Origin of the sequence: Glaciecola petra, from assembly GCF_031846345.1 — a bacterium.
Classification (GTDB): Bacteria; Pseudomonadota; Gammaproteobacteria; order Enterobacterales; family Alteromonadaceae; genus Glaciecola; species Glaciecola petra.
This window is the reverse complement of the sequence record NZ_JAVRHX010000001.1, coordinates 1,730,146-1,787,816: the sequence shown is the minus strand read 5'-3', so window position 1 is coordinate 1,787,816 and position 57,671 is coordinate 1,730,146. Positions and strand designations below refer to the sequence as shown.

At 39.4% G+C, this 57,671-nt stretch carries 53 protein-coding genes (2 of these 53 only partly in view); 20 read left to right on the top strand and 33 right to left on the bottom strand.

Going from position 1 to position 57,671, the window contains the following annotated elements; genetic code table 11:
• The 3 genes from RM552_RS07905 to RM552_RS07895 all read right to left on the bottom strand — a co-directional run.
• Nucleotides 1-158, bottom strand: partial view of an MrpF/PhaF family protein gene (locus RM552_RS07905; RefSeq protein ID WP_311368217.1) — the start only. Its footprint begins 220 nt before the window's first position; only the first 158 of its 378 coding nucleotides appear in the window; the start codon lies at nucleotides 156-158; its stop codon lies beyond the left edge, outside the window.
• Nucleotides 155-649 carry a Na+/H+ antiporter subunit E gene (locus tag RM552_RS07900; RefSeq protein ID WP_311368216.1) on the bottom strand — a complete coding sequence of 165 codons (495 nt, stop codon included), beginning with the start codon at nucleotides 647-649 and terminating at the stop codon, nucleotides 155-157. Before RM552_RS07900 ends, RM552_RS07905 begins: the two co-directional genes overlap by 4 nt.
• Nucleotides 650-755: 106 nt before the next feature.
• A complete protein-coding gene (locus RM552_RS07895) occupies nucleotides 756-1,700 on the bottom strand; it encodes an aldose epimerase family protein (protein ID WP_311368215.1) in 945 nt (314 codons plus the stop codon).
• A gap of 323 nt (nucleotides 1,701-2,023) precedes the next feature.
• On the opposite strand from RM552_RS07895, the gene RM552_RS07890 reads away from it, so the two are divergent.
• The 13 genes from RM552_RS07890 to RM552_RS07830 all read left to right on the top strand — a co-directional run bounded on the left by RM552_RS07890 (nucleotide 2,024) and on the right by RM552_RS07830 (nucleotide 15,770).
• Nucleotides 2,024-2,701, top strand: a complete 678-nt coding sequence (locus RM552_RS07890; protein WP_311368214.1) for an RDD family protein — start codon at nucleotides 2,024-2,026, stop codon at nucleotides 2,699-2,701.
• Entirely contained in the window at nucleotides 2,698-3,648 is a 951-nt protein-coding gene (locus RM552_RS07885) for a stage II sporulation protein M (protein WP_311368213.1), read from the top strand. The genes RM552_RS07890 and RM552_RS07885 overlap by 4 nt, the downstream gene beginning before the upstream one ends.
• A complete protein-coding gene (locus tag RM552_RS07880; protein ID WP_311368212.1) occupies nucleotides 3,638-5,272 on the top strand; it encodes a hypothetical protein in 1,635 nt (544 codons plus the stop codon). Before RM552_RS07885 ends, RM552_RS07880 begins: the two co-directional genes overlap by 11 nt.
• Nucleotides 5,269-6,468 carry a DUF4350 domain-containing protein gene (locus tag RM552_RS07875; RefSeq protein ID WP_311368211.1) on the top strand — a complete coding sequence of 400 codons (1,200 nt, stop codon included), beginning with the start codon at nucleotides 5,269-5,271 and terminating at the stop codon, nucleotides 6,466-6,468. Before RM552_RS07880 ends, RM552_RS07875 begins: the two co-directional genes overlap by 4 nt.
• Entirely contained in the window at nucleotides 6,465-7,436 is a 972-nt protein-coding gene (locus RM552_RS07870) for an AAA family ATPase (RefSeq protein ID WP_311368210.1), read from the top strand. The genes RM552_RS07875 and RM552_RS07870 overlap by 4 nt, the downstream gene beginning before the upstream one ends.
• Complete coding sequence (locus tag RM552_RS07865) at nucleotides 7,433-8,770, top strand: DUF58 domain-containing protein (protein WP_311368209.1); 1,338 nt, start codon at nucleotides 7,433-7,435, stop codon at nucleotides 8,768-8,770. Before RM552_RS07870 ends, RM552_RS07865 begins: the two co-directional genes overlap by 4 nt.
• 136 nt (nucleotides 8,771-8,906) lie before the next feature.
• Nucleotides 8,907-9,071, top strand: coding sequence for a hypothetical protein (locus RM552_RS07860; protein WP_311368208.1), 165 nt, complete (start codon nucleotides 8,907-8,909; stop codon nucleotides 9,069-9,071).
• A gap of 511 nt (nucleotides 9,072-9,582) precedes the next feature.
• The gene (locus RM552_RS07855; protein ID WP_432277186.1) at nucleotides 9,583-10,392 is read left to right on the top strand and encodes a bacteriorhodopsin-like; all 810 of its coding nucleotides are present in this window, start codon (nucleotides 9,583-9,585) and stop codon (nucleotides 10,390-10,392) included.
• Between the two features lie 87 nt (nucleotides 10,393-10,479).
• Nucleotides 10,480-11,331: a polyprenyl synthetase family protein gene (locus tag RM552_RS07850; RefSeq protein WP_311368207.1), complete on the top strand. Its 852-nt coding sequence runs from the start codon at nucleotides 10,480-10,482 to the stop codon at nucleotides 11,329-11,331.
• Nucleotides 11,276-12,805: a phytoene desaturase family protein gene (gene crtI, locus RM552_RS07845; RefSeq protein ID WP_311368206.1), complete on the top strand. Its 1,530-nt coding sequence runs from the start codon at nucleotides 11,276-11,278 to the stop codon at nucleotides 12,803-12,805. The genes RM552_RS07850 and crtI overlap by 56 nt, the downstream gene beginning before the upstream one ends.
• Nucleotides 12,798-13,715: a phytoene/squalene synthase family protein gene (locus RM552_RS07840; protein ID WP_311368205.1), complete on the top strand. Its 918-nt coding sequence runs from the start codon at nucleotides 12,798-12,800 to the stop codon at nucleotides 13,713-13,715. Before crtI ends, RM552_RS07840 begins: the two co-directional genes overlap by 8 nt.
• 9 nt (nucleotides 13,716-13,724) lie before the next feature.
• Nucleotides 13,725-14,888: a lycopene cyclase family protein gene (locus RM552_RS07835; protein WP_311368204.1), complete on the top strand. Its 1,164-nt coding sequence runs from the start codon at nucleotides 13,725-13,727 to the stop codon at nucleotides 14,886-14,888.
• Nucleotides 14,889-15,770 carry a Brp/Blh family beta-carotene 15,15'-dioxygenase gene (locus RM552_RS07830; protein ID WP_311368203.1) on the top strand — a complete coding sequence of 294 codons (882 nt, stop codon included), beginning with the start codon at nucleotides 14,889-14,891 and terminating at the stop codon, nucleotides 15,768-15,770.
• A 12-nt stretch (nucleotides 15,771-15,782) separates the two neighbouring features.
• Here RM552_RS07830 and idi read toward each other — a convergent pair whose 3' ends face one another.
• The 11 genes from idi to hisG all read right to left on the bottom strand — a co-directional run bounded on the left by idi (nucleotide 15,783) and on the right by hisG (nucleotide 26,416).
• Nucleotides 15,783-16,337 (bottom strand): isopentenyl-diphosphate Delta-isomerase, encoded by a 555-nt coding sequence (gene idi, locus RM552_RS07825; RefSeq protein ID WP_311368202.1) that lies wholly within the window; start codon nucleotides 16,335-16,337, stop codon nucleotides 15,783-15,785.
• Nucleotides 16,338-16,450: 113 nt separating this feature from the next.
• Nucleotides 16,451-18,172, bottom strand: a complete 1,722-nt coding sequence (locus RM552_RS07820) for a bifunctional diguanylate cyclase/phosphodiesterase (protein WP_311368201.1) — start codon at nucleotides 18,170-18,172, stop codon at nucleotides 16,451-16,453.
• Nucleotides 18,173-18,476: 304 nt separating this feature from the next.
• The gene (locus RM552_RS07815; protein ID WP_311368301.1) at nucleotides 18,477-18,944 is read right to left on the bottom strand and encodes an Hsp20 family protein; all 468 of its coding nucleotides are present in this window, start codon (nucleotides 18,942-18,944) and stop codon (nucleotides 18,477-18,479) included.
• Nucleotides 18,945-19,128: 184 nt separating this feature from the next.
• On the bottom strand, nucleotides 19,129-19,746 hold the full coding sequence (gene hisIE / locus RM552_RS07810; protein WP_311368200.1) for a bifunctional phosphoribosyl-AMP cyclohydrolase/phosphoribosyl-ATP diphosphatase HisIE: 618 nt from the start codon (nucleotides 19,744-19,746) through the stop codon (nucleotides 19,129-19,131).
• A gap of 41 nt (nucleotides 19,747-19,787) precedes the next feature.
• A complete protein-coding gene (hisF, locus tag RM552_RS07805) occupies nucleotides 19,788-20,561 on the bottom strand; it encodes an imidazole glycerol phosphate synthase subunit HisF (protein ID WP_311368199.1) in 774 nt (257 codons plus the stop codon).
• Complete coding sequence (gene hisA, locus RM552_RS07800; protein WP_311368198.1) at nucleotides 20,543-21,280, bottom strand: 1-(5-phosphoribosyl)-5-[(5-phosphoribosylamino)methylideneamino]imidazole-4-carboxamide isomerase; 738 nt, start codon at nucleotides 21,278-21,280, stop codon at nucleotides 20,543-20,545. The genes hisF and hisA overlap by 19 nt, the downstream gene beginning before the upstream one ends.
• A gap of 2 nt (nucleotides 21,281-21,282) precedes the next feature.
• The gene (hisH, locus tag RM552_RS07795) at nucleotides 21,283-21,897 is read right to left on the bottom strand and encodes an imidazole glycerol phosphate synthase subunit HisH (RefSeq protein ID WP_311368197.1); all 615 of its coding nucleotides are present in this window, start codon (nucleotides 21,895-21,897) and stop codon (nucleotides 21,283-21,285) included.
• Nucleotides 21,898-22,968 (bottom strand): bifunctional histidinol-phosphatase/imidazoleglycerol-phosphate dehydratase HisB, encoded by a 1,071-nt coding sequence (hisB, locus tag RM552_RS07790; protein ID WP_311368196.1) that lies wholly within the window; start codon nucleotides 22,966-22,968, stop codon nucleotides 21,898-21,900.
• Entirely contained in the window at nucleotides 22,965-24,203 is a 1,239-nt protein-coding gene (gene hisC / locus RM552_RS07785) for a histidinol-phosphate transaminase (RefSeq protein ID WP_311368195.1), read from the bottom strand. The genes hisB and hisC overlap by 4 nt, the downstream gene beginning before the upstream one ends.
• Complete coding sequence (gene hisD / locus RM552_RS07780) at nucleotides 24,196-25,512, bottom strand: histidinol dehydrogenase (protein WP_311368194.1); 1,317 nt, start codon at nucleotides 25,510-25,512, stop codon at nucleotides 24,196-24,198. The genes hisC and hisD overlap by 8 nt, the downstream gene beginning before the upstream one ends.
• 4 nt (nucleotides 25,513-25,516) lie before the next feature.
• Nucleotides 25,517-26,416, bottom strand: coding sequence for an ATP phosphoribosyltransferase (gene hisG / locus RM552_RS07775; RefSeq protein WP_311368193.1), 900 nt, complete (start codon nucleotides 26,414-26,416; stop codon nucleotides 25,517-25,519).
• Nucleotides 26,417-26,982: 566 nt separating this feature from the next.
• On the opposite strand from hisG, the gene RM552_RS07770 reads away from it, so the two are divergent.
• Entirely contained in the window at nucleotides 26,983-27,936 is a 954-nt protein-coding gene (locus tag RM552_RS07770) for a hypothetical protein (protein WP_311368192.1), read from the top strand.
• Between the two features lie 67 nt (nucleotides 27,937-28,003).
• Here RM552_RS07770 and RM552_RS07765 read toward each other — a convergent pair whose 3' ends face one another.
• The 16 genes from RM552_RS07765 to RM552_RS07690 all read right to left on the bottom strand — a co-directional run bounded on the left by RM552_RS07765 (nucleotide 28,004) and on the right by RM552_RS07690 (nucleotide 46,505).
• Nucleotides 28,004-29,215, bottom strand: coding sequence for a glycosyltransferase (locus RM552_RS07765; protein WP_311368191.1), 1,212 nt, complete (start codon nucleotides 29,213-29,215; stop codon nucleotides 28,004-28,006).
• Nucleotides 29,216-29,248: 33 nt separating this feature from the next.
• The gene (locus RM552_RS07760) at nucleotides 29,249-30,985 is read right to left on the bottom strand and encodes an SLC13 family permease (RefSeq protein WP_311368190.1); all 1,737 of its coding nucleotides are present in this window, start codon (nucleotides 30,983-30,985) and stop codon (nucleotides 29,249-29,251) included.
• Nucleotides 30,986-31,041: 56 nt separating this feature from the next.
• A complete protein-coding gene (gene cysN / locus RM552_RS07755) occupies nucleotides 31,042-32,445 on the bottom strand; it encodes a sulfate adenylyltransferase subunit CysN (protein ID WP_311368189.1) in 1,404 nt (467 codons plus the stop codon).
• 1 nt (nucleotide 32,446) lies between these two features.
• Nucleotides 32,447-33,244 (bottom strand): 3'(2'),5'-bisphosphate nucleotidase CysQ, encoded by a 798-nt coding sequence (gene cysQ / locus RM552_RS07750; protein WP_311368188.1) that lies wholly within the window; start codon nucleotides 33,242-33,244, stop codon nucleotides 32,447-32,449.
• Entirely contained in the window at nucleotides 33,244-33,837 is a 594-nt protein-coding gene (cysC, locus tag RM552_RS07745) for an adenylyl-sulfate kinase (RefSeq protein WP_311368187.1), read from the bottom strand. Before cysC ends, cysQ begins: the two co-directional genes overlap by 1 nt.
• A complete protein-coding gene (cysD, locus tag RM552_RS07740) occupies nucleotides 33,837-34,754 on the bottom strand; it encodes a sulfate adenylyltransferase subunit CysD (protein WP_311368186.1) in 918 nt (305 codons plus the stop codon). Before cysD ends, cysC begins: the two co-directional genes overlap by 1 nt.
• Nucleotides 34,755-34,938: 184 nt before the next feature.
• Nucleotides 34,939-36,156 carry an EAL and HDOD domain-containing protein gene (locus tag RM552_RS07735; protein WP_311368185.1) on the bottom strand — a complete coding sequence of 406 codons (1,218 nt, stop codon included), beginning with the start codon at nucleotides 36,154-36,156 and terminating at the stop codon, nucleotides 34,939-34,941.
• 20 nt (nucleotides 36,157-36,176) lie between these two features.
• Nucleotides 36,177-37,688 carry a sodium/proline symporter PutP gene (gene putP / locus RM552_RS07730; protein ID WP_311368184.1) on the bottom strand — a complete coding sequence of 504 codons (1,512 nt, stop codon included), beginning with the start codon at nucleotides 37,686-37,688 and terminating at the stop codon, nucleotides 36,177-36,179.
• A gap of 238 nt (nucleotides 37,689-37,926) precedes the next feature.
• Nucleotides 37,927-38,631: a DUF3379 family protein gene (locus RM552_RS07725; RefSeq protein WP_311368183.1), complete on the bottom strand. Its 705-nt coding sequence runs from the start codon at nucleotides 38,629-38,631 to the stop codon at nucleotides 37,927-37,929.
• Nucleotides 38,624-39,136, bottom strand: coding sequence for a sigma-70 family RNA polymerase sigma factor (locus tag RM552_RS07720; protein ID WP_432277185.1), 513 nt, complete (start codon nucleotides 39,134-39,136; stop codon nucleotides 38,624-38,626). The genes RM552_RS07725 and RM552_RS07720 overlap by 8 nt, the downstream gene beginning before the upstream one ends.
• 177 nt (nucleotides 39,137-39,313) lie before the next feature.
• On the bottom strand, nucleotides 39,314-41,005 hold the full coding sequence (locus tag RM552_RS07715) for a BatD family protein (protein ID WP_311368181.1): 1,692 nt from the start codon (nucleotides 41,003-41,005) through the stop codon (nucleotides 39,314-39,316).
• Nucleotides 41,006-41,011: 6 nt separating this feature from the next.
• Nucleotides 41,012-42,967, bottom strand: a complete 1,956-nt coding sequence (locus RM552_RS07710) for a vWA domain-containing protein (protein WP_311368180.1) — start codon at nucleotides 42,965-42,967, stop codon at nucleotides 41,012-41,014.
• A 2-nt stretch (nucleotides 42,968-42,969) separates the two neighbouring features.
• Nucleotides 42,970-44,025, bottom strand: a complete 1,056-nt coding sequence (locus RM552_RS07705) for a vWA domain-containing protein (RefSeq protein ID WP_311368179.1) — start codon at nucleotides 44,023-44,025, stop codon at nucleotides 42,970-42,972.
• Nucleotides 44,018-44,542, bottom strand: a complete 525-nt coding sequence (locus tag RM552_RS07700) for a DUF4381 domain-containing protein (RefSeq protein WP_311368178.1) — start codon at nucleotides 44,540-44,542, stop codon at nucleotides 44,018-44,020. Before RM552_RS07700 ends, RM552_RS07705 begins: the two co-directional genes overlap by 8 nt.
• Entirely contained in the window at nucleotides 44,539-45,516 is a 978-nt protein-coding gene (locus RM552_RS07695; protein ID WP_311368177.1) for a DUF58 domain-containing protein, read from the bottom strand. The genes RM552_RS07700 and RM552_RS07695 overlap by 4 nt, the downstream gene beginning before the upstream one ends.
• Before the next feature lie 23 nt (nucleotides 45,517-45,539).
• Nucleotides 45,540-46,505: an AAA family ATPase gene (locus RM552_RS07690; RefSeq protein WP_311368176.1), complete on the bottom strand. Its 966-nt coding sequence runs from the start codon at nucleotides 46,503-46,505 to the stop codon at nucleotides 45,540-45,542.
• A 375-nt stretch (nucleotides 46,506-46,880) separates the two neighbouring features.
• Between RM552_RS07690 and fadI the strand changes: the two genes are divergently transcribed.
• The 3 genes from fadI to RM552_RS07675 all read left to right on the top strand — a co-directional run bounded on the left by fadI (nucleotide 46,881) and on the right by RM552_RS07675 (nucleotide 50,674).
• A complete protein-coding gene (fadI, locus tag RM552_RS07685; RefSeq protein ID WP_311368175.1) occupies nucleotides 46,881-48,191 on the top strand; it encodes an acetyl-CoA C-acyltransferase FadI in 1,311 nt (436 codons plus the stop codon).
• Nucleotides 48,191-50,299: a fatty acid oxidation complex subunit alpha FadJ gene (fadJ, locus tag RM552_RS07680; protein ID WP_311368174.1), complete on the top strand. Its 2,109-nt coding sequence runs from the start codon at nucleotides 48,191-48,193 to the stop codon at nucleotides 50,297-50,299. Before fadI ends, fadJ begins: the two co-directional genes overlap by 1 nt.
• A 171-nt stretch (nucleotides 50,300-50,470) precedes the next feature.
• Nucleotides 50,471-50,674, top strand: coding sequence for a hypothetical protein (locus RM552_RS07675; RefSeq protein WP_311368173.1), 204 nt, complete (start codon nucleotides 50,471-50,473; stop codon nucleotides 50,672-50,674).
• 20 nt (nucleotides 50,675-50,694) lie between these two features.
• Here the strand turns inward: RM552_RS07675 and RM552_RS07670 are convergent, their stop codons facing one another.
• Nucleotides 50,695-53,505, bottom strand: coding sequence for an insulinase family protein (locus RM552_RS07670; protein WP_311368172.1), 2,811 nt, complete (start codon nucleotides 53,503-53,505; stop codon nucleotides 50,695-50,697).
• A 224-nt stretch (nucleotides 53,506-53,729) separates the two neighbouring features.
• Here RM552_RS07670 and sixA point away from each other — a divergent pair, with 224 nt between their 5' ends.
• Entirely contained in the window at nucleotides 53,730-54,239 is a 510-nt protein-coding gene (gene sixA, locus RM552_RS07665; RefSeq protein WP_311368171.1) for a phosphohistidine phosphatase SixA, read from the top strand.
• 17 nt (nucleotides 54,240-54,256) lie between these two features.
• Nucleotides 54,257-54,439 carry a hypothetical protein gene (locus RM552_RS07660; RefSeq protein WP_311368170.1) on the top strand — a complete coding sequence of 61 codons (183 nt, stop codon included), beginning with the start codon at nucleotides 54,257-54,259 and terminating at the stop codon, nucleotides 54,437-54,439.
• A 2-nt stretch (nucleotides 54,440-54,441) separates the two neighbouring features.
• Here RM552_RS07660 and RM552_RS07655 read toward each other — a convergent pair whose 3' ends face one another.
• Complete coding sequence (locus RM552_RS07655; RefSeq protein ID WP_311368169.1) at nucleotides 54,442-55,734, bottom strand: HlyC/CorC family transporter; 1,293 nt, start codon at nucleotides 55,732-55,734, stop codon at nucleotides 54,442-54,444.
• Between the two features lie 19 nt (nucleotides 55,735-55,753).
• Nucleotides 55,754-56,548, bottom strand: coding sequence for a cytochrome C assembly family protein (locus RM552_RS07650; protein ID WP_311368168.1), 795 nt, complete (start codon nucleotides 56,546-56,548; stop codon nucleotides 55,754-55,756).
• 89 nt (nucleotides 56,549-56,637) lie between these two features.
• Between RM552_RS07650 and ffh the strand changes: the two genes are divergently transcribed.
• Nucleotides 56,638-57,671: the 5' portion of a signal recognition particle protein gene (gene ffh / locus RM552_RS07645; RefSeq protein WP_311368167.1), read on the top strand. 391 nt of this gene lie beyond the right edge of the window; the window shows 1,034 of its 1,425 coding nt (coding positions 1-1,034); its start codon is at nucleotides 56,638-56,640; the stop codon falls past the right edge of the window.

The following is a 57,671-nucleotide window of genomic DNA, read 5'->3' as shown; positions in this document are numbered from 1 at the left end:
TAAAAGGCAAAAACAGCGACCAATAAAACGGCTTTGGTGCCAAACATATTAACGGCTAAGATACGGTCGAATACCGATGGCCCGAGTAAAGCCCTGCATACACCTAAGGCCATTGCGACCATTATTGCCAGGCCCGCAATTAAAAAATATAAGGTCATTCGTCTTTCACTTCCACTTGAGTAAGCGCGTATTGTTTCGGCATGATGTTAAGCATGTCGTTGTTGGCCAAATCGTCGGCATTTTGGTTGCTGATAGTATGCACAAGCAAAGTGTTTTTAGAAAGTGCGATACTGGAAGAGCCTGGTGTCAGTGTTATAGCGTTAGCATACAAAACTTTTGCTACATCATTTTCAAAAGGCATATCAATGGTAATAAAGGTGGATTCTACAGGCTTAAATCCTAAAATTCTTAAACTAACATCAATATTAGATTGCACAACTTTGACGCCAAGTTTGAAAATAAATACGATAAAATTGCTGGTCACGAAAAAAGTGTACCGTTCTTGGTCAATGTTATGCATTCGAGAAGTGATCCACATCGAGACCACCACTGAAAAAATGCCAAACGCCAGCATAAGAGGTTCGAACATGCCCGATAAAAGCACCCACGTGGCGACCAGTATTATTGCGAGCCTAACTTTATGGTTCACAACTCACTCCTGATGTAATTATTTATGTTAATAATGAGTACATTGCCTTTTAGGCTTTTTAATCTACCAAGTTGTTGTTAATAATACAAACATCTCTTTGTTTGTTTTAATATTTTATAAATTGATAACTGACATATTTACGATAATCGTTATCAGGACTAACCCAATCGCAAGCAAAGCCCGCTTGATTTGGCGCATCGACTAAACCTTGTGCTTCTAATGCTATCGCAGAATGTTTTTGCGGTAAATAATTACCTGAATAAACTTGCAAGGCCTCCTGATCTGTTTTAATTAGCATTGCAATGCCTTGTTCTTCAGACGATAGAAGTGCAGAAAAAGCCATATTCTTCTCCAGCACATAGCAATGGTCAAAATCGAGTGTTTTTAATTTTTGCTTAAGCAACTGCTCTTTTATTAAATCAAGTTCTGGTGGCAAAACTCTAATTTCGCCAGTAGGGATACTGTTATCATCTACGGGAAGGTAGTGTTTTGCTTTTACGCTGAGTTTTAACTCATCAATGCTGGTCGCGCCAAGATTGAAGTAGGTATGATTACACATATTGATTGGGCAAAGAGCGTCGCTTTGGGCCCAATAATCGACCCGAAGCTCATTTGTTTTTGTTAATGTGTAACTCACCCTCGCGTTCAAGTTACCCGGAAATCCTTGGTCGCCATCTTCGGAAAACAAACTAAATATTATTTGTGAATCTTCATTATTATTCTGCAGCTCATCGACTTGCCAATACCGATGGCTAAAGCTATCTTTACCACCATGCAAGAGATTTTCTCCTTCATTGGCTTCTAATTTTATGGTTTTCTCACCTACTGAAAATTGAGCTTTGCTCAGACGATTACTAATTCTGCCGCATGTAGCACCCATATAAAACACATCATTTTTAATCTCAGTATCAGTTTGGTGATTAAGAGTCGTTTCAATAAGCTGATTAGATTTGTTGCGTACCTTTATAGATAAAATTCTCGCACCATAGTTGCTGAGTGTGACCTGCATACCATGAAGGTTTGTGAGAGTGAAGTTTTTTATTAAGTCCACGACGTCTTGCCTTTGGGCTGAAGAAACTTTTAATTTCGATTTACTATTAAATTACTATGCAAGTGCAGCGTGCAGAGTGCAAGTACTTATTTGGTAATGAAAAATGTGTTGAGAAATTTTTTTGGCTTGCACGGTTTTATTTTGGCATACTCTTCTAAAATCACAAACTATAGATACGCTCAAGCTTACTTTGTTTTCTTTGTAGTTAAGCATTACTCTTCAGAAAAGGATGGTCTTTGATAGCGGATAACGACGCATATTGCATCCCTGATTATTTGGGCGTACGCACAGGCTTATTATTAAATGGATTTAGTTGTTAATACATGATCACCAATAGTTATCACATTGAGACGGCTGAAGGTATAGACATAGAAATCATCCCTGCGGGCTTGGCAGCCCGGACCTATGCTTTTTTTCTAGATCTTTGTATTCGAGTTGTCATTTTTATTGCTGCTGCTCTAATTTTCAATTATTTCGGTACTTTCGGACAAGGTCTGTTGTTTATCATTCTTTTCGTAATCGAATGGTTTTACCCGGTTCTTTTTGAAATATATAAAGGGGCTACACCGGGTAAAAAAGTGTTTGGTTTAAAAGTAGTTTATGACAACGGCTTACCTATCTCTTTTTCAGGCTCTTTAACACGAAATTTATTTCGTTTCGTCGATTTTCTGCCGTTCTTCTATGTCATTGGTGCAGTATCAATGGTGTTAAATAATGAAAGTAAGCGGATAGGTGATATTGTTGCAGGTACAACGGTTATTTATCAACCTGAGAAAGCCAAACCATTATTTTTTAATTTTGATAAACAAAGCGTTACTTTACCGCCAATGAATACTGAACAACAACGACTGATGATTTCATTTGCGCACAGGGCAAGGTACTTAAGCGAAGCTCGACAAATAGAACTTGCAGATACTTTGTACCCTATTTTAGGAGTACGCGGCGAAGAAGCCATCCGGCATATTAGAATTATCGCCGCGGTATTGGTAGGTAAAGCATGAAGCAACAAGATTTTGTCTCACGTAATACAAATACCTGGCAATTGTTTGAAAATGCTATTCAAGACGAAGCGTTATTTAAGCAGAATGATATGCCAAAGCTGTATCGTCAAATTTGTCACGATTTAGCCACAGCCAAAGCAAGGCAATATAGTCCAGAAGTGATACAACGCATAAATAATTTGTTGTTAGCTGGACAAACGCGATTGTACAAAACGAAAAACCGAATTTTCAGTGGCATTATTGAATTTTTTGTAGTCGATTTTAAACAAAGCCTAATGGCAATTCGTTCATACGTAATTTGGGCCCATATAATTTTTTATGGTGTTGCTATTACCTCTGCTTCCATTGTTATTTGGCAGCCAGATAGTGTGCAACATTTTATCGATAATACTGCTGTAGCATCAATTGAAAAAATGTATGACCCAAGTTCTACACATTTTGCCAAGGAACGTGCATCTGATGGTGATTTTTACATGTTTGGGCACTACATTCGTAATAATATTTCAATTGCATTTCAATGTTTTGTCGGTGGCATATTATTGGGTCTTGGTACCTTGTTTTATCTCGTTTACAACGCCATATTTTTTGGTGCGATATCAGGACATATTGTCAATATTGATTATGGAACTACTTTCTTTTCATTTGTTATCACCCATGGTTCGTTTGAATTGACGGCTATTGTTGTATCTGCTGCTGCCGGTGCTGTGATTGGCAAGCATCTTATTGCACCTGGACAACTTAGTCGTGTTCAAGCATTGAAAGTTGCCGGAAAACGCACCTTTCCAGTCATACTAGGTTGTTTTATATTGTTAATATTTGCAGCATTCGTCGAAGCTTTTTGGTCAAGTAGTAGCATTATTCCTAACGGCGTTAAATATTCTGTCGGTGGATTATGTTGGTGTTGGGTATTATATTTTGTGTTCAAGAGGCCCAAATATGAAACTTGAGCAGTTGGCTATCAGCACCATTCCCAAAAGCAGTTGGCAATGTTTTGATTTAGGTTGCAAAGTGGCTCTGAAACACTACAAAATTTTGTTTTCATTTTGGTTGGTAGTGTCATTTCCGTTTTTTATTTTCAGCTGTTTCCTCAGCCTTGAGTGGGGCTTGCTAACATTTTGGTTGTTTAAGCCTTGGTATGAAAGAGGCTTGTTATTTATCTTAAGTCGAGCTGTTTTTAATAATGTAATTAACCTTAAAACAGCTTTGATGGCTTGGCCAGAGCAAATTAAACCTCTTTGGTTTTCTAGCATTACATACAGGCGCTTAGCGCCATCTCGTAGTTTTGATATGGCGGTGACCCAGCTTGAACGTTTAAGTGGGAAAAAGCGCGCGAATAGGCTCAATATTTTGCACCGAAGCAAAGATGACAATACGGGATGGTGGACAGTGCTTTGTGTGCATTGGGAAGGCATTCTTTTTATTGGAATGTTAGTCATGCTTAGCATGTTATTACCCACAGAAATAGATTTATGGTCATTTTTGTTATTCAGCGAATATGAAGAAGATGTATTTTGGAGCTTACTAATCAGCAATATTGTCTTTTACCTTTGTGTAGCCTTAGTTGCACCCTTTTACGTTGCTGGTGGTTTTATTGCCTATTTGAATAGGAGAATGATTCTAGAGGCCTGGGATTTAGAAATAGGATTTAAAAAGTGGGTAACAGCCTTTAAAACAAAAGGGACTGCATTACAGTCAGCTACTTTACCCATTATTGCGTGTTTCGTCTTAGTGTTTGCGCAAACACTATTTCAGCCGGCGTTAGCACAAATGACGGAAAACGATAGCGATAGTCGTATTTCTATGAATCCTGAGCTACAAAATACCGCAACAATAACGGTTAGTAAGAAAGGAGATTCAGAGCCAAATCTTGAAGCCAAAACAAAAATAAGAGAGGAGTTGGATGCTTTATTTGATGAAGAGCCTTTTTCATCTAAAGAGACTATTGTTTATTATCGTTGGAAAGGATCTGAAGAAGACACTGAACAGGAGTACACATCTGGAGACTTTAGTGGCTTCTCGACCCTAGCAAATTTTATTGCCTCCTTTTTGGAGTTGTTTTTATGGGCTGCTTTTGCGCTGATATTTGGCTATATTGTCATAAAAAACTGGTCCAAACTCGCTAATATTCTCAAACCAAATCAAGCAAGCATTGATGATACCCCGCTCCCTAATTTTATAAGTAAGGCATTCAACGAATCCGTTCCTGAGGATATTTCTAATGCCGTTAACCAAGCGATTGTTGCTCAAGATTTTAGACGGGCATTATCATTATTGGTCAGGGCTAGTCTGCTGCATTTAAGTAAAGAACAAAAAGTACACATCACTAAAAGTATGACTGAAAACGAATGTTTGAGGGCAATAAAACAGAGCAGTGCCAAGAAAGTTTATGACTTTATGACGACTCTAATGCGCTCTTGGATAAGCATGGCATGGGCACACCGTATGCCCAATGCACACGAGCTCTCTGACTTGTTAACGCGTTTTGAAATCACTTTGATGCCCGAACTCATCCGTGTTGGTCAGAATACTCCGGTTAGCGAAAGTTTGGTCGCTACAGGCAATGATAAATGAAGATTGAAGCAAGACATTTTGCGATCGCTGGCATATGTCTAATTTTAGTCGTTTTTATAATCTTTAACTTAGAAAGAGTTGAACAAGAAATCGACCAAGGTTTTCAAAAAGAAGCTAATGAAGAACCATTTTTAGCACTTCAAATGCATATGCAGTCTTACAATATAGATGTCATATTGTCAGGAAAGGCCGAAGACTTATTTGAAGACAATTCACTTGCACCACTCAATCCTCATTATACTGACCTTATTATTTTTGATACGGCAGAAATAGCTGTCAGTAAAGAGATATCAAATAAACTCTTTGCATGGATAGAACAAGGGGGCCATGTCATCGTAGGTCTAGATACTTTGGAAGGGGCGAGTACATTTACGGGTAACCATTTTTTACGGCAGCTAGAGGTTGAAACTCATGACTATGACCGAGAACTCCTTGATAGCGAATTTAATGTATCGACAAAAATAAATACTGCTGATTTTGGTGAAATAAACGTCAATGTAGAAGATAGCTTGTACATCACTGTCAGCGACAATGAAGAACTCGTATATTCAGCGAGTGTTTTGTCTAGTGCATATGTAGATGAACCCATTGCCCAAGACAAAATTCATTTTTATGACAAAGCAAGTATTATACAAGTAGCCATTGGGCAGGGTTTAGTAACCCTTATGACCGACGTTCAGATTTGGGACAACTATCAAATAGATGCGGAAGACAACGCCTTTTACATCCATCAGTTAGCAAAAGAGGCCGATGCCATTTACCTAATGAGTTTTTCTGAACCATTAATGTGGTATTCAATTATTGTAAACTTCTCACCCGCTTTTTATTGGATACTCATTTTTGTTGCATTAATCAATATATGGTTCTTCGCGGTTAGATTTGGTGCAATAAAACAAGTCGAAGATACGGTTGTTACGTATTTCAGTCAACATATAAAAGTGGCCGGTTTGTTTTATTGGGATACGGGGCAAAAACACAAGTTAATAGATGATGTAAGAAGTCAACTTTTAGACGAACTTCGTTTGCGCATGTCTCATCCCAATCCTTCAACAGCATCCATGTTGGCGGCTTTGAGTAACATAAGTTCATGGCCGGAAGCATCTTTACATACGCTCATTCTTGAGCCCATTAATCTGAACGAAACACACTTCATAAAACTAATGCAAGACTTACAAGCACTCAGGAAAATGATATGAGCGATTTAACGCAACAAGAGTTAGATACTGCAAAAAATGTTATTGGTAATCTTATCAGTAATATTGAAATAGAATTAATTGGTCAAACAGAGGTTGTAGAACAGGTCATAGTATCGTTTTTAGCTGGCGGGCACGTACTATTAGAGGGTGTACCTGGTTTGGGGAAAACCTTACTTGTGCGGCTATTGGCCAACAGTATCTCTTTAGATTATAAAAGAGTTCAATTTACCCCTGACCTCATGCCTGCGGATGTCACTGGACATTCGATAGTGAACATGAAAACGGGTGAGTTTAATGTTAAAAAAGGGCCCGTGTTTACCAATCTCTTACTCGCCGATGAAATCAATAGGGCACCTGCTAAAACGCAAGCTGCTTTACTAGAAGTGATGCAAGAACAACAAGTGACCATTGACGGGCAAGCCCATTCAGTAGGAAGGCCATTTATGGTACTAGCTACTCAAAACCCTATCGACAACGAAGGGACATATCCCTTACCAGAAGCAGAACTTGATCGCTTCATGATGAAAGTGGTGATTGGCTATCCTAGTGCAGAAAGTGAAATTCTGCTTACACAACAAATTTCAGCCAGTGCAGCAGGTAGTGAACAAGCAAAAGTATCGGAAGTGATTGACGCACAAACTCTTGATTCTATGCGAGAAATGGTAAAAAAAGTAACCGTAGATCCGCTGTTGGTTCAATACGCGGTAAATATTGTGCGTACTACCAGAGAATGGCAAGGTATTAGTCATGGCGCCGGGGTGAGAGCAAGTATCGCCTTAATACAAGCGGCAAAAGTAGCAGCGTTGATAGAAGGGATAGGATTTGTAACGCCCGACCATATAAAGAAAATGATGTACTGTGTTCTTCGCCACCGGGTTAGTTTATCTGCTGAACGAGAAATCGCAGGTGTGTCAATTGACAATGTGCTCAGTGAACTATGTGAATCGGTAGAAGTACCACGCCAATGAAATTCGTCTCAATCAGGCCGTCCAAACGCTTACTAAAAGTAACTTTTGTTTTGTTACTTAGTGCTTTGTTACTGCCTATTGTTGATCAATTTGTAATTATCGATATGTGGCGAAGGCTTCCATTTGTTTTAATGGGCCTTGTTGTTATTGCACTTTTTTTTGATGTGATAATGTCAAAAAAAGCCCCTAAAGTTGCCATTAACCGTTCGCTTATTAGTAATTTGTCGTTATATCAGCCCGCTACAGTAAAATTTGTTTTGGCTAACCGCTCGGATTCGCCGATTCACTTAGAATGGAAAGAACACTTACCAAACGATTGGGTTTGCGAGACTTACCATTCTAATATCCAATTAACGCCCGCAGAACAACAAGAACATCAATATGTAGTCACGCCACATAAGAGAGGGCCAGCTCAAATAACAGGGTGTTATTTAAGGGTAATTTCTTATTGCAAACTGTTCCAAATAACCTGGTTCAAGGCACATCAAAGTGAACATAAGGTCTATCCAAATTTTTCCTCTATTTCAGATTTAACGGGCTTAAAAGGTAGTGTAAACCTTCAGCAAATGGGACTGAAAAAATTTAATTTACGCGGCACAGGTATGGATTTCTTGCAATTGCGTGATTATCGTGAAGGCGAGAGTCTAAGACAAATAGACTGGCGTGCATCAAGCAGATTTAAAAAATTAATCTCAAAGGAGTTTCAAGAAGAAAAAAACCAACACGTGGTCATAATGCTTGATTCGGGTAGACGCATGCGCGTACAAGATGATGAATTAAGTTATTTTGAACATTCACTCAACGCATTGATTATGCTGTCTTTTACTGCCTTAAAAAATGGCGATAATTTGAGTATTCAGAGCTTTGGGAGAGAAAGCCGTTGGTTGAGTCAGGTAAGAGGTGCACAAAATGTGAGTCGCATTATGCATCATTTTTACGATTTATATCCTGAAAAAATAGCCAGTGATTATTTAAGCGCGGCTCAAGACCTGATGAAAAAACATCCAAAACGTTCGTTTATTGTCTTAGTTACATGCTTGAGAGATGAAGATTTTGATGATTTATTGGTATCAGTCAAGATATTACAAGAGAAGCATTTGGTTGCTGTAGTAAGTATCATTGAGCCTATTTACAATCATATTGAAAATAAACCCATAGAGTCAATTGACGATGCTTTAGATTATGCATCTTCCAATGTATTGCAACGCAGCATAGAACACAATATAAAACGTTTAAAGCACAAAGGTGTGATTTGTATTCAAACCAAAGCATCAGGTTTAACATCGAGTTTAATTAATAGCTATTTGAGTATTAAAAAGGCGGGTGTTTTGTAGCAAAATAGAGCAGAGCTTCGGCCGATGCGCTCCTTACAATCTTGCTTAAGTTCAGCGACGTTTAGCAAATGGTCAAAACCGACAGCGCATGAGCTAAATTGTGATGGGTCTCGTAAGCATATAAAAGGAGTTAAATATGACTAAAAAGATAGCCATTCTGGTAGTGATTGCGCTTGTGCTCATTGGCTTAATAATGACTGCAGGTAATCTTGTTTTAAATGGTTCACCTGGTTTAGCATTGCTGCCGGTATCAATAGTTTTAATTGCTGCGTTTGTTTATATTAAAAATTATAGCGAATAGGGCCAATTGGTCATTTAAATCTCTTTTATACAGTGTTTCCGTTATTGGATTAAGCGAATATTTTTGGTGCATTATCGCGAGAGGTAATGCATACGTCTTTATGCTCTCTGCTCATCTATCATTGTAGTTAAAAGTAATTCTGCACCTCCACCCAAACGTCGTTACACTTAATTCCCTAAAAATTCTCCTGCTGATTAGCTTTCATTAAAAAATAACGTAAAATTTACAAAAAATTAATAATTTAAACTATTTAAAGATCACTATGTTGTAGAGTTTTTATTTGAAAGAAAAATTAAATAATAAAAACAATAACATAAACATAAAGTGTCATCATGGTATTACTCTTTTGTAAACAATTGTTGTCAGGTAAAACTGAGCATTATCAACGTTTAAAACTCACTAATAAAACTTTTTTTTAACATATGTGTATAAAAAATCACCAAAGGATTCCTGTGAATATTCACTAAGGCATGCTTAGGTCTATTAAAAACAACTCAAAAAGAGAATAACCATGAAAATAAAAGAATTGTTAAATACGCTCGATTTCAGCGGTAAAACAAAAATGTTTTTTGCATTTGCTTTACTGATGATCCTGCCTGGTACTGCGTTAGCAGCGGGCAACCTAGAACCAGACGATTTTGTAGGTATTTCGTTTTGGTTAATATCGATGGCACTGATGGCTTCTACAGTATTTTTCTTGTGGGAAACCCAAAGTGTAACCGCAAAATGGAAAACCTCATTGGTAGTTTCAGCATTGGTTACGTTTATCGCAGCAGTGCACTATTTTTACATGCGTGATGTATGGATTGAAACCGGCACCTCTCCAACAGTATTTCGTTATATCGATTGGCTGTTAACGGTTCCTTTGCTAATGATTGAGTTCTATCTGATCTTACGTGCTATAGGTGTAGCCACTGCGGGTATTTTTTGGAGATTATTAATCGGTACCCTAGTAATGCTTATTCCTGGGTATCTTGCCGAGGCAGGATACATGAACATTACCATTGGATTCGTGATTGGAATGCTAGGTTGGTTCTATATTCTTTATGAAATATTTTTTGGTGAAGCGGGTAAAGCTGCAGAGCAAAATGCAAGTCCTGCAGTAAAGTATGCTTACAAGGCAATGCGCTGGATTGTTACCATTGGTTGGGCAATCTATCCAATCGGTTATGTGGCGGGCTATATGCTTGGCGCAGCCTCTCCAGAAGCACTAAACATCGTCTACAACCTTGCTGACCTAGTGAATAAAGTCGCATTTGGTTTATTGATTTGGTATGCAGCAACGTCTGAAAGTCAGTCAGTTTCGCCTGCCGCTGAGTAAATTCATATTGATGAGTTTACTTAAATAGAACATAGCCAACCTAATACCTAGATTGTGATAGGTTGGCTTTTTTATTAGAGAAAAGTCATGAAGAACGTAAGTCTAATATCAAAAAACATTATAAAAGACATACTCGTACTGACAGAACAGCACTTACACAAGTTTGTAGAAAATGATGCAGCCGCTATCTTTCACCTTTCGTCGGGTGGTTCAAGGACGAGAGCTAAAATATGCGTTCATGCCGGCATCCAGTTAGGATTAGATACTAATGACATTATCTGTTGTGCTTCCGCTATCGAACTTTTGCACAATGCGTCACTAGTCCATGATGATTTACAGGACGGTGATGAAGTTAGGCGAGGTCAACCAGCTGTTTGGAAAAAGTTTGGCCAACCGAGGGCTATTTGCACAGGCGACGCAATGATCAACGCTGCCTACGCAGCTATTGCTGATATTAAAGATGTCCATACTATGCGTGCAGCACTGCTCGAAATGACAAAAGCGGTAGGCGAAACGGTTCAAGGTCAAACCATGGACCTCGACAAAGAGCAGATTATTGACTCAAAGCAATATGAAGAAATCGCAGCAAGAAAATCCGGTCCGCTGTTTAGACTCGCACTATCTATGCCAATGATTCTAAGTCATCGCTTTGATTTATTAGATAGCGTCAATTACATCGCTGCGAAGTTTGCTATTGCTTATCAGATACATGATGACATGGGTGATTACCAAAGCGATAAGGGGTCCAACACTTTAAACATCGTTAGTTTACTAGCTAATCAGTCGTCTGACGAGGACGCAATGTTTATTGCGAAAAACCGTGTTAAATACTTACTCATGATGTGCCAAAAAGAACTCGCATTATTACCTAATAACTGCGCACTTGAAGTCAGAAAAGTGGCAGAGGAACTTATACAAAGCGTGGAGAGAAATTATTAATAATGCAAATGCTGTAGTCATTGGTGGTGGTTTTGGTGGGATAGCTTCTGCATTGAGATTGCGGGCAAAAGGTTACTCGGTCACATTGGTTGACCAATGCGAGCGTTTAGGCGGTCGAGCCCAGCAATATGAGAAAGATGGCTTTGTATATGATGCCGGTCCAACAGTGGTGACTGCGCCATTTCTATTTGAAGAGTTATTCGAATTATTTGATAAGCAGCTATCAGACTACATCAACCTCGTTCCAGTAGAGCCATGGTACAGATTTGTATATCCCGATGGTTCAACCTTTGATTATGGTGGTACAGTAGAAGATACGCTAGCGCAAATTAGAGCTATTAGTGAAGAAGATGCACAGGGTTATTTAAACTTGCTTGAACAAAGTAACGATATTTTTGAAGTAGGATTTACTCAGCTTGCTGACCAGCCGTTTGATAAAATAACAACAATGCTAAAACAAGTGCCTGCATTAATACGTTTAAAGTGTTATCGGAGTGTTTGGCAAATGGTATGTGCATTTTTGAAACACGATAAGCTACGTCAGGCGTTTTCTATACAACCTTTACTCGTCGGGGGTAACCCGTTTTCAACGACGAGCATCTATAGTCTTATTCATTTCCTTGAGCGAAAGTGGGGTGTGCATTTTGCTATGGGTGGAACTGCCGCAATGGTCAATGGCTTTGAGCAATTGATGCGTGAAGAGGGCATTGATATTCAACTCAATACCAAGGTAACAGGCCTTGAAATAGCCAACAAGAATATAACAGCAGTTGTCACTGAAAAGGGCATCCTTTCTTGCGATAAGGTGGTGTCGAATGTCGATCCTAAACACCTATATACCAAGTTAGTTCCACGTAATGAACAAAACATGGGCGCAAAGCTTAAGACAAAATATGCAAGCTTATCGATGGGTTTGTTTGTACTGTATTTTGGTACCGATAAAAAGTATGAGTCAGTTGTTCACCATACTATTTGGCTTGGCAAGCGCTACCAAAGCTTACTGGATGATATCTTTGACAAGAAGATATTAGCAGACGACTTTTCATTATATCTACACAGGCCAACAGCTACCGATCCAAGTTTGGCGCCAGAAGGCTGTGATTCATTTTATGTGCTGTCACCCGTGCCAAATAATTTGTCAGGCATTGATTGGGAACAGGAGAAAGAAGCATACGCAGATAAGGTGATAAAAGCTTTAGAAGAGTCAATCATGCCCGGGCTAACGCAAAGTCTGGTGCACAGAATTATTAAAACGCCTGCTGACTTTGAGAATGACTATTCTAGTGTAAGTGGAAGCGGTTTTTCTATTGCGCCTACCTTCACGCAATCAGCATGGTTTCGCTTTCACAACAAGGCGGAAGGGCCGAGTAATCTTTATCTTGCTGGTGCTGGTACTCATCCGGGGGCAGGATTGCCAGGTGTATTATCGTCAGCTAAAGTAGTTGATAAGTTGATTGAGTCCAGCAATGCATAACATCAATAGTCGAGCAAACGCTATCGACTTGCTAAAACAACATGGTAAGTCTTTTAATTTTGCGCGTTGGTTTTTAGAAAAAGATACCGGCATTGATGCCGCTCGACTATATGGTTTTTGCCGTGTAATAGACGATATTGTGGATGAACCAAAAAATGGTAATCTTCATGATGCGTTAAATGAGCTGCACGAAATTGAGCATGGCATTAAAAATAACACTAGAACTCATTTACTTGTGCAAGATTTTATCGCGTTATGTGAACAACATGATATCAACAGAAGGCACGGGCTTCAGCTCATTGAAGGCGTACAAATGGATTCTGAAACTGTAGCCTTGCAAACACAAGAAGACCTTATTCAATACGCCTATTTAGTCGCTGGTGTAGTTGGTTTAATGATGTCTCCAATCTTAAAGGCACCGGCATATGCAAACTCTTTCGCTGTTGATTTAGGTATAGGTATGCAGTTAACCAATATCGCCAGAGACGTGCTTGAGGATGCTAAAAATGGACGGCGTTATATTCCCGGTGATTGGGTTGACAACATGACAGCAGAATCTATAGCCAATCCAAAAAAAGAGCAAAAAGCGCAAGTTATTGGGGCGGTTAAACGCTTATTAGCGCTTGCAGAACGATATTATGTAAGTGGCATAAACGGCATTTCATACATACCAAAGAAGAATCAGCTAGGTATTTTTGTAGCGGCAAATGTTTACAAAGAGATAGGCAGAGTTATTCAAGAACGCGGCTACAACTACACAGAGGGTAGATGTGTTGTTCCTAAGGCCCGAAAGTTGAAAGTTGCGCTACGCTGTATTGTCGAAAGCTTCAATTTAAGCGCTTCGTTACAGCCACAAGCACATGAGTCTGTGCTACATTATGCAATCAAAGATTTGGTCGATATTAAATGATATTGTGAAATGAGTACTCATTACGATTTGATAATCATAGGTGCAGGGGCAGCTGGTCTTTCGTTTTTACTTGCACTAAATGAACGCGCTTATCGAGGTCGGGTACTAATACTAGAGGCTAAATCGGGATTTAATACCAATAAAACCTGGAGTTTCTGGCAGCAAGAGGATATGCCAGATTACCTTAGCAAAATTATCAAACGTCAATGGCTAATTTGGCGTTTCAGTTACCAAGATCAATCAATCGAACATGAGTGCCAATCTCAAGCTTATTCATGTATTGATGCTAAAGATTTTTTTGAACTTGCGGAGTATGTTGTTTCATGCAACGATAATTTTAATCTTGAATTTAACCAAACGATTGATAACTTGACGCAAGAAGAGACATGCGCAAGTTTGTATACAAGTGGTATAAAATTTACTGGCAATGCAGTCATAGACACTAGAATTAGCCCAATGCAAACGCCGAAAAACGCAATGTATCAGTGTTTTTATGGCATCGAAGTGACAACAAAAGAAGCCTGTTTTAACGATAAAAAAGCACTGGTAATGGAAAACCTCAAACACGATGATATCGGCATTGAATTTTTATATGTATTGCCCTTCAGTGAAACACATGCGTTAGTTGAGTACACTTGTTTTGATACCTCACCCGCCAGTGAATGTTTGCTTCAACAAAGAATACAGACCGCACTCAATGCATTAACTGATGGCAAAGGTTACACGCTTGTTCGTAGTGAAAACGGTGTATTACCTATGTTCAACATCGATGATTCGTCATCACCCAGTACAAGTATCATAGTTAAAGGGGGGATTGCCGGCGGAGCAATGAGAGCCTCGACGGGGTATTGCTTTTTACCCATTCAGCGATGGGCATCTGCGTTGGCAGATGAGTATTGTGCCACAAAAAAGCTACGAAAAATTGCACCTATTACTCAGCTATACCGATGGCTTGACGACGTTTTTCTTACGGTCATCAGTCGTAATAAGGAAAAGGGCCCAGAAATTTTTTTTAAATTTGCCAAAGGGATGGGTGCAGCTTCATTTGCTAGATTTATGAGTGAAAAGGCAAGCACAAAGGATTTGCTTAGAGCGATCATAATAATGCCAAAATGGCTGTTTTTAAAGGGACTGATTGTTTACTTGTTTTCGTATTACAAGCGAAGAAAATAAATGCCTAATAATAGCGTCTCTAAATTTTATTCAACTTCGGTTGCGCTAGTATTCATCATGCTAGCGTTTAATGTAGCGTTGCCCGATACGGTAGCCGCTTTGCTATTTCTATTAGCGATTATTACTATTGGTATCCCTCACGGAGCTTTAGATTTTTATATCGCTAAGGGTTTGAAAACTAAACCATCAATACAGTGGCAAGTGGCTTTTCTCGGACTGTATGTTTTTGTCACTCTTATTAGTATTTCAATTTGGTTAATGTTCCCAGCCTTTGGGCTGTCTGTATTTTTGCTCATTTCTGTTTATCACTTTTCTTCAGATTGGGCCAAACTGCTGCCAAAAAAGATAGCGCTCGCGTTTGCAGCGGTTGTGCTTTGCGCACCATCACTAGTCTATAAAGCTTCTATTATTGAGAGTTTTACCAAGCTCTTAGTACCCGAAGCACACGCAACTTTAATTAGCCTAGCAATGCAGCTTTTAGCAATATTGAGTTTTGTATTTTTACTCGTACAAATCAAAAAACTATCAAAGGAACTAAGAAAAATAAAATGGCAGATTATAGAGATCATGGGTTTGCTTTTAAGTGCGGTTTTATTACCACCTCTAGTGCATTTTGTGTTGTATTTTTGCTTACTTCACTCAGCGAAGCACTGGTTAGCAGTATCGCAATCGCTGGATTTGAACTTTAAGGGAATGGTACTAATATCAGCACCAATTGTTTTGGCAACGGTTGTTGGCGGCTCGCTTGCTTGGTGGTTGTTACCAAACAGTGCACCAATGACTGATATTTTAAGATTGGTATTCATTGGCTTATTCGGTTTAACTGTCGCGCATATGGTGTTAATTGATGTTTGGCAACGCCAGCAATCATTGCAGCACTAGAGTTTCAATCATTTAACGATTAGCATGGTCTCTAACACGTTTGTATACCTTTGAAAACCATACGGTAAAGGTTTCAGGTGCATTTTTTAATACATCATCAATTTCATTTTGATGCCACCATCTAACATTGCGTACCTCTTCTGGGTTGAGGTTCATAGTGAGACTAGTTGGCTCTGCAGCTATGATTGCGTCGTATTCGTGCTCAATCATATTATTATCTAAGGACTCTCGATAGATAATATTTCCAAGGTGGATAAACGACATTTTATCTTTGATCCCCAATTCCTCGTTTAGTCTTCTTGTCGCGGCAGTGAAAATAGGTTCGTTGGGTAGAGGATGAGAACAACAGGTGTTGGTCCACAGTCCACCACTATGATACTTATCGGGTGCCCTTTCTTGCAGTAAATAATGCAAGCCATCTTCATGATGCTGGTAAAACAAAATAGAAAAAGCGAGATGAAGTTGCCCTTTTTCATGAGCACTTATCTTTTCCGCATACCCGCAGTTTTTGCCTTCAAGGTTTACAAGTTGTACCAGTATTTTTCGGTTTTCGACTGCACTGCCCATAATAAAACTCGCTTTTTTATATTTAAACGAGTTATCGCCCGATTCCGATTAATTAAATAATTTACATGTACAGTCTAATGCTAAGCTCAAAAAAAAGTGGCATAGTAAACCGCTCAGTTAACACACTTTAAGTGATAGCGCTTTTTTTCTTTCATACTTTGCATGTAAACTTCGGCTGCTTCCTTGTCTAAGGTTTTAGAATAGTAAAACCCTTGTGCTTCTTGGCAGCCCAATAGTAAAATAAGTTCATGCATTGAGCTGGTTTCAATGCCTTTAGCAACTGTTTTAGTACCTAGCTCTTTTGCTAGATGCAATATATTTTTAAACAGTTTTTGGTTTTCTTCGTTTTCCACCACACTTTGTAAGAAAAGAGGGGCAAATTTTACTTTGTCGAAATGAAAACGATTCAGGTTTTTCACTGAAGCATGGCCTATGCCGGAATTATCCAGCGTGACAACAACTCCTAGTTCTTTTAATGCTTCAAGTATTTCTATTACTAGCAGTTCGTCTTGGTTAAAAACTGATTCAGTAATTTCTATTTCAAGTTGTTCTGCTGGTACTTGATATAAGGCAAGTAAGCATTTAATTGTTGCAGTTAGATCGAGTTTATCCAGTTGTAGGTAAGATATGTTAATAGATATTCGGAAGTCATAAAACCCCCTTTTTTTCCATTTAAATAACTGCTTAACCGTACTTGCAATAACCCATGCCCCCAGTTTATTTATTTGCTTGCTGTCTTCTGCTATCCCAATAAGCGACATAGGATTAACGTCGCCTAATAATGGACTGTCCCACCGAATCTGTGCTTCGTAGCAATTAAAGGAGTAATCGTGCAAGTTAATACGTGGGCGAAACTCAAGTCTAAATTGTTCTTCGTTTATCGCATCACTGAGTAATTTGCCAATTTTCAGCCGATTGACATTTAGGCTACTCATTTGCCCGTTGTATAGAGCAATTTTGTTCTTCCCATTATTTTTTGCATTATACAAAGCAAGGTCAGCGCTTTTAAATAGTTCTGCGGGCGAATGTCCGTGTTCAGGATACTGCGCAACACCAACACTTACCGAAACATTGACATCATTACCTTGAATGAAAAAACTGGTCGCAAAAATGTCAGGAAGGGTCTTGACCTTATCAAGAGGCGTTTCGGATAATTCGAGTTTATTGATAACTAATACAAATTCATCTCCACCAAGGCGGGCAAGAAAATTTTTGGAAAGGTCGATTTTGTTGATATTTACACTATTTAGCATTTCTATTTTCAAGCTACTTTCAATGCGTTTAGAAACCGACTGCAGAAACTTATCGCCTGCAATATGCCCTAAAGAATCGTTAATTTGTTTGAAATTATCAAGATCTAAAATTGCTACCGTAAAGTGTTTGTTTTGTTGTTTTGATTTACGAACCTTTTCAGCTAAAACTAATTCAAAGAAATGCCGATTGGGCAGATTTGTTAAGCTATCAAAATAGGTGAGTTTGTTTATGGATTTATTTTGATGTTTGATTTGGTTTCGCATTTGTATGATTCTGCGCGACAAAGCACCTAATTCATCGTCTTGCTTTAATGGAGAAAGGGCAATCTCCGTTTTCCCAAGCGTAATGTTAGTCGCTATTGACTGCATTTCTTCTATTGGTTTCAGCAAGGCTTTGTTCATATAAGCAAACACCATTATGACGATTATAAAGGTTGCTATACACATTAATAAAAAGGTTTTATTAATCAGCTCTGTTTGCTCAGTAAGTCCGGGACCAGCATATGCGTATATACCGAAAATTATTATTGGGATAATTGCAATTGCTAGTAGGGGAAGGAAAGTTTTAGCTCTAAGATTCATCTTTACTTTCTGGTCCTGAATTGCGGGTGTGAACACATATATTAATTTGCGCGCGAACAAACATGGCTTGCTTTTCAGGTAAGCAGCAATAACACATGGTATTTATGCGTAGACAATTTTCATTCTGGATAGTGTGCTTCATATTTGCCTTGTTCCCATTGCAATATGTATATAGCGGCTAAATAGCTAAAAAGTTGAGTAAATTTAGGTAGTTAAATTGTTGTCATTCAAATAAAAGAAAAAGAGCGCTAGGTTGTACACCGAGCGCTCTGCAGGTAGGGAAACATGATATTATTTTTTGAGTTTATTCGTTCTCATATAGTTTGCTTCCAATCTCAATTCTTTTTGCTTTTTGTGCCTCGGGCACAACTCGCTCAAGATCAATATGTAGCAAACCATTCTGTAAATCAGCCGTAAGCACTTTTACATTATCACCCAACTGAAATTTACGTTCGAAGTTTCGCTCAGAAATTCCTTTGTGCAAAAACTTTCGCTCACTTTCGTTTTTGCTCTTTTGGTTTTTCGTATCGCTACCGCTTTCTTTAGTACCCAGCACTTTGAGTGTGTTTTCCTGCACCTCAATTACTACGTCTTCTTTTGCGAACCCGGCAACTGCCATGGTTATACGATATTTGTCCTCGTCCAACAGTTCAATGTTGTACGGTGGATAGGTTTGTTGTTTTTCTTGGCGAGATGCCGCGTCGATCATAGACGCTAAGTGATCAGAGCCAATAAATGAACGGTAAAGTGGAGATAAATCGATAGTACGCATGGTCATATCCTTCCTATTAAGCAATATGTTAAATGTTAAATTGTTGCTGACTACAACCCGACCATTCGGCGTTGTAATCGTTGTGTGGCCCCTAATGGCTGCCACAATTAAGATATGTGGATAGCGTATTTATTTTCAAGTAAATAAATAAAATAAATTATATCTTTATGAAAAATATAAAGTTTTATTTTTGTCTTTGTTGCAAAACGGTAATTGCATCAGACAAACTGAGCTTACTTGCTTGAAGCAATACGATGAGATGGTAGAGCAAATCTGCAGACTCATTTTTGAGTTCTTCTAAATCACCAACGGTAGCTGCGAGCGCTGTTTCAACGCCTTCTTCACCTACTTTTTGGGCGATTCGTTTAATACCACTAGCATATAAACTGGCTGTGTAGCTCGATGAAGCAGGCGCTGACTTTCTTGATGCAATTAAAGATTCCAATTCAGCTAAAAAACCGAGTTTAGTTGAGTCAGCGTTATGCCAACATGAGGCAGTTCCGAGGTGACAAGTGGGCCCGTTGGGCTTAGCTAATACTAATAGGCTGTCCAAATCGCAATCGGCGCTGATATCAACTAGTTCAAGGGTATTTTGGGAGCTTTCACCTTTAGTCCAAAGTCGTTTTTTGCTTCTGCTAAAAAATGTCACTAGCCCTTTATTTAAGGTAACATCGACTGCTTCTTGGTTCATGTAGCCCTGCATAAGAACTTGCCCAGATCGCGCATCTTGTATGATACACGGCATCAGGCCATTCATTTTATCCCATGCTAAGCTTGTGCTATTTTCAATGGTAATTTTCATTTTAGCTCTTTATCTAATTTACTATGCCATACTGTTTATGGTTAAAGGCGAATTGCAATTTTTTGATTGATCAAATGCGACTTTAACTCGTCCATATCAATGATATTCTTATGGAAAACTGACGCAGCTAAGGCACCATCCACATCAGCCTGGGCAAACACATCAACAAAATGCTGAATTTCACCCGCTCCACCAGACGCAATTAGCGGCACCTTACATGCTTCACGAATAAGCTTAAGCTGAGCAATATCATAACCATTTCGAACGCCGTCCTGATTCATACAATTAAGCACGATTTCTCCCGCACCGCGTTGTTGTACTTCTTTTATCCAGTCGATGGTTTGCCATTTGGTTTTTTGGGTACGACTCTCGTCACCAGTAAATTGATATACTTCATACTGACGGGTCTCTTCATTGTAAAAACTGTCTATACCAATCACCACACATTGTTGTCCAAATGTGTTATATAAGTCGGTGATAAGCTCTGGGTTAAGCAGAGCAGGGCTATTTACTGAAATTTTGTCAGCACCCATGGCTAATATGCGCCCAGCGTCTTGAACTGATTTTATACCGCCAGCAACACAAAATGGTATATCGATGACTTGCGCTATTTTACTGACCCAGCTTTTATCGACCACTCTCTGGTCACTAGACGCGGTAATATCATAAAATACCAATTCATCAGCACCAATTTCAGCATAGCGTTTTGCAAGAGGCACAATGTCGCCAATAATCTCATGGTTACGAAATTTTACTCCTTTTACCACCAGCCCGTCTTTTACATCGAGGCATGGTATTATACGTCTTGCCAACATTTAATCGCCTCCTCAAGTGTAAATTTTCCTTCAAGTAAAGACCTGCCAAGAATCACAGCTTGTACTTTACTCGGTTTTAGCGCATTGATATCGTCTAAATTTCCAATACCACCCGAGGCCTGCCATTGAATATCCTGATATGTCCTAACCAGTGATTGGTAAAGGCTATGGTTAGCACCTTGCAGGGTGCCGTCGCGGCTTATATCAGTGCACAATACGTGTTTTAGTCCACATTTTCGATATAGGGTAATAAGATCATCAATGCTCACCCCTGAATCATTTTGCCAACCATGAGTCGCGACAAATTTGTTGCCGTGTTCATCGATATTAATGTCTAAAGCTAATACAATTTTATCAGGTCCAAACTCTTTAAACCAACCAGTGACAGTCTCGGTGTCACTGACAGCCAACGATCCAATTACGACTCGTTCAACCCCTGCATTCAATAAATCGAGGACATCTTGCTTGGTTCTTATGCCACCACCCGCTTGAAAACGCATAAGTCCGGTTGCTATCATTTTTTTGATCAGAGGTATCTGTCTTTTGCTGGGGTCTTTAGCCCCGGTTAAGTCAACAATATGGAGGATTTCTGCACCCTGTGACGCATATAATTTGACCACCTCAACAGGATCTAATTCGTATTGTGTCTTTTGTTTGTAATCACCTTGATAAAGGCGAACCACATTTCCTTCTATTAAATCGATAGCAGGTATTAGCATGCTTATAACCTAGAAAAGTTTTTTAATAATTGTGCACCGGCGTCGGAGCTTCGTTCTGGATGAAACTGTACACCAAAGAAATTGTCTTTATTGATTGCGGCAGAGAAAGGTTTGGCATACTCACTTACTGCAAGGGTATATTCATATTCTGGCACTGCGTAGCCATGCACAAAATAAAAATAAGCGCCATCATCTATACCATCAAACAGTGCATTACTGTTAATACTATGAACTTTATTCCACCCCATATGTGGCAAACGTAGTTGTCCAACTTGCATTTTTTCGACCGTACCCGGCATTAATCCTAGCCCTTGAGTATTTTCATTTTTGCCCAAGTCACATTCTTGCGACTCCTCTACCATTAGTTGCATGCCTAAACAAACACCTAAAACGGGCTGAGTTAGATTTAACAAACAGTCTTTAAGATTTTTCGCGTGAATACTTTTCATTGCAGCAGGAGCGCTACCTACACCAGGTAAGATAACTCGTTGAGACTTGGCTATGACCCTTATGTCGTCAGATACCTCAGCTATAATACCTAAACGTTCTACCGCAAATTTGACAGAAGCAATATTAGCACAACCAGTATCCACAATAGTTAGAGCAGCTTGCGACATTTAAAGGGCTCCTTTAGAGCTCGGTAATACATCACCTTGTTTATTGATTGCTTGTCGAAGTGCGCGTCCAAACACTTTAAATAGGCTCTCTACTTGATGGTGGGCGTTGCCTTCGGTAGTAGACAAATGTAATGACAGACCCATTGACTGAGCAATAGAATAAAAAAAGTGCGAGACCATTTCTGTCGCCATTTCACCAACTTTTTCACGCGTAAAATCAGCGTTAAACTGCAAATGTGGTCGATTTGAAATATCTATCAAACATTCGGCCCTGCATTCATCCATAGGTAATGCAAAGCCAAATCTTGCAATGCCTCGCTTATCTCCAAGGGCTTTCTTAAGTGCTTCACCCAGCGCTAATGCGGTATCTTCGACACTATGATGGTCGTCTATATGAAGGTCACCAACGACTTGTAAATTTAAGTAAAAACCAGCATGAGTAGCAATTTGGTCTAGCATATGATCAAAAAACCCTATGCCAGTATGAATATCTGACTTGTTTTGACTGTCTAGATTCACTGTGACGCTAATTTGAGTCTCTGACGTTTTGCGAATGACTTCAGCAATACGTGGAGACTGCGTTAATAATTTTGTAATGGCATCCCAATTATTATCTTTAGGGCCGTATTTGATACCTTTAATTCCCATATTATTGGCTAATTGAATATCAGTGTCACGATCGCCAATAACACAGGAGCGCTGGAAATCTACTTTACCTTTTTGCAAATAGTCACTAACTAGACCCAATTTAGGCTTGCGACAACTGCACTGGTCACTATCAAAGTGGGGACATATTAATACCTCATCAAACTTCACACCTTGTGACTCAAATATCGCCATCATTGCATTGTGAGGCGTCTCAAAATCTTTTTGTGGGAAGCTATTTGTGCCCAATCCATCTTGATTAGATACCATCACTAAAGAATACCCTGATTGTTGAAGTGCTAATAGGTTGGGAATAACCTTCGGTTCAAATACTAGTTTTTCGAGACTATCTAGTTGTTTATCGATGGGAGGCTCTTCGACCAAGGTACCATCTCTATCGATAAATAATATTGCTTGTTGGCTCATGAATTGGCCTCTTTTTGAATTTGGTTAAAAAACGTCTTAATGAGTGCTAGTAGTTGTTGATTTTGAGTTGGTGTACCAACTGTTATTCTTAAACAATTATTAAGTAATAACTGCTTTGATTGGTCGCGTATAAGCATACGATTTTCCACTAAAAACAGCATTAATTGTTTATTGTTATCACTTCTAAACAAAACGAAATTGCCACACTGCTTACCCACTAGTTCAACCTGATCAATGCTTTGTAAGGCCTTTGTCATTTTATCTAATTCTGACTTGAGTGATTGTACCCGGTTAAGCATAACATCACGAGTCGATTGGCTGAGTGCTTGAGCCGCTATTTGTGCAACAGGGCCGGGCACAGGATAGGGTGCGATTACTTTCAACAATATCGTTTTAATTGCTTCTGAACAAAGCACAAAGCCACAGCGAATACCGGCGAGAGCATAGGCTTTGGAAAGCGTTCTTAGAATAACCAAATTATCGAATTGATTTAGAAGTTTTTGCTTGCTGCTACAAACACTAAATTCGATGTACGCTTCGTCAACTACAACAATACAATTCTTACTGCTAGCTTGTAAAATAGTGACAAGGTCTGATTCGTTGATCAAGGTACCTGTTGGATTGTTAGGAGAGCATAAAAATACAAGCTTAACATTTGAAGAGCTTTGTAATGTGTTAACTATGCCACTAGTATCGAGTGAAAAATCATTCTCTATTTTACTAGATTTACTTTCTTTTATACTGTTTTCAAGTAGTGGAACTTTGAGTGTATTAACAGCAAAAGTATCAGCACTTATTTTATACATACCATAAGTTGGTGGGCATATTAAAATAGCGTCTGAATTGGGTTTGCAAAAAGCCCTGATGAGCAGTTCAATGCCCTCATCAGCCCCGCGTGTAATAACAATATTGTCTTTGCTTATATTGCTGACATTAAAAAACGAATTTGAGTACTGACTATAAGCAAGCAAAACATCATCTGGTTGACAGTCTGGATAGCGATTCAATAGATCACTATTGAGTGTATAGTGCTCAGATTCAGGTGCTTCATTCGCATTTAGCCAGACCTTAGTTTGTCCACTATTGGATGCGTCTTCACTGGCTGAAAATAGCCGGCGAGCGGATTCGTATGGCGTTAGCTTATTTACATGATCATTGCATAAGCTACTTAACCAGTTTCCATCGTGAGTATTTTCGAATACTTGGTTAGTTTGTGAAGCCTTGAGTTTAGACATTATTAGCATCCTGTTTTAAGCGAATACTCACTGCATTTGCATGCGCATCTAAGCCTTCTGCCATCGCTAAATTGACAATAGCACTAGAAATATTGACTAAGCCTTGTTGGCTAATAGTTTGCACAGTGTATCTGCGCATAAAATCAAGTAAGCCGAGACTAGAATAATTGCGCGCAAAGCCATAGGTAGGCAAAACATGGTTAGTACCACTAGCGTAGTCACCCGCTGATTCAGGCGAGTACGGTCCAACAAATATTGAACCCGCATTTTTCACTTTATTGCCAATATGCTCGGCATCTTTGGTTTGAATAATTAAATGTTCTGCGGCATACAAATTGGTAACATCTATTGCTTGTTCTATGTCATCAGTCACAATAAAGCGGCTATTGTTCATGGCTTTTTCAGCAATTGATTTGCGGTTCAACATGGCAAGTTGTTTATTAATTTCCGCCTGTACTGATAACGTCCATTCGCCGTCGTCGCAAACTAATATCGCTTGAGAATCGCTACCATGTTCAGCTTGCGATAGTAAATCAGCAGCAACAAAAGCTTGGTTGGCATGTTTATCAGCTAATACTAACACTTCGGAGGGACCAGCAGGCATATCAATAGCCGCACCAAAAGCTTGTTGACTAACTTGTTGCTTAGCTTCAGTCACAAAGCTGTTACCCGGTCCAAATATTTTGTCGACTTTGGGGATGCTTTGGGTTCCATAAGCCATTCCAGCAATGGCTTGCGCGCCACCGCACATAAATACTTCAGTGATACCGCATTTTTGTGCCGCATATAATATTTCAGCGGCAATTCTCCCTTCGGATGAAGGCGGTGTACACAGGATTTTCCTGTCGCAGCCAGCCACCTGTGCGGATACACCTAGCATCAATACCGTTGACGGCAGAGGTGCTGTGCCTCCTGGAATATACAAGCCTACCTTTTCAAGTGCTGAATGCTTTTGTTCGCATAGGACCCCAGGTTGGGTTTCTATCTTAATATCTTTAGGAAATTGCGCGGCATGGAAACGGTGTATATTATCATAAGCCAAATCAATAGCGGTTTTGACATTAGCCGGTGTCGTAGATGCAATTTCTGTAATTTGATTTTGTTCGAGTTTTAAATGAGTCAACCTGACTTGGTCAAATTTTTCGGTTAAGCGGCAAATCGCGACATCACCTTCTGACCTCACTTCACTGAGAATAAGACTAACAGCTTTTTTAACGCTCGCTGAATCAGCCAAAGCTGGACGAGCAAGGGCGTTTTCGCGCTCGCTTGCCGAGGATTTTTGCCAAAAAATAGGACTGGGTAGCTTCATTGTTTTATGCCATCATTTTTTCAATGGGTAACACAAGAATAGAACTGCAGCCTATTGCTTTTAGTTTTTCCATTGTTTCCCAAAAAAGAGTTTCTGAACTCACCACGTGTACCGCGACTCGATTGTCTATACCAGATAGAGGTAATACGGTTGGGTTTTCGACGCCGGGCAATAAAGATTTTACTTGTTCTAAGTATTCTTTTGGTGCATGTAGCATGATGTATTTGCTTTCTTTTGCTTGCAACACGCCATCCATACGCGGCAACAATCGTGCTATCAAGGCTTGTTTTTCTTCTGACAAAGCTCCGGACTTTTGAATCAACACTGCTTTTGAAACAAAGACCTCATCTTTTTCAGTTAGTCCGTTTGCTTCTAGTGTTGCGCCCGTTGATACGAGATCGCATATCGCATCGGCTACACCGGCACGCGGGGCAACTTCGACCGAGCCTGTTAGCATTACCGCTTGGGCGTTGATGCCTTTATCTTTAAAAAAGCGCTCTAATAAATATGGATAAGTCGTGGCAACTTTTTTACCTTCTAAAGAGGCGAGTGATTGGTAATTAAATTCGTTAGGGACGGCAATAGACAAACGACAACCACCATAGTCAAGTCGACGTAAAGTAATAAAACTCGCTGTCTTATTAGCGGACTGTCGTTCAAGCATCTTTTCTTCTAACTCATTTTCTCCAATAAAACCCAAGTCGGCCACACCGTCCATGACTAGACCCGGAATATCATCATCTCTAACGCGCAGCAAGTCTATATCTTGGTTTGTGCTATGAGCAATTAAAAGACGATCTCTGATTTGAAGTTTAATACCTATGGCTTTTAAAAGTGCGATGCTGTCATCACTCAAACGACCAGATTTTTGCACCGCAATGCGGAGTCGATTACTATTGCTCATACTTCTTCCTAAATGTTTGACGTTATCATACGTCTAGTCTACTTATTTTTGGGTTCATCTAAGGGCTTTTAAAAAGGAAAAACCCCCGAAAGTTTCCTTCCGAGGGCTTCAAATTATATTCAACGCCAATGGAAGGGTGCAACCTTCCAAGCACAGTCCTGAAAGGCTAAGTGCTTAAATGATGGTGATGATTAAAATTTGTTATATTATTCATATTTCCGAAAATTCGCGATATTGTGTTCAACGCCGCAAATAGTATAGAAAGTTGGTGTTATTATCAATATATAGAATGGAATATTTTATAACTATCATAAATGATGCTTTTGTTACTTGGTCAAAGTAAGCATTTGAGAGATTGGATAGCATGTTTCTTCTTGTTCTCAATACTGTCAAGAATTTTTACAAATTTTTCACATTCAAAATACATCATTAGTTAACTATATGAAAATATTAATATAAAAATAAAGGAATATTTTTTGCTTGATATGATTTTGCCATGTAAAAGCAGTCATGATATACACCATGAAAATGGAAGCGTAAAATTATAAAGTAATGAGGGACATATTATGCAAAACAAAACAAAACTCGCCGCTTTAATCGCACTCAGTTTAGGAGCGGTAGGAAGCGTTCATGCAAACACAATAACATTAGGGCTTGACTCAAGTACAAATAGTTCAGCAGGCTCTGATTCAGACTCCGATAGCGATTCAAGTGCTGTTTCAGTGAACTCTTTCTCGAGTGCAAATGATAACGGTAATTTCGCAAGTGGTTCTGCTCGAGGTAACGATGCAGGTTGGTTTTATACAACAGCGTCAGCTTCTGGTATTTCAGCATCACACGTATCTAGCGTAACTCAGAGCTATAGCGTTACAAACGAAGGTGATGATTCGTTTTTTGATTTTGATTTCAATGTAATGAACGGATCAATTTCAGTGTTCTGTGATGACGGATACGGCGACGGTTATGGAGATGGAAATGATCGCCCAGATTTCGATTTTCCAATTGCCACAGCAACTTCGAACGTGTTGGCGGTTGACCCGCAGCCAGTAAATTGTTCCTCACGCCTAAATGCAGCCTCTTTATACGAAGCTAATATTACGCTTGACGGCAATGTTGTATGGAGTTCGGAAGCATCACTTACTATCGATAATAACGAGCTTAGTTTTGACGAAAGCGGCACCCAATCCCTGGGCACATACAATGGCGGTGGTTTCTTTGGCTGGGGCTCGCAATCATTCAATATTGACCTTGGTTTAATTGCTGCGGGGCAAACGTTTGACCTTATTTATTCAGTAACGGCTACTAGCACAATGTCGCTAGATGATCCTTTGGTCTTTTTTAACGATGCTTTTATTGTAGACGGTCGAACGCAATTTGGTGACCCAAATGGATTTAACCAGTTTTCTGCAAATATCTTTACCGCAACGCCAGCAAATGTTGTTAATACCCCGGGTACAATAGCGCTGTTTGGTTTAGCATTGGTTGGGGCGGCAGGAATGAGTCGTCGTAAAGTTAAATAGAGTGGTATTTTTCACGACCAAGTGTAAGCTGGATTAAAGGTATCTTGAATACATTGTTGTATTCAACTTAAACAATAAAAGACTCGCATTTATCAACGATTATAGACATTGCGCTTTCGTTTGAAAGTTGCGAGTATTTTTTTGCAAAATTTTGCACATTTTCACGCAATATAGGGTTTTCTATTGTAAATCTAATACCAGCTAAATAATTAGCTTTAGTGTCTCTTGGGTTAATTGCGGCACATATTTTTTGCTCGCTGAGTCTTTTTGTTAGTAACGATTGTTCTAGTTGAGTGGGTAACAGTAACATTGGTTTGCCTGCTAACAAGCCTGCTAAAACTAAGCCATGGCCTCCATGACATATTGCCATGTCAGCATTTTTTAAAACATGCTCTACTTGCACAGGGTCAGAATATAAGTGCAGATGTGGATGTTTTGCACATAAGTTTACGACTGCATGACTCGGATCTGGAACGTGCATGATACAAATTTGTTTGCTTTCGATTAAGGCGTTTAGCAAAGCATGGAAATTAGGTGCATTCTCTTTTATATAAGCGAAAATATTCTTTTTAGTTTTATGTTTGGGGAAATCTGCTTTTACACCTTTTTGAGCGTCAAAACGAGGTCCTGCATATTCTTCGGCCGGTAGCGTTCGCACTTTTCCATAGTGGTCTACTTCTGGTAATGAACAAATAAAATTTAAACTCGCTGAAAACAATTGTGAAACGCGCTCTAGTGACTCCTTTTTATGACTACCAAGCACTGTATTTAGGTTTTGTAAAGTTTTTTGCTCTCTTTCATTGCAATCGGCCTGTTGGGCTGCTGTGACGACTTGAAAGGTCGGCATAGGTGAAACATCAGGTGGGATACAAAAACCAGTGCCATATGTTACTGTTTTTATATCTAAACACCTTGCTGCTAAAACTGCGCTTGGACTGTGGTCAGCTATAATTAGGTCAGGTTTAATTAAACTAAATAAATTTATCCACGCATTCGACAAACTAACGAGGTCTTGTGTGCGAGCGTATCCTAGATTATAAATAATATCAGCATAGGTAAGTGTCAAATCGACTTTATTTGCGACTTCACGAGAATAAAGTGGTGCTTGCAATATGCTAACTGGATGGTCTCGCAGCAAATTACCGGCTGTTACGGTATTGCGAGATATCAAAGACACCTTGTAGCCTCGTTCTAACCATACATTAATAAGGGGTGTGAAACCCATAATATGGCCGTATCCTGCTCCCAGTTCCCATGTCAATACGATATGTTTTTGCATATGTGTTTAAACCTAAAGGTCTAATTTACTTGTTTAAAAATAAACCCAGACTAGCATACTCAGTACAATGATTGCGAAACATAGTGATATAGGAGCACCTATTTTTGCAAAATGAGAAAAACGGTATTCTGACGCACTAAATACCAATAGATTTGTTTGATAGCCATATGGAGAAATAAAGCTAGCGCTAGCAGCAAATGCTAGTGCAAGGGCGTATGGCATGATAGGCAATTGCATGGCAGTAACAAAGCCATAAACAAAAGGAAACATTAGCGCTGCTGCCGCATTGTTGGTCACAAACTCAGTGAGCAAAACGGTTAAAAAGTATATCAATATTAGTGCAAAAATCGGTGCGTAAGAAGGGGAGAATTGCGCAAGAAATGGCAAAAAATATGAGGTTGCCATTGCAATCAATCCAGAACTCTCAAGGGCATTAGCTAGGCTCAAGGCTCCTACTATTACGATAATTAAATTTAGAGGCAGGTTTCGTTTAATCTCAGTTAAGGAAGAAATTTTCATGACGGTTAGTGTCGCGATATAAAATAATAACCCTGTCGCAAGAGGCAATATTTGGCTAGCGGCAAGCGCAATAACTAACAAAAAGCCGAGCAAAGTTAAACGTTCTTGCAGCTGAGTCAGTTTTCTTTTGATTTTATGCTCAGAAACGATAAAGAAGTTTTTTTTAAGATTTTCCCTTCCCGCAAAATCATTGCCTGTCGCAAGCACCAAAAAGTCACCGGCTTGCAAAGTCAACTCACCCAGTTTGCCCGATATCGCCTCGCCGTCTCTTCTTATTGCGACTACTGCGGCGTCAAATAAGGCTCTAAAACCGACTTGCTTAAGTGTTTTTCCTTGGATAGTTGCACGATTTGAGATAATGACTTCAGTTAAATTATTACTCAATAATCCTGATGTTTGCGCAAACGTGGATAAACCATTTATATGTTCGAGTGTGTCAAGCTTTTGTGCATTACCACTGAAAACCAGTTTATCTCCTTTTTGAATAATATCGTCGGGTGATACAGGTGTTATCGACTTGCCTTGGCGGACAATTTCTAACAAAAATAATTCTGGTAAATTTCGCAGATGGTTTTGTTCGACACTTTTTCCAATCAATGGCGAATCAAGCTCCACTTCAGCTTCTAGCATATAAGATTTTATTTCTTGCTCACCACTTTTTAATGCAGGTAAAAAAGGGCTCAACAAAAACAACAATAAACCACAACCAAGTCCGGCAGTGAGCCCAAACAGTGTAAAATCAAAAAAGTTAAAACCTGCATGCCCATGGTCGAGTAAAAAACTGTCAACAATTAGATTGGTTGAAGTACCGATAAGCGTTACGGTACCACCTAAAATTGCGGCATAAGACAAGGGTATAAGTAGCTTTGAGGCTGGATGATATTGATTGTGTTTTAACGGCGTTATTAAGCTGGCGACCACAGCAGTATTGTTCAATAATGCTGATGCACCAAAAGTAACGGTAAATAAACGCCAGAAGCTTTTAGTGTAAGAACGGGCGACAATCGCTTGACCTAACCTAACAATAAAGGTGGTTTTGTCGATTGAATGACTCACTAGTAAAAGTAATACGAGTACTACCAAACCATTGTTTGTAAGATTGTTCAATATAGAGTCAACAGTAATTTGTTGCAAAATAACAAGGGCGAGCATGCTCATGGCAAAAATGCTCGCGGGCCTTTTTTTGCTAAAAATTAAACTCATCACGGTGCAAAGAAATACCAACATGACAAGCAATTGATCAATATTCAAAATGTTAAAAACTCTTTTAGTATCAGTATAATGTTAGTACAGTTAAATTGGACAAGTTACCTGTTCAAGTCTATCGCTTGCCAATGCGGAAAATGTTTTCTTACGAGTGCATTAAATTCAAGTTCAAATTCTGAATATTGAGTATTTGGGTTAGAATTTTTATTGGCATTCATAATCATACCTGCACCGACTGTGCCGTTGCTCATCCTATCAATAATAACAAAAGCACCCGTTGTGCGATTTTTAGCATATGGGTCTGCCGCCACATTTTGAGTGAGTTTTATATCTACAATACCAATTTCATTTAGATTTAAATGTACAGCTTTTGTTTGTTCCAGTGAATTGACATCAATTTTACAATCTAGATTCGCTACGCTGCCAGAGATAGTTTTTGAAGCAAATTTGAAGCTATATTGTTTATTAGGGATTAATGCGTCTTCCGACATCCATACTAAATGTGATTTATAACTGCTGCTGGTGAGTGGCAGATTGTCTGCTTTCACAATCATGTCGCCGCGTGATATGTCTATTTCGTCTTCTAAAGTCAGTGTGACAGCATATGGTGCATTGCTTTGTTCCAATTCACCTTCAAATACATGAATACCTTTGACGGTTGAAGACTTACCCGATGGCAAAGCGACAACTTTGTCGCCTTTTGTTATTTCTCCTGAAACAATGGTGCCTGCAAATCCCCTGAAGTTAAGATTAGGACGACTTACATACTGAACAGGAAGTCTAAAATCATCATTTTTATGATGGCTAATTTCTATGGTTTCTAATGTTTCCATTAGAGTTGGGCCAACATACCAGGGGGTCTTATCGCTCTTGTTAACCACGTTATCGCCCTCCAGGGCCGATATTGGAATAAAACGAATATCCGGTATCGTTAATTGTTTTGAGAAATGAAGAAAATCTGCTCTGATAGTTTCGTAAACATTTTGGCTATAGTCCATTAAGTCCATTTTGTTTATCGCTACAATTGCATGCTTGATGCCGAGTAAGGAAGCAAGAAAAGAGTGGCGTTTAGTTTGTGTTTTTAAACCTTCACGTGCATCAACCATTAATATTGCTAAATCACACGTTGACGCACCCGTCACCATATTTCGAGTATATTGCTCATGACCTGGCGTGTCGGCTATGATAAATTTACGTTTGTCAGTACTAAAATAACGGTAGGCGACGTCTATCGTAATGCCTTGTTCTCGTTCAGATTGCAAGCCGTCAACTAGCAGGGCCAAGTCAACTTTTTCACCCGTTGTTCCCACTTTTTTACTGTCTTTTGTGATGGCAGCAAGTTGGTCTTCGTAGATCATTTTTGAATCGTGTAATAAACGGCCTATAAGAGTACTTTTGCCGTCATCCACACTGCCACAAGTTAAAAATCGCATGAGATCTTTTCGCTCATGTGCTGCTAGGTACTCGTGAATGTCAGTTTTTAGTAGTTCGGTTTCATTAAACATTTCAATTGCTTACCATGAAAAAAGGGTTTAATAAGGATTCTTTTTGGTTGTAGCGTAAAGTGCTAGCCTTGGCGTCAAAAGGCTTGTCTGGATCTAATACCTTAACGGTTCCGCCAGCGCCCAATACAACTGCATGCGCAGCTGCTGTGTCCCATTCACTTGTTGGGCCAACACGTGGGTATAAATGGGCTTTGCCACTGGCAACACAACACAATTTTAAAGAACTACCCATAGCGACTAACTCAGTTTCGCCGGGCAATGCCGTTAGAATTTTTTCAATTTCTGAGCTTTGATGAGAGCGGCTGCCTACAACGCGCCAAATTTCGTTCGGTTGATGACTGACGACGGCAATAGAATTTGTATGCCCATTTTTAAGCTCAAAAGCGCCAATGCCGTTACCACCAAAATATGTTGTGGCTAGTGCTGGTGCATGAACAACACCAAAAATAGGTTCGCCATTTTGAACAAGCGCAATATTAACGGTGAATTCCCCATTCTTTTTAATGAACTCTTTTGTTCCGTCTAATGGATCTAGTAGCCAATATGTTGTCCAAGCTTTTCTAGTTTCCCAGTCAATATCACTGGCTTCTTCTGACAAAATTGGTAAGTTAGATATATTTTGAAGTTGTTCAACAATATAGTGATGGGCTGCCAAATCAGCTTCTGTAAGAGGACTTGAGTCGTCTTTTTTATATACATCAAAATCTTTTTTGTAGATGGCCAATATCTTATGACCTGCTTCAATTGCAATGTCTGTCAGGATATTAATATTTTTTTCATTTAAATCAAAAGGGCTCACTATATATATCCCTTTTCAACTAATTGCTGATACAAGCGCTCGGCTGTTTCAGGAGGAGTTTCATCAATATAATTTAAGCGAATTTCAGGTGAAATTGGTGACTCGTACGCCGAATCAATCCCAGTAAAATTTTTAATATCACCGCTGCGCGCTTTTTTATACAAACCCTTTGGATCACGTTGTTCGCAAATTTCGAGGGGAGTATCAACAAATACTTCTGCAAATTCACCACTTTCTAGTAGCGAACGGCAATAATCACGGTCAGCCTTGAAAGGTGAAATAAAAGCGGTAATCACGATTTGACCGGCGTCAACGAATAATTTGCTAACTTCACTAATACGTCGAATATTTTCGACTCTGGCTTTATCGTCAAAACCTAGATCACCACACAACCCATGGCGCACATTATCGCCATCCAGTAAGTACGTTGTGTGATTAGCTTCAAACAGTCGTTTTTCAAGTAAACTGGCAATAGTTGACTTGCCTGAACCCGACAAACCGGTTAACCAAATAACACTTGGTTTTTGTTTCAATTTTTTTGCACGAGCTTGCTTATTTACCGTATGTTGGTGCCATGTAAGATTATTTGACATTAGAAATATCCTTCCATTTTCTTCTTCTCCATAGAGCCTGAAGAATCGTGGTCAATTACTCTACCTTGGCGCTCAGACGTTTTAGTTAACAACATTTCTTGAATGACTTCAGGTAATGTATCGGCTTCAGATTCAACAGCCCCTGTAAGAGGATAGCACCCGAGCGTGCGGAACCTCACTGATTTCATTTGCGGAATTTCTCCCTCATCAAGTGGCATGCGTTCGTCATCGACCATTATTAAGACGCCATCCCTTTCTACCACGGGTCTTGGTTTTGCGAGATACAAACTAGGTATATCTATATTTTCTAAATAAATATATTGCCAAATATCAAGCTCAGTCCAATTTGACATGGGAAAAACTCTGATACTTTCGCCTTTATTGATTTGTGAGTTATAAATATTCCAAAGTTCAGGTCGCTGGTTTTTTGGATCCCATCGGTGATTCTCATCGCGAAAAGAATAAACTCTTTCTTTTGCTCGCGATTTTTCTTCATCGCGTCTGGCCCCGCCAAACGCGGCATCGAATTTGTATTTATCTAATGCCTGTTTTAGCGCAACGGTTTTCATAATGTCGGTATGCTTTGCGCTACCAACCGAAAATGGGCCAACCCCTTGGTCCAAACCTTCTTGATTTGTATGCACTATCAAGTTCAAATTATATTCTTTTGCAATGCGATCTCTGAACTGGATCATCTCTTTAAATTTCCACTTGGTATCAACATGCAACAATGGAAATGGTATTTTACCGGGTGCAAATGCTTTTCTAGCCAAGTGCAACAATACTGATGAATCTTTACCAACAGAATATAACATTACCGGGTTTTCAAATTCTGCCGCGACCTCTCTAAATATATGGATGCTTTCAGCTTCAAGTTGTTTTAAGTGGGTGATGCTATGAGATGAATCAAGAGACATAATATCGTCTACCTTCAAACTAAGGTGTTATTTCAATTAAGATAAAATATAACACACTCTGATTAAAGGAATTATGAAAATTGGATATTACTAATTACTAAAAAAATGGTGATTAGAACATTCTAATATATGTCAGTATTACAAAAGATTGGCAAGGCCGCGGAAGGGGGAGGGATGGTATTTGTTATACCATTGAAATATGTTGTTCAGCCCAATCAGCCGCATTTTCAAAGCAAGTCATTAAATCAGAAGGATTCAAGTCTAGGCTCTTCGCTGCTATGTCTACTTGCTGCCAATTTCCCATTTCTAAGTGGCGACTTAATTCTACCAATAGTGCTAAATACCCCTTTTTTTCAATTAATGCTTGATGAATGTTATTTGAAAGAGGCATGTTGTTTAAAAGCTCGTGTATTTCGGAGTCTAACATGGCATCGATAAGCGAAAGCATACCAACTAAGAAAGCACTAGCAGAATCCCCATTTGTTGACATATTATTCGCCACCAATTCACAAAATTTAGCTCTATGTAGGGCCAACTTTAATAATGCTTCGGGTTTTCCAACAGCAACAGTTGCCGCAAACATCAGCGTGACAAAGCGTTCTAATTCGGATTTGCCTAATAAGATAACGGCTTGTTTAATATTTTCTATCTTTTTACTACGTTGATACACAGGTGACTGCGTATAACGCAGCAGTTTAAATGACAAGCCAACGTCTTTTTCAATCAGGCTGGTGATTTTATTGAAACTGATATCTGGTTGTTGGATTTCATTCAGCAACGATGCTAACGTACTCTGGTTTGTGCTAAGACGAACGCTTTTTATGACTTCTGGCTTGCTAAAAAAATAGCCTTGAAATAACTCAAAGCCAAGCTTTTTATATTGCTTAAATTCTTCGTAATTTTCGACTTTTTCTGCTAGTAGTCTTAAATGTGGATGTCGAGCTTTTAATTCAGTAATATTCTGGAGTTCATCAGCACTGATTTCTTGGCAATCAATTTTAATAATGGTGCATATTTTATAAAAAGGTTCCCATTTTTCGCCATGGATAAAATCGTCAAGCGCAATGGTATATCCTTGTTCATGTAAATGCTTAAGTTCTTCAAAAATTGCGCGCGTGGGTCTTACATCTTCGAGCACTTCAATGACCACTTTATCTGCAGGCAACATACTCGGATAACTGCGTAATATTGATTGTTCGGTAAAGTTAATAAAGGCTTGTTTGCCTGAAGATAGTTTATCAAGCCCCAGATCAAATTGCAGACCTTCAATCATTTTGGAGGTGGCTTTTTCTTGGTCCATGTCGGGAAAGACATTATCACTCGATGTCCGAAATAGTAACTCGTAACCAACAAGCGATTTATCGGCATTTAGAATGGGTTGTCGCGCTGCAAAAAAAGCCATGTCTTTGGGTCTTTTACCTTTTACTTGTTATTAAGCACTTGCAAAAATCGTTCGAACAAAACGTCATTGTCGCTGTGTTTTTCAGGGACAATTTTGCTTACAAGTAATATAACGGCCGCAGACACTAAAAACCCAGGGATTATTTCGTAAATAATTGAAGAAAGTGTTTCGCCTTGTTCATTTATGGGAACGAAAATCCAAACTAAAACAGTGATGGTGCCTGCCAATATGCCTGCTATGGCACTCAATTTAGTCATTTTTTTCCATAGTAAGGATATAATCACTAATGGACCAAAAGCAGCACCAAAACCGGCCCAAGCGTTACTGACTAACGATAAAACTGTTTTGTTTTCACCTAACGCCAAAATAATTGCTACTACCGCGACAATAATGACACATACTCTTCCAACTAGCACTTGTTGAGCATCACTGGCATTTTTATTTAGGAAACTAGCATACACATCGCGGGTCAGAGAACTGGAGGTCACCAAAAGTTGTGATGAAATAGTACTCATGATAGCGGCAAGTATTGCGGCGAGCAAAAAACCACCGATAAAGGGATTGAACAATAATTGCGAAAGCACAATAAAAATGGTTTCTGGGTCGTTAATCGAAACTCCATTATTGCTTGCATAAGCTAAGCCAAATAAACCGGTCATTGCAGCGCCAATAAGAGACACTAGCATCCATGTCATTCCAATTCGACGCGCTGCTGGAATTTGTGCAACACTATTTATAGCCATAAATCTAACTATAATATGTGGCTGACCAAAATAACCCAGTCCCCAGGACAAGAGCGAAATAATAGCGATGAAACTAAGTGCTTCACCACTGCTTGCGTTGGTAAACAAAGATAATAGTTGCGGATTTATTTGTTCTAAACTGCTTAATGTCTCGTTTATACCTCCCAATTCAAATACAACAACGCTAGGGACTAGCACTAAGGCAACAAACATTAAAATACCTTGGATAAAGTCTGTTAATGAGACTGCCATAAACCCGCCAAAAAAGGTGTAAGTGACAACAACACCTGCTGTTATGTACAAACCCAACTCATAACTAAGTCCAAATGAGCTTTCAAATAGCTTACCGCCGGCAACGACTCCTGAAGAAGTATAAAGCGTAAAAAACAAGATGATGACAACAGACGCTAATACTCTCAAAATACGAGTTTTGTCTTGGAAACGATTTTCGAAATAATCAGGCAGGGTAATTGAGTCGTTAGCGATTTCTGTGAAAATACGTAATCGTGGAGCAACTATAAGATAATTTAGCCATGCCCCAAACAATAAGCCAATCGCAATCCATAACGATGAAGCCCCTGAAACGTACATCGCCCCTGGTACACCCATTAACATCCATCCGCTCATGTCAGATGCGCCTGCAGAGAGGGCAGTGACGGGGGCGCTTAGTTTGCGTCCGCCCAACAAATATCCAGACGCATTTTCTTCGTTTGTTTTAAAGGCATACAGGCCTATGCCTAACATCGCTACAAAATAAATTGCGAGTGAAAAATATGTACCAAACTCCATGTTTACCGCCGTTTTATTAAACTTTTATTGTTTGGCGTAGTTTAGCATTTTTACTTGTGATTCTAAACCAAAGTCATCTTGGCAAGGCAGCTTTCAGCTTGTGTACCCCCAAATGGTTGGACTCTATAATGACAGGAAGTTTTTTATATCCAAACATCAACTGATGTCCAAATACTAGCGAGCTTTTAAGATTAAGCTCGCTTTGCTATGTTGCAGTTTCACTATTATGCAGAAAATATTATGCAGAAAAGCGCAACGACGATTTTGCTCTGGCTTTAATATCTTCAACCGATTGCGAGTCGTCACCAATCACTATTATCTTTGCAGATTCAAGTAAAAATGCAGCTCCTTGAAAACTAGCGTTGCTAAATGTGTCGCTAACGCTTGCAGTGATGGAGTCGGGCACTATAAATAAAGATGTTAATCCTCTTTCGCCACGAATAATCACATGTAAGCTTTTAATTTTATCTAAGTAGCAATAGTTAGCAGATACAATATTACCAATACTTTCATCAACACTGCCATTGAAACTGGCGAGTTTTGAATTGACAGCATTCATATCAACGTCGCTGCTTTTCATCAGCTCTAAGCTTACATGATCCATATGTGCGAAAACGTCATTTTCAAATTTCGAACCATCACTTCCGCTTAACATATTAAAAGACACAACACTTGCTAACAGCACCGAAGCAGCAAGCGCTAAATACCAAGGCCGTTTTTGTTGTGTTTTTTCATGTTGCTTGAGTGATTGTTTTAGTATTAGACGTTCTGCTAAATTGTCAGGCACTGGAATGTTCATTGCATCTTGCAACTGTTTTTCCATTTCTTTTAACTCATCCCAAAAAGCCTTCTTTTTAGGATCTTGTTGGGCAGCTTCAATCACCGACTGATCTTTTGTAAACGGATCAGCATAGACAGCTTTTCTAAAACTTAAATCATCCATTTATGGTCTCCCCAATTTGTATTTGTGCGCTTAATATTTCTTTCAATTGATTTCGCGCTCTGAATAAACGGGTCATTACCGTGTTCTTGTTAAGGTCGAGTTGTTCTGCAATCTCGTCGCCACTAAATCCCATAATGATTTGCATGGTTAAGGGTTCTCTATATTCTTCACTTAAACTAGCAATGGCTTTGCGTATTTCTCGCTGTTGCATTGTATCTTCGCTATGTGCAACAGTATCTTCAATTGCAACGTCGTCAATATCGACCGTATCAAACTGTTTACGCTCAAAACGTCTTGCATTTTCACGGCGTAAAATAGTGATTAACCATGCTTTAGCGGCCCCTTCATCTTTTAAAGAGTCTAGGGACTTCCAAGCCCTAAGAAAGGTTTCTTGCACTACATCTTCAGCAATAGCCTTATCTTTTATTAACCACACAGCATAACGATATATGTCAGCATGTAGCGCCTTCACCAAGGCCTCGTATCGTGTTTGTTTTGTGTTCATGTCGGATAAGACCGAGGTGTCACTTGAATTATTTCGCATTTTATTATTTTTTATTGAAACGATTAGCTTAAGACTACTTAATTTATAACAAAACACCAGTAAAAACGTATCTGCCGAAATGTTTTAGTCTTTATGTAAATTTCATGCGCGTGTTGAGATTTGAAGTATTAGCATTGATTAATAAAGACTGGCTAGGGCAGAGCTATTTTGTTTTTCTAACGCAGCTTCCCTAAATTTATCTAAGGCATTGATAAAGCCAGAATAGTTTATGTCCCAAGCATTGTCGCTGTATTGGCTTGCTAAAACTTGATTATAAAACTCAAGAGCGTGGCCATTATCAAATGCAGCTAAACTGTTGCTCACTGAAAAATGTTGCTGTTTGAGCAATATTGACAGCCATTCATCTAGATATTGATTGATATTTTCTGACTTTCCCTGTTCTAAATATTGTTTTAGGTTTTTAAAAGCGTCTTGTTCATTTGATGCGCCCGGACGAGCTGTAGCAATATTAGAAAGAGATTGTTTAATATTTTTGTTTCTCTTAGATTTCCACATAATTACGAGCAAAATCAAGGTCAAAATATTTGTACTTATTAACGTAATTACAAGAGGGTGATGAATTGAAATAGTCCCAGTTGCTTGCTCGTTTGAAGCGGTGATAGGTGGGGCATTACTCAAATCTTCAGTTGTTTGTTGGGTTTGATTTACCGGTGGATTGCTGCTTTGCGACCTTTCCAATACCTCTACTGAACGTGCTGGTATGATTGCAAATTCAGTTCTGCCAGAACTTACATTGAACCAAGGGATCTTAACTTCAGGGAGCACATAGCTGCCGCTTTCGCTGGGAATAATAGCGGTATTAAACACTCCTTGAGCAACTAAAGAGTTTCGATGTTCTGCCGTATTCAATACGGGTTGTTCAGGATAAACTTTAAAACTTGGGTGGTAAATAGATTCAATATTGGGTAATTGCTCTTTGGTTAAACCTAGGGCTGTTAAGGTTATTGTGCGCGTAATAGGTTCACCTACAACGAGCTGCTGAGCGTCACCTTGCCATTCTTCAGACAATTCAACCATCTCACTGGGTAGCCATGTGAATGCATAACTTTCAGGTATCGGCAGCACTTCAATTTCGACATCAGGAGCGCGACGAGATATGGTTTTTGTGCGTCCGAAATTTGCAAAACTACGACGGGAGTTGGTAAGCACGTCGGCTTCAAAAATAGGCCCCTTTATCGTAAATGTGCCACTAGATTGTGGGATGATCGCAATCTCCCGTTTAATCACTCGATAGCGAATACCATTACTAATTTCTTCATAGTCTTCGTCCTCACCAATTTGTTCAATAATAGCGCCTTCAAGTTGGGGCAAGGCAAGACTTCCACGTTGTATATCACCCGACAAATAAATCTTAATGGTATACAACAACTGCTGTTGTAGATAGAGCCTTTCTTGATTGACTTCGGTCGTAAGGTAGTAGTCACGTGGTTCATCTACATTGGTTGCCGATGCCGGTAATATATTCACTGAAAAAGGCCTAGACTGTTGCCCCCCGAGCACGAAAGCCGGTATATCTATGCGCCCCGTCTTTAATGGGAACAGCCTAACACGCCAACTCACGGTTCTGGTCATGCTTCCATTTATAATTTGCGTAGATTGTGAAAAAGAGGGCCGGCTAACATTAAAATTCGACTGTAACACTGAAAAATCGACATCACCACGGTTAGCACTTCCCGTTGCCACTAAAGTAAATTCTATGGCCTCATCTATTAGCACAGTGTTTCTGTCGACACTTGCTGAAAGCTGTGTCACTTGGGCCAATGCACTTGCATGTATCATTAAAAAGCTAATTATTACTAATAATCGCATTGCTAACTACCAATTCTCTTGTGTTGGTGGGGGAGAGGTTTTCCGTTTATATGATTCCAGCAACATTTTACGTTTGAGTAAATAAGCTGGATCGTCCGGGACTTTATTTAAGATCATCTGCATGCGTTGCATCTCTTCGCGTTGTTCTGGCGTAAGCTCATCCATATTCACTTGATTCGAGATAGCCTGTTGCATCTCTTCTTCTGACAAGCTTTCGTCTTGCGAATTTTCTTCATTTGCTTGGTTACCGTTATTTGAGGGCGACTGTTCGTTTTCTTCTGTATTTTGTTGTTGCTTTTCTGCTTGGTCTTTTAAACCTTCATCTTCTTGTTGACCGGATGCTTCATTTTGTTGCTGATTGCTCTGTTCTTGCTTTTCACTTTCTTGTTGGTTTTGATCACCTGATTGAGATTCGCCTTGTTGGTCGTCAGATTCAGCTTCCGAACCCTCTTGGTCTGAACTTGAATCGCTTTGTTCTTGGTTTTCTTGTTGGTTGTTTTCTTGCTCTTGGTTATTATTTTGGTCTTGATTTTGTTGTGAGTTCTCTTGACTTTGCGCTAACAAATCTTCAACGATCTTTTTGTTTTGAAGTGCTTCGGAATGCTCAGGATTATCATTCAAAACGTCACTGTAAGCGTCTATGGCCTCTTTAAGCTTACCCGTTTTCGCCAAGGCATTCGCTAAGTTGTAAGTGTTTTCAATTCCGTCTAGTTGGGAGTATAAATCAACCGCTTGTTCATATTCCCCTTGTTTGTAGGCACTGGCAGCTTTCCATTCTTTACTTTCAAATAGATTTTGAGCATTTTCGTAGTCTTCATTATCAAATGCTTGCTTACCTTTTTGATCAGCATTTTTAAACCAAGACGTTACTTTTGTTGTGGCTTTAGCTTGCGACACAGTGTCGGTTGTTTGTGCTATCACAGGCTCGTTCGGTATCATTAACAGCGCGCATAAAGTAACTACTAGCACTCCGCGTCTAAAGGCATAAGCAACAAAAGGAAGAAGTAGCACCACTAAAAATGGTCCCATGTCTTTATATTGATCACCTGCAATATTTTCGACTTTTTCAGCTTCCTGTTGTTGTTCAAAATCTAGCATTTGTTTTAAAGCCATAATATCACTATTGTCATTCGTAAATGATTGAAATGCCGCATTGGTGCCCGCCATTGCTTGATTCATAAATCGTGTATTCACGCTAGGAATTACAATACGTCCACGCTTGTCTTTTAGCAAAGAGCCATCTTCTAAGCTAATCGGTGCGCCTTCTTCGGTGCCTACCAATAAAGCCGACACTTTAAAGGAACTATTTTGTATAAACTCACGAATGTCCTTAACATCATCATATATTATGCCGTCTGTAATCCAATAAATATGACCGCGCTGATAACCAGCATTCAATAATAATTGAGCGGAACGTTCTAAACCGTACATGGCAGAACTGCCCTGAGAAGGCATTATTTCAGGTGTCAAACTGGGAATTAAAGATATCAAGGTATTCGCATCGTCAGTTAATGGACTTACAACAAAAGCATCTCCTGAATACGCTATTAGACCAGTTTCACCCTCATTAACTTGATTGATAAGATCAATTGCTTTAAACCGTGCACGTGTTAAACGGTTTGGGCTGATATCGGTGGCTCGCATCGACATCGACATGTCCATTAACAGCACCTTTCCATTTTGAGTTTGATACACTGCTTGTGGTAACTTTTCCCAGCTTGGTCCAGCAATAGCAATAATAGCAATAGATGCAGCAAGGGTCGCCATATGTATAAATCTGCTAGGTTTGCCAATTCCTCTTGAAACGATTAAATTTGAATACAAATGTTGAGGTAAAATTTGTTGCCAAACATTTTGGTGATGGCCCAATTTTATTTTGACAATATATAGTATCAACATTGGCACCAAAGCAAACAAAAACAAGGGACGAATGAATGTGAAGTTGGCCATGAATTCATTCATTTTTATATCCCTCCCTGTGCCTGTTCATTATCGGAACTTTTTGCTGACGTATTTCTATTAGACCCAGTCAAGCGCATGAACACAGTTCGTAAAATTGGGAGAAGGACCCATATGAAAACAAGCCCACCGGAAAACATAAGCGGAATATAGAATAATTCTTTACGTGGCCTTAAGGTTTGTTCTGCACCTTCTATTGGTTCTAATTTATCCAAAATAGCATAAATTTGAGATAATTCCTGTGCATTACGAGCTCTAAAGTATTCGCCTCCGGTCTCTTTACTTATAGTGACTAAGGTTCTTTCATCAAGATCCAGTGAGGGGTTAATCGCTCTGCGGCCAAATACACTATTTTGAATAAGCTCGTCAGCGCCTACGCCTATAGAGTATATGGTCACTTCGTTTGCGATAGCGAGGTCGAGTGCTTGCTCTACGCTGATATTTCCGGCTGTGTTGCGGCCATCGGTAAGTAATATTAATACTCTATTTGAGCGTTCTTTTTGGGTGAACCTTTTAACCGCTAGTCCAATTGCATCGCCAATTGCAGTGCTATCACCTACTAAACCAATCACGCTTTCCTTTAGTAATTGGTTAACCGTTGCTCGGTCAAAAGTAAGAGGTGTTTGTAAATATGCAGTATCGGCGAATAATATAAGCCCTAAACGATCTCCTACACGTCTTTCTACAAAATCGTCCATTACCGATTTAACCATTTCTAATCGGTCGACTAGCTTTCCATTAACTTGCATATCGGTTTGTTGCATTGACCCTGATAAGTCTACCGCCATCATTAAATCACGCCCCTCGCTTGGTATAGAGATAGGCTCTCCAAACCACATCGGTCGCGCAGCTGAAATCACAAGACTGATCCAAATAAGACTCAACAAAAATAAGCGCCAAAGTGAGCGTTTTTGCTTGTTTTCAGCCTGTTTAGACAAGAGTTGTACATGCGGGAAATATAACGCAGCCTGAGATTCTTGCGCTTTTGCAGGCCAAAAATATGCGATAAGAAAAGGCAAGGGCAATATAAAAAGTAATTGCCACCAAACAAATTCAAACATGTTCGGCTTCCCCTTCTGATACTTGATAAGTAAGTATATGGTTTCGTTTAATGCTGGTATTGAGCCAGTCTATAATACAAAGCTTGACGTCAGGATTTGCTACCTTTTTGCCATTTGTATTCATTCCATAAAGCGACGCATTAATTTGTTCTAAACTCTGTTTTAGCTGTTCAGACCTTTTGCCTTGATAAGTATTTAATAAAAAAGCCTGCCATGCTGCAGTGTGTAATGTTTTGTTTTTTATTTCCGCCATTTCACTAAAATAATGTGCACACACATTTTTCACGATCACTTGGAGTTTATGTTCAAAGTAGGGTGCGCTTGGGTCAATTTGCTGCAGTGAGGCTAGCGTTTGGCGTTTCATTTTGTTCCATTTACGCTGCTTTATACACAACGCTGCAATATAAATACATAAAGCCAAACCAAGGCCAATAAGCACCCAATAAGGCCAAGCTAGAGGCCAAAAGGACACGTCATTCGGTAATTGAATATCGGCCAGTTGGTCTAAGGGATTCAAAGTGTGTCTCCTAACACTAAGCCAGCTCTAGTCGAGCTCATTTGGCTTTCAACACTATGGGCGGCATTTAATTTATTTACATTAATGCCTAATACTTGCATCCTTTGCTTGAATTGACTAAGCCAAGCTAGTCTTGTTGATGAGTAGGCATTTTCTACGTCTTTATCGCCTAATGTTAAGTTTTGTTCGTTAAGTCCGTCTGTAAGCAATACATCGTTAGTGTTACTCAAATGTGGTAAAGACATTTCAATAGGATCGTAAATATATAAGGGTCTAATTTCACAATGTCGTTGAATGTTGCCTAAAGCATCAAAGCAAGCTTGATCAAACAGACTGAAATCAGATATCACGTATACTAGTGTGCCCGGTTTTGCCAGCACTGCTAATTTGTTGATACTGTCGATACAGGTATTCGCTGTTTTTTTGGCTTGCGACGATTGCTGGCTTTGGTTATGCAAATTGACTATTTGATTTAACATAGCAAATCCATGCTTTGCTGATGCTTTTGGCTTTAATTCAAGGTCTGTATTTTCGTTGGCACAAATACATCCAATTTTATCACCACGGGCTAAAGCGCTAAACGTAACCATGGCACTGGCATGCACAGCTTGTACTGATTTATACAATAATTGCGTGCCAAATTTCATATTTTGATGCAAATCTAAGTAAACAATGACCGGTCTTTCGCGCTCTTCTCTATACACTTTGGTATGGGTTTTACCCGTCCTAGCGGTCACTCTCCAGTCTATACTTCGAATATCATCGCCAGGTTGATAATGACGAGCTTCATCAAATTCCATTCCTCGTCCTTTAAAACGAGAAGCCATGCCGCCAGCCATTGAACTTTTGATGGCACTTGCTGGATTGAGATTCAACCTTTTTGCAATTGGCTTATATCGCACAAGTTCAGGTAATGTGAGGTTCACACCATCTGTTTGTAATTTTGCTAGTCGTTGTTCAATGGGAAATTGCATAAATTATAGTGCTCCAGAAGCGCTTACGGCACGGGAACTAAATTTAATATTTCATCAATGACTTGGTTTGCTTTAACGCCTTGCGCTTGTGCTTGATAACTATAGATTAATCGATGGCGCAGTACATTATGTGCGACAGCTTGAATATCTTCTGGACTGACAAAGTCGCGTTTATGTAACCAAGCATGAGCTCTTGCACACCGTTCAAGAGCTATAGTAGCGCGCGGACTGGCGCCAATTTCAATCCAGTCTTGAAGCTTAGCACTATATTTTTCTGGGTGTCTGGTCGCCATTATTAGTTGAACCAAATAGGTCTCGGCGGCCTCTGACACCTTTATCTGTAGGATATCTGTGCGCGCCTTTGCAATATCTTGTTCCGAGAGTTTATCTACTTCTAATAACGCCGACTTGCCGGCTTTGTTGAGGGCCTCATGACGCGTCAAAGCCAAAATTTTATGTTCTGTTTCTGCATCTGGATAGTCAATTTCAACATGCATTAAAAACCTATCTAATTGAGCTTCAGGAAGCGGATAAGTGCCTTCTTGTTCTAATGGGTTTTGGGTCGCCATGACCAAGAAAAGTTCAGGTAACTTATAGGAAGTACTCCCCACGGTTATTTGTCTTTCGGCCATCGCTTCTAGTAAGGCAGATTGCACTTTTGCAGGGGCGCGATTGATTTCGTCAGCTAACACAAGGTTATGAAAAAGAGGGCCTTTTTGAAAAATAAACTTACCAGTTTCAGGTCTGTATATATCAGTACCCGTTAAATCGGCTGGCAATAAATCGGGTGTAAACTGAACCCTATGAAAATTTGCATCGATACCATCTGATAAAGCATTTACTGCACGAGTTTTAGCCAGTCCCGGTGGTCCCTCTACTAACAAGTGACCATCTGCCAATAAAGCAATCAATATACTTTGTGTTAAATGATTTTGCCCCAACACCTGTGTATTCAAATGTAGTTGTAAGGCGGTAAATTGACTATGCATAAATCTTCTCAAGTTAAATGTAAACTAATACGTTTTTCGCGGTTTAGATATATATGTGTTTAGCCCAGTAAAACTCAAGTCTAAAGCCTGTTTTTTATTTAGCTGATAAGCAAATGTTCAAACCACAGGCTGTGAGACTCAAGCTGCAACAAAAAGTTTCACGAATTTGATATCAGTTGTCGGCAATTTCTGAACTATTGATTACACTTAGTACCTTAGATACAAACGCCAATTACAAGAGGGTTTTCATGAGCTCGCAAAAAATACTCAATGATATAAGTTTGCTATTTTGTTTGGTTTTTGACACAATTTGCATAGTGGTCAGACCAGAAAGAGTGGGATGTACCCCAAAAAAATTTCTTAAAAGGAAGAAACATGTCGAACAAACAACTACTTAAGACACATTCAGGTGACAGAATTGCGATTGTCGCTGGATTGCGCACACCTTTTGCTAAAATGGCGAGCTATTTTCACGGTGTACCTGCTGTGGATTTAGCCAAAATGGTCGTAAACGAACTCGTTATTCGACATGATCTCGATCCTAACTGGGTTGAGCAGGTGGTTTATGGGCAAGTTGTGCAGATGCCTGAGGCTCCAAACATCGCGCGTGAAGTAGTTCTTGGGACTGGCATGTCGGTGCATACTGACGCTTACAGTGTGTCACGGGCTTGCGCTACGAGCTTTCAATCGACGGCTAACATTGCCGAAGCGATGGTTACCGGAAATATTTCTGTAGGCATATCGGGCGGGGCTGATTCAACTTCAGTGTCGCCTATTGGCGTATCAAAAAAATTGGCGCGAGCGCTCGTTGATTTACAAAAAACGAAAACCTTGGGTCAAAAGTTGAGCATATTTCGCAAGCTCGGTATCAAAGATTTATTACCGGTACCACCAGCAGTTGCTGAATATTCAACCGGTCTTTCTATGGGGCAAACCGCAGAGCAAATGGCAAAAACACACGCTATTTCTCGTGCCGACCAAGATGCACTAGCTCATCGTAGTCATAGTTTAGCCGCTGAAAATTGGGAAAAAGGTAATTTAGACGGTGAAGTCATGACCGCCTATGCGGAACCATACAAAGGCTCTTTGGGTCGCGACAATAATATTCGGTTTGATAGTAAATTAGAGGGTTACGCAAAATTGCGACCAGTATTCGATAAAAAACATGGCACGGTCACGGCTGCTAACGCAACACCCCTTACCGACGGTGCCTCTGCCATAATAATGATGACTGAGTCGCGCGCAAAGGAATTAGGCTACAAACCATTGGGCTATCTGAAAAGTTATGCTTTTGCTGCCATTGATGTATGGCAAGACATGCTCATGGGACCCTCATATGCAACACCTATTGCTTTAGACCGTGCAGGCATGAAGTTAAACGACTTAACCTTAATCGAAATGCATGAAGCTTTTGCTGCACAGACGCTTGCCAATATGAAAATGTTTGCTAGCGATAAGTTTGCACAAGAAAAACTAGGACGAGACAAAGCCACAGGCGAAATAGACATGGATAAATTTAACGTAATGGGTAGTTCAATTGCCTATGGTCACCCATTTGCCGCGACGGGTACTCGTATGATTACACAAATGCTCAATGAACTAAACAGAAGAGGCGGAGGCACGGGCTTATTGACTGCGTGTGCTGCTGGTGGTCTGGGTGCGGCTATGATTGTGGAGACAGAATAATGAAGACCTTTACACTAGAAAAACTCGAAGATGGTATTGCCATATTGACGATGGATGTACCGGGTGAGTCGATGAACACCTTAAGAGCCGATTTTGGCGAAGAAGTGAATACAATTTTAGACCAAATTGAATCTGATGATGACATCAAAGGAGTGGTGGTATGTTCTGGCAAAAAAGACTCATTTGTTGCAGGTGCTGATGTAAGCATGTTAGCAGCATGTGATTCTGCATTAGAAGCAGAACAATTGTCATTACAAGGCCATAAGCTGTTTGCTCGCATGGTCAACATACCCAAGACCTTTGTTGCTGCTATTCACGGCCCAGCACTTGGCGGTGGACTTGAGCTTGCATTAGCGTGCGATTATCGTGTCTGTTCCGATTCGCCAAAAACACAATTGGGTTTACCGGAAGTGCAACTTGGTTTACTTCCCGGAAGTAGTGGTACGCAAAAATTACCCGCGCTTATTGGTATTCAACAAGCGATGAAAATGATGTTAACAGGCAGTCCGGTGCGCGCTAAACAAGCTAAAAAGTATGGCATTGTAGATGATATGGTGCCACAAGCTATTTTGTTAGATGTTGCTCGTAAATTAGCGTCACAAAAACCTCTACGCCGCAATAACAAAAAGTCTGTTATGAACAAAATGTTAGAAGATACCGCTTTTGGGCGCAACATATTGTTTAAAAAAGCCAGAGAGCAAGCATTAGCAAAAACAAATGGAAACTACCCAGCGCCTATGCACATTATTGACTGCATAGAAGCGGGAACAAAAAGCGAAGCGCATGGTTATTCTACCGAAGCCAGATTATTTGGTAAGTTAGTCATGACTAGCGAATCTAAGCAACTAAGAGAGATATTTTTTGCTACCACTGAGATGAAAAAAGAGGATGGTGTTGCAGGTGTTGCACCCGAGAAAGTGAAAAAAGTGGGTGTGCTAGGCGGCGGATTAATGGGCGGGGGTATTGCTTTTGTCAGTGCCACTAAAGCGAAAGTACCTGTTAGAATAAAAGATATTAGCCCAGACGGTATTGCCGGTGCCATAAAATACAGTTTCGACATTTTAAACAAGAAAGTAAAACGACGTTTTTTGAAAAAAACCGAGATGCAAAAACAACTGGCTAATATTACGGGTTGTTTAGATTATAGCGGTTATAAAACACTTGATATGGTAGTCGAAGCCGTATTTGAAGATGTTGGTTTAAAGCAAAAAATGGTCGAAGATATCGAAACTCAATGCGCTAAGACCACAATATTTGCGTCTAACACGTCTTCAATTCCTATTAAAGACATTGCTGCTAAAGCGAAACGTGCAGAAAATGTCATTGGCTTACATTACTTCTCACCAGTCGATAAAATGCCTTTGGCAGAAGTAATCCCGCATGAAGGGACGTCTGAACAGACTATTTCAACTACGGTTGAGTTTGCTAAAAAACAAGGTAAAACTCCTATCGTAGTGAAAGATGGCGCGGGATTTTATGTAAATCGTATCTTAGCTCCGTACATGAGCGAAGCCGGTTTTTTGGCTATGAGTGGACAGCCCATTGATAGCGTTGATAAAGCCTTAGTAGAGTTTGGTTTTCCTGTAGGTGCTTTCAAATTACTTGATGAAGTAGGCATTGACGTAGGTACAAAAATTATCCCCATCTTGATGAATCAATTTGGAGAACGCTTTGCTTCACCGAACGCGTTTGAAAAATTACTAGAAAACGATCGTAAGGGAAAGAAGAATCTTTCAGGTTTTTATGATTATGCAAGCAAAGATAAAGGTAAAAAAGTTGACGAAAGTATATACGAATTACTAGGAATATCGCCGCAAAGTAAATATACAAATGACACTATTATCGAGCGCTGCGTCTTGTTAATGTTAAATGAAGCTGCGCGTTGTTTGGAAGAAGGTGTGATTAGAAATCCCCGCGATGGAGATATTGGCGCAATCTTTGGAATTGGTTTTCCTCCTTTTAGAGGCGGTCCATTCCGATATATGGATTCATTGGGCCTACAACACTTAGTTGCTCGTTTGACTCATTATGCTGACAGCTATGATACTAAATATAAACCTGCTGATATTTTAGTCAAAATGGCAGAAGCAGAAGAGACTTTCTATTAGGATAATATTACATTGTTTGGCGTAAACCCTAGTCAGCCTATTAGCTGACTAGGGTGTCTCCAAATCGGTCTTTTCCGACCAATAGCGTATGCTTTTTCGAATGTTTTATTTTTAATTTTCACTTATAATGAGCGCCATCAAACGGATTAAATAATCTGATAAGGAAAAGGAATGTTTACTCTGGGACTTATTCTCAGTTTTGTACTCTGTACCTGGTACTTTTTAGTGCAAACAGTCAAATATGGTATGGCAAAAAAAAGATGGGTCTTTGCTGGTTTGGTTTTTGGACCAATGATTTTACCGATGTTTCAAATGTCGAAAAGGATGGCCGTTCGCAAAGCAGTTGGTTTTAATAGCGCTTACTTTCAAGCATAGTGATCAGCTATAGTTAACCATTACGGCATGTTTATCCCAGAGTCTATATGCGGGGATTGTGTCAGTATTAGTTGCCCATCACTATTCTTTAGCATGTTTCCTAGTGTGGTTTTAAGCTGATCTACGTCGACTTCTTGTAATGCAATGATAAGGTCTTTGTACGCAAGTAGAGGGTTTACATCTTCAAAGTGAGACCACGCTCGAGCCGCTGTTTGATCAATTGACACCTCATTTGGCGTGACCTGTTCGATAAGTTCGTTCACTAACTTCTTCATTTCAGACTTGTTTTGGTCTAGCCAATCAGTTGTTTGTCGAATTATCTCGCACATGGCGGTATGTATCTGGTTCGCAGTGTGCGTAGGAGAATCAATATACATTACTACTCCCGGATAGCTGCCTATTGGTTTGTACCCAACGCCCAATAAATATCCCATGCTGTATTTTTGTCTTAAAATTTTAAAGACAAATTGACTCAATAGTTTTTCCATCAATAAGCTTCTCGCTGATAATGTCAGTATTGTCGTCTTTGCTGCTTCATTACCACCCTCTAGCGTTAGTTTTTCTTGTTCATTCAGCAATGGAATACAATGCCAAATTAAATGTTCATGAGTACATTCTTTGTTTTGGTAATGTATATGTTCTGATGTATTTATTGAAACCGTTGTTTTACTTGGTTTGTGCGTATGCGTTTTCGCATCGTTTGAATGGTTAGAAAAGCGTGTTTCAAATTGTTTAAACAACCTATTAATAGCCTGCAGAGACCAATTGCCAACCACTAAGCTTTCAACGTAGTTATCGTTGAAGTATTTCTTAAATTGCACTAGCAAAGCTGCCGTATCAACACTATCTGATGACTGTAAAAGTTCACTAATGGAAATTATATCAGCTTGGTATTTTTGATTAAGGGTGGCGAAAAGTGAGTTAAAGGGCTTTTGCTGAGTGATTTTTTTATCTTGGATTTGTAAAAGTTTTAAGTGTTTGTCAATGGATTTTTCAGTCGGTAAAAAGCCTTTAATAGCATTAGTAATCTCTATTAGTAATAGGAGCTGACGTTCGCTCAGGCCACCCGTATGAAGACTAAAACCATGGTGGTGTGAGTAAACTCTAAACCGCATATTGGCCAAGTCCACATCAAAAAATTGTTCCGACAAAAATTCGTTTAAACAACTAAGCCATACTTTTTTGGCCAAAACTTTTTGTTTAGTGCCATACATTTGGGTATCGTTTATCGATAGATAACACTCTCCGTTAGGGCATTTAAAAAATGTGTGTTGATAAAATTTAAAGTCAATATTTGCGCTTTTTAGACGATAAATTTCATTTGTTTTTATTTGTTGTTTAACTAAAAAATTTTGAGAAGACATGTAGGGATTTTTTCGTGGCTTTAAAAAACCATATTCCCGAGTATTATCTTGAAGGCTTAGTGCTTGATCGCTAAATGCGACATCATAATATGGCGTCAATTGTTTTGTCGACACATCATCGGCAATAAAATAGACTCTGCATTTATCCAATATTAATTGGTCTACTATTTTACGATAGCCTTTGTGGGCAAGTTCTGCATCGTAATGATGATCTGAAATTTCATCTGTTAATTCAACTGTATTAGCAATTTTTGTAGCGGAAGTTTGAGATAGAAGTTCTTGCGAAAGGTAAATACACTTAGTTAATAAAGAAGCGTGTTTAATCGTTCTATTTTGCAATGCATGTTGCGCTTCTTTTTCACGAAAACGCCATGCTTCAATACCGGATTTCCGTATAAAATGAAGATAATCTAATACATATTTGACGATGTGTTTTTGTTCCTTGCATCCTTCATTGGTTAAGCTTAGGTATACCGAAAACTCGCGATTAAAGGGGTCTATTTCTTTATGTCCACAGCTTAATTCATAAACATAGTCTTGTGCGGCTAGCATTGAGTATAAGCCGTGTTTATGTTTACTTTCCATGATATGCGCTAATGTCACAAAAACCATTTCGCTCGCATTACAATGATCACCAATGAGGTTAAAACTCACAATTAGTTGCTTGGGATCGCGCGTGTCTTTAATTTCAATATATCGAGCTTCTTGTGACTGCTTATATAGAGGTAAGTCAGACAGCCTCGTAGTCAAGTTGTTTGCTGAAAATGAATTAGGCTGACGCTTAGCTTTAAAATATGTATAAAAAAGTGTTTTTAAGGATGCTAAGGTCGTTTCATTATAGTTTGCACTTGGAATACCAATGCATATAGCGATAGGTGCAGACATCAGTATTTCGCGATGAACGTTTTTCAAGGCCGATTGTAAAGCATAAGTTGAATGCGCTGAAAAGCTAGCTTGGTTTCCCGTACTAAATCTAACAAATGGATGCTTACGATTACATGTGGCCTTTTGCACTGATAATAATTGACGCGCTTGATCTTTTTGTTTTAACTTAAATTCTGCGTCAATAGCCAGTATTTCTTGCTGAATTTCTTCTTCTAAGAAAAGAGGGGAGGTCATTTTATCGAGTAATAGTTCACACGCTTCTGTGAAACCAGAAAACTTGCAAGACAGCTGAAAATTCATGCAGGTGTCTTGGGTCCAAGCGTTGGTCTGGCCGTGGCTCTTGAATAAATGTTGATCAAGACACTCTGAATGGGTGTTTGCGCTGCTACTAAACAGCATATGTTCTAAAAGATGTGTGATACCTTCTGGGTAATTCTCTGTATGAAAATGTCCATGCCCAATAGAAATTGAAACAGCTGCATTCTGGGGATGTTTCTTTTTTAATGCGTCCCCATTTTTTTGCTGACAATTTTCAATAAACACAAGATTTACACCATAGTCTACACTATACTGATCCAGCATTGTTTTAGGCTTGGTATAAGTATGTGTTGAGTCTGGCAACATGTTCTCTTGTGTTAGATTATTAATCCTTGCAGTAAAGGATTACTGTTTATTGTCGTTATCTTATTTGTGGCTGTTTTTAGTAGTCACTCTGTAGTCGTGTAATGGCTTTTATAACTTCAAGCTCATCTAAAATAAGATAGCGCCCAATTGCGGTTTTTCTTTAGTGTGGAAATAGTTAATTTATGATTTTAATGATTATGCGTCATGGGCAGGCTGAGAATTTTCGAGAGCCAGACCACACAAGAGCTTTAACAAAGTTTGGCGTAGCGCAAAGCGAAGAAGTGGGCAAATGGTTAGCCGGCTCAACAATCAAGACGTCGTCTACTAACACTTTGTCTAAGGTGGAACTTGCTCTGGTGAGTCCTTATTTGCGCACACAACAAACACTAAGGTCGGTAGGGCGTCATATTGCAATTGACAGACAGGTAACAATAGACGCAATTACACCAACAGGCAATGCGTCACAATGTGCCGATTTGATACATGGTTATGCAACCGATAACTACAATTCTGAACAACCTGCACCTGAGTCAATTCTCGTCGTGACACATATGCCACTGGTGAGTCTTTTAGCCGATAAAGTTTGTGTTGAATTTAATGCAAGAATTTTTGAAACAGCCGATACCTTGTTATGTGATTATGATGTCGATAAAGGCATAGCAACACAGATTGATTTTTACCAAGGTATGTAAAGAGGCTACTTAAACCCATGCAAAAGATATCTTTGCCAATAACGTTGCAACTTATGCTAAAGCAGCATGTGGCAGCCGCAGATATTGATGATGATGCTGAATTGAATGATATAATGAGCCGGCTTTCTGATTTGAACGAAAAAGTTGAGCGTGTTAAGCATAAAGCAAGACTGCTCAAATCGAACAGGGGGCAAGCTTAAATCTACTCTTCTTCTGAATTATTAGGTGCTTTATAGTGTTCAGGAATAATTCGAACCGTTTTTATCATATTGTCAGTAATATTAATAACCTCAATGGGGTAGCCCGCTAAGCGCAAACTTATATTGCTTTCAGGCATGTCTTCTAAATATTCTAAAATAAGCCCGTTTAAGGTTTTAGGACCGTCTGTCGGAAATTCCCATTCAAGTTCTTTGTTCAAATCTCTTACGTTGGCACTGCCATCAACAATATAACTCCCATCTTGTTGCAGTATCGCCTCTTTACTGTAATTGGGGACCATGGATGTGGTGAAATCACCTATTATTTCCTCAAGAATATCTTCCAGAGCAAACAAACCTTGAATATCGCCATATTCGTCTACGACTAGCCCAATTCGTTCTTTTTCAACCTGCATCTTATGCATTAAGGTATGCAATGGCGTGGTGTCAGGGGTATAAAATATCTCTCTTACAGCTCTTAGCATAGTTGCTTTTGTGAACTGATCTTTAGAAAGCAGTCGAAGGGCGTCTCTAACATGCATGAAACCTACTGCATCATCTATGCTGTCTCTATATAATAAAACCCTAGTATGTTGGGAGTGTGTCAGTTGTTTTTGAATGATTCGCCAGTCGTCGTTAACATCAATTGCATAAATTTCACTCCTTGGCACCATAATATCTTCGGCGGTCACTTTTTCTAAATCTAAAATGCTAACTAACATTTCTTGGTGCTTTTGCGGAATCATGTGCCCAGCTTCATGCACAACGGTCCGCAATTCTTCTTGACTAAGCGCTGTACCACCATCGCCTTTGGTGTTAATGCGCATTAACATGAGAACACCATTGGTAAGAAAATTCACCATTTTCACAAAGGGTGTAAACAGATATAATAGTGGGATTAAGATGACAGAACTAGGAAAAGCTATTTTTTCTGGATATAGGGCAGCAAAGGTTTTTGGCGTCACTTCAGCAAATACTAAAATAATTAAGGTTAAACCCAAGGTAACAGCAATTGGACCATAAATGGGCCCAAATAAACGGTAGCATATCTCGCCTGCAACCAAGGTTGCCGCAATATTAACTAAATTATTACCAATTAAAATTAAGCCAATAAGGCGGTCAGGCCTTTCAAGTAAGCTCTCGACTCTTTTCGCCCCAGCTAAGCCCTCAGAAGATAAATGTTTCAAGCGGTATTTATTGATGCTCATAAGACCTGTTTCAGAACTCGAAAAATAGGCAGAGAGGCAAATCAATACGACTAAGATTATACTCAGTGTAGTTAAGTCTAGCTGTTCCAAACGGATTCCTGTTTAGTCATTAGTTTAATAAATATTCTTTCACAAAACGGCTACCAAAATACCCTAAACTCAAAAGGAAAATGCCGACAATATTGAATATGACAAGTATACGAGCCTTTAAGCCTTTTGTGTAATGAAAGAGAATGCATATGGCATAAGTGAGCATTGCTAATGTCGACAGCACGGTTTTGTGGGCATAACCATCGGCAAACATATCGGGAACAAAAATAAAGCCACTTAGCAAAGCGCTCAATAATATTACGCTGCCGAGCACCATTAGTTTGATCATTATTTTTTCAACTGACATAAGCGCAGGCATATGTCCTTGCAGCATCACTTGACTCTTAATTTTTAATTGGTAATTAATGTAGGCTAATTGACTGGCATAAAGCAAACAAATGCCTAACACACCATAGGCAACTAATGACAATAATATGTGGCTAATCAGCCCGATACTCATGTCAACATGAATCCCGGTAGTGTTGGGTAAACTAAAATCAATTGAAATGACGAATACAGATGCAACACAAACTAAAGGTAAAAAGAGTAGGTTTTTGATCAGTCTGTTAGCAATAAACATGGTCAGGGTTACTAACCAAGCTAACATGCTTGCCACAAATGATAGACTTAATTGTTCGGACGAGCTTTCTTGAACGGCTATGGCTAACATAGTTAAATGCCCTACAAGGGCTAACATTGTTAGTGGGTATGAATATTTAACTAAAGCAACGCTATGTTTAAAAAATTGCTTTAAGTATAAAAAACCCGCCGCAAAGTAACATGCAATAGTAACTACAAATAAAACTTGTATCATTCGTTAATTTACCTGAGCACAATTATTACCATCCATTACAGGATATTGTATACTCTTTCTCAAATTAGAAAATAACAAATTGCATTTTTATGTTTCAGAATCTTACTGACCGTTTAGGTCAAACACTTAAAAACATCAGTGGCAAAGGCCGTCTGACTGAAGATAACATCAAAGATACCTTACGCGAAGTCAGGATGGCTTTGTTGGAAGCTGACGTCGCGTTGCCGGTGGTAAAAGACTTTATCAACAATGTAAAAACGCGCGCTTTAGGTATTGAAGTCTCTAAAAGTCTTCAACCTGGTCAAATGTTTATAAAGATAGTTCAAAATGAACTTGAAAACGCGATGGGCGATGGTACCGAGGGGCTAAATTTAGCCGCAACACCACCTGCAGTAATCATGATGGCCGGTTTACAAGGTGCAGGTAAAACCACCAGTATTGGTAAATTAGCTAAATATTTAACTGAACGCGAGAAGAAAAAAGTAATCGTGGTCAGCGCTGATGTCTATAGACCTGCAGCCATTAAACAACTACAAACCTTGTCTGAAGAAGTTGGCGTTGAATGTTACCCTTCGTCAATTATGCAAAAACCGGTAGACATTGTGAATGCGGCGATTGCGCATGCTAAAACAAAGTTTTTTGATGTGCTACTAGTCGATACCGCTGGTCGTTTGGCGGTAGACGAAAAAATGATGGATGAAATTAAGCAGCTGCACGCAGCGGTTAATCCCGTCGAAACCTTATTTGTTGTTGATGCCATGACCGGACAGGATGCTGCAAATACTGCTAAAGCCTTTAATCAAGCTTTGCCTTTAACGGGCGTCATTTTAACCAAAGCAGACGGTGATGCCAGAGGTGGTGCTGCCTTATCGGTTAAACATATTACTGGTAAGCCCATTAAGTTTTTAGGAATGGGTGAAAAGCTCGACGCCCTAGAACCATTCCACCCGCAAAGGATAGCATCACGCATTCTAGGCATGGGCGATGTATTGAGTTTAATTGAAGAAGTCGAGCGTAAGGTCGACAAAAAAGCTGCTGAGCGGGTTGCAAAGAAAATCCAAAAAGGTCAAGGCTTTGACTTACAAGATTTTAAAGAACAACTTGCGCAAATGCGCAATATGGG

Excerpts from the sequence above, each read along its gene's own strand:
- RM552_RS07890 (WP_311368214.1), top strand. The coding sequence starts at position 2,024 with ATGATCACCAATAGTTATCACATTGAGACGGCTGAAGGTATAGACATA.
- RM552_RS07885 (WP_311368213.1), top strand. The coding sequence starts at position 2,698 with ATGAAGCAACAAGATTTTGTCTCACGTAATACAAATACCTGGCAATTG.
- RM552_RS07880 (WP_311368212.1), top strand. The coding sequence starts at position 3,638 with ATGAAACTTGAGCAGTTGGCTATCAGCACCATTCCCAAAAGCAGTTGG.
- RM552_RS07875 (WP_311368211.1), top strand. The coding sequence starts at position 5,269 with ATGAAGATTGAAGCAAGACATTTTGCGATCGCTGGCATATGTCTAATT.
- RM552_RS07870 (WP_311368210.1), top strand. The coding sequence starts at position 6,465 with ATGAGCGATTTAACGCAACAAGAGTTAGATACTGCAAAAAATGTTATT.
- RM552_RS07865 (WP_311368209.1), top strand. The coding sequence starts at position 7,433 with ATGAAATTCGTCTCAATCAGGCCGTCCAAACGCTTACTAAAAGTAACT.
- RM552_RS07860 (WP_311368208.1), top strand. The coding sequence starts at position 8,907 with ATGACTAAAAAGATAGCCATTCTGGTAGTGATTGCGCTTGTGCTCATT.
- RM552_RS07855 (WP_432277186.1), top strand. The coding sequence starts at position 9,583 with ATGAAAATAAAAGAATTGTTAAATACGCTCGATTTCAGCGGTAAAACA.
- RM552_RS07850 (WP_311368207.1), top strand. The coding sequence starts at position 10,480 with ATGAAGAACGTAAGTCTAATATCAAAAAACATTATAAAAGACATACTC.
- RM552_RS07840 (WP_311368205.1), top strand. The coding sequence starts at position 12,798 with ATGCATAACATCAATAGTCGAGCAAACGCTATCGACTTGCTAAAACAA.
- RM552_RS07835 (WP_311368204.1), top strand. The coding sequence starts at position 13,725 with ATGAGTACTCATTACGATTTGATAATCATAGGTGCAGGGGCAGCTGGT.
- RM552_RS07830 (WP_311368203.1), top strand. The coding sequence starts at position 14,889 with ATGCCTAATAATAGCGTCTCTAAATTTTATTCAACTTCGGTTGCGCTA.
- idi (WP_311368202.1), bottom strand. The coding sequence starts at position 16,337 with ATGGGCAGTGCAGTCGAAAACCGAAAAATACTGGTACAACTTGTAAAC.
- RM552_RS07820 (WP_311368201.1), bottom strand. The coding sequence starts at position 18,172 with ATGAATCTTAGAGCTAAAACTTTCCTTCCCCTACTAGCAATTGCAATT.
- RM552_RS07815 (WP_311368301.1), bottom strand. The coding sequence starts at position 18,944 with ATGCGTACTATCGATTTATCTCCACTTTACCGTTCATTTATTGGCTCT.
- hisIE (WP_311368200.1), bottom strand. The coding sequence starts at position 19,746 with ATGAAAATTACCATTGAAAATAGCACAAGCTTAGCATGGGATAAAATG.
- hisF (WP_311368199.1), bottom strand. The coding sequence starts at position 20,561 with ATGTTGGCAAGACGTATAATACCATGCCTCGATGTAAAAGACGGGCTG.
- hisA (WP_311368198.1), bottom strand. The coding sequence starts at position 21,280 with ATGCTAATACCTGCTATCGATTTAATAGAAGGAAATGTGGTTCGCCTT.
- hisH (WP_311368197.1), bottom strand. The coding sequence starts at position 21,897 with ATGTCGCAAGCTGCTCTAACTATTGTGGATACTGGTTGTGCTAATATT.
- hisB (WP_311368196.1), bottom strand. The coding sequence starts at position 22,968 with ATGAGCCAACAAGCAATATTATTTATCGATAGAGATGGTACCTTGGTC.
- hisC (WP_311368195.1), bottom strand. The coding sequence starts at position 24,203 with ATGTCTAAACTCAAGGCTTCACAAACTAACCAAGTATTCGAAAATACT.
- hisD (WP_311368194.1), bottom strand. The coding sequence starts at position 25,512 with ATGAAGCTACCCAGTCCTATTTTTTGGCAAAAATCCTCGGCAAGCGAG.
- hisG (WP_311368193.1), bottom strand. The coding sequence starts at position 26,416 with ATGAGCAATAGTAATCGACTCCGCATTGCGGTGCAAAAATCTGGTCGT.
- RM552_RS07770 (WP_311368192.1), top strand. The coding sequence starts at position 26,983 with ATGCAAAACAAAACAAAACTCGCCGCTTTAATCGCACTCAGTTTAGGA.
- RM552_RS07765 (WP_311368191.1), bottom strand. The coding sequence starts at position 29,215 with ATGCAAAAACATATCGTATTGACATGGGAACTGGGAGCAGGATACGGC.
- cysN (WP_311368189.1), bottom strand. The coding sequence starts at position 32,445 with ATGTTTAATGAAACCGAACTACTAAAAACTGACATTCACGAGTACCTA.
- cysC (WP_311368187.1), bottom strand. The coding sequence starts at position 33,837 with ATGTCAAATAATCTTACATGGCACCAACATACGGTAAATAAGCAAGCT.
- cysD (WP_311368186.1), bottom strand. The coding sequence starts at position 34,754 with ATGTCTCTTGATTCATCTCATAGCATCACCCACTTAAAACAACTTGAA.
- RM552_RS07735 (WP_311368185.1), bottom strand. The coding sequence starts at position 36,156 with ATGGCTTTTTTTGCAGCGCGACAACCCATTCTAAATGCCGATAAATCG.
- putP (WP_311368184.1), bottom strand. The coding sequence starts at position 37,688 with ATGGAGTTTGGTACATATTTTTCACTCGCAATTTATTTTGTAGCGATG.
- RM552_RS07725 (WP_311368183.1), bottom strand. The coding sequence starts at position 38,631 with ATGGATGATTTAAGTTTTAGAAAAGCTGTCTATGCTGATCCGTTTACA.
- RM552_RS07720 (WP_432277185.1), bottom strand. The coding sequence starts at position 39,136 with ATGAACACAAAACAAACACGATACGAGGCCTTGGTGAAGGCGCTACAT.
- RM552_RS07715 (WP_311368181.1), bottom strand. The coding sequence starts at position 41,005 with ATGCGATTATTAGTAATAATTAGCTTTTTAATGATACATGCAAGTGCA.
- RM552_RS07710 (WP_311368180.1), bottom strand. The coding sequence starts at position 42,967 with ATGAATGAATTCATGGCCAACTTCACATTCATTCGTCCCTTGTTTTTG.
- RM552_RS07705 (WP_311368179.1), bottom strand. The coding sequence starts at position 44,025 with ATGTTTGAATTTGTTTGGTGGCAATTACTTTTTATATTGCCCTTGCCT.
- RM552_RS07695 (WP_311368177.1), bottom strand. The coding sequence starts at position 45,516 with ATGCAATTTCCCATTGAACAACGACTAGCAAAATTACAAACAGATGGT.
- RM552_RS07690 (WP_311368176.1), bottom strand. The coding sequence starts at position 46,505 with ATGCATAGTCAATTTACCGCCTTACAACTACATTTGAATACACAGGTG.
- fadI (WP_311368175.1), top strand. The coding sequence starts at position 46,881 with ATGTCGAACAAACAACTACTTAAGACACATTCAGGTGACAGAATTGCG.
- fadJ (WP_311368174.1), top strand. The coding sequence starts at position 48,191 with ATGAAGACCTTTACACTAGAAAAACTCGAAGATGGTATTGCCATATTG.
- RM552_RS07675 (WP_311368173.1), top strand. The coding sequence starts at position 50,471 with ATGTTTACTCTGGGACTTATTCTCAGTTTTGTACTCTGTACCTGGTAC.
- RM552_RS07670 (WP_311368172.1), bottom strand. The coding sequence starts at position 53,505 with ATGCTGGATCAGTATAGTGTAGACTATGGTGTAAATCTTGTGTTTATT.
- sixA (WP_311368171.1), top strand. The coding sequence starts at position 53,730 with ATGATTTTAATGATTATGCGTCATGGGCAGGCTGAGAATTTTCGAGAG.
- RM552_RS07660 (WP_311368170.1), top strand. The coding sequence starts at position 54,257 with ATGCAAAAGATATCTTTGCCAATAACGTTGCAACTTATGCTAAAGCAG.
- RM552_RS07650 (WP_311368168.1), bottom strand. The coding sequence starts at position 56,548 with ATGATACAAGTTTTATTTGTAGTTACTATTGCATGTTACTTTGCGGCG.